Origin of the sequence: Microbacterium immunditiarum, assembly GCF_013409785.1 — a bacterium.
In the GTDB taxonomy this organism is placed as follows: Bacteria; Actinomycetota; Actinomycetes; order Actinomycetales; family Microbacteriaceae; genus Microbacterium; species Microbacterium immunditiarum.
In genome coordinates this window covers 2446637-2502240 of sequence record NZ_JACCBV010000001.1, presented here as the reverse complement: position 1 = coordinate 2502240, position 55604 = coordinate 2446637, and the positions used below count along the sequence as shown (strand labels likewise).

The 55604-nt window shown below is 69.9% G+C and carries 58 protein-coding genes (2 of these 58 running past the window's edge); 26 read left to right on the top strand and 32 right to left on the bottom strand.

The window, feature by feature from the left end; genetic code table 11:
- Positions 1-1047 carry the 5' portion of an alpha-ketoacid dehydrogenase subunit beta gene (locus BJ991_RS11635; protein ID WP_179490171.1) on the bottom strand. Its footprint begins 12 nt before the window's first position, so 1047 of the gene's 1059 nt are visible here — the first part of the coding sequence; its start codon is at positions 1045-1047; its stop codon lies off the left edge, out of view.
- The gene (pdhA, locus tag BJ991_RS11630; RefSeq protein ID WP_425487530.1) at positions 1044-2168 is read right to left on the bottom strand and encodes a pyruvate dehydrogenase (acetyl-transferring) E1 component subunit alpha; all 1125 of its coding nucleotides are present in this window, start codon (positions 2166-2168) and stop codon (positions 1044-1046) included. The genes BJ991_RS11635 and pdhA overlap by 4 nt, the downstream gene beginning before the upstream one ends.
- A 172-nt stretch (positions 2169-2340) precedes the next feature.
- Between pdhA and BJ991_RS11625 the strand changes: the two genes are divergently transcribed.
- A complete protein-coding gene (locus BJ991_RS11625) occupies positions 2341-2829 on the top strand; it encodes an Lrp/AsnC family transcriptional regulator (protein ID WP_179490167.1) in 489 nt (162 codons plus the stop codon).
- Here the strand turns inward: BJ991_RS11625 and BJ991_RS11620 are convergent.
- On the bottom strand, positions 2786-3808 hold the full coding sequence (locus BJ991_RS11620) for an EamA family transporter (RefSeq protein ID WP_179490165.1): 1023 nt from the start codon (positions 3806-3808) through the stop codon (positions 2786-2788). The two genes, BJ991_RS11625 and BJ991_RS11620, sit on opposite strands and share 44 nt — an antisense overlap.
- A gap of 72 nt (positions 3809-3880) precedes the next feature.
- On the opposite strand from BJ991_RS11620, the gene BJ991_RS11615 reads away from it, so the two are divergent.
- Positions 3881-4435 (top strand): ABATE domain-containing protein, encoded by a 555-nt coding sequence (locus BJ991_RS11615; protein WP_179490163.1) that lies wholly within the window; start codon positions 3881-3883, stop codon positions 4433-4435.
- On the opposite strand, the gene BJ991_RS11610 is transcribed toward BJ991_RS11615, so the two are convergent.
- Positions 4410-5294 (bottom strand): alpha/beta fold hydrolase, encoded by an 885-nt coding sequence (locus BJ991_RS11610; protein ID WP_179490146.1) that lies wholly within the window; start codon positions 5292-5294, stop codon positions 4410-4412. The two genes, BJ991_RS11615 and BJ991_RS11610, sit on opposite strands and share 26 nt — an antisense overlap.
- Positions 5295-5369: 75 nt before the next feature.
- On the opposite strand from BJ991_RS11610, the gene BJ991_RS11605 reads away from it, so the two are divergent.
- Positions 5370-6119, top strand: coding sequence for an exonuclease domain-containing protein (locus tag BJ991_RS11605; protein ID WP_246301084.1), 750 nt, complete (start codon positions 5370-5372; stop codon positions 6117-6119).
- A 69-nt stretch (positions 6120-6188) separates the two neighbouring features.
- Here BJ991_RS11605 and BJ991_RS11600 read toward each other — a convergent pair whose 3' ends face one another.
- The 3 genes from BJ991_RS11600 to glgA form a co-directional block, all read right to left on the bottom strand.
- Positions 6189-6449 carry a type B 50S ribosomal protein L31 gene (locus tag BJ991_RS11600; RefSeq protein WP_179490142.1) on the bottom strand — a complete coding sequence of 87 codons (261 nt, stop codon included), beginning with the start codon at positions 6447-6449 and terminating at the stop codon, positions 6189-6191.
- 115 nt (positions 6450-6564) lie between these two features.
- Positions 6565-7356 carry an ABC transporter ATP-binding protein gene (locus tag BJ991_RS11595; RefSeq protein WP_179490140.1) on the bottom strand — a complete coding sequence of 264 codons (792 nt, stop codon included), beginning with the start codon at positions 7354-7356 and terminating at the stop codon, positions 6565-6567.
- A 9-nt stretch (positions 7357-7365) separates the two neighbouring features.
- Positions 7366-8565 carry a glycogen synthase gene (glgA, locus tag BJ991_RS11590; protein ID WP_179490138.1) on the bottom strand — a complete coding sequence of 400 codons (1200 nt, stop codon included), beginning with the start codon at positions 8563-8565 and terminating at the stop codon, positions 7366-7368.
- 46 nt (positions 8566-8611) lie between these two features.
- Between glgA and BJ991_RS11585 the strand changes: the two genes are divergently transcribed.
- The 4 genes from BJ991_RS11585 to BJ991_RS18840 are packed head-to-tail and all read left to right on the top strand — an operon-like array spanning position 8612 to position 11288.
- The gene (locus BJ991_RS11585; protein WP_179490136.1) at positions 8612-9856 is read left to right on the top strand and encodes a glucose-1-phosphate adenylyltransferase; all 1245 of its coding nucleotides are present in this window, start codon (positions 8612-8614) and stop codon (positions 9854-9856) included.
- A 45-nt stretch (positions 9857-9901) separates the two neighbouring features.
- A complete protein-coding gene (gene serB / locus BJ991_RS11580; RefSeq protein WP_179490134.1) occupies positions 9902-10558 on the top strand; it encodes a phosphoserine phosphatase SerB in 657 nt (218 codons plus the stop codon).
- Between the two features lie 38 nt (positions 10559-10596).
- Positions 10597-11106: an alpha/beta fold hydrolase gene (locus BJ991_RS11575; RefSeq protein WP_343048731.1), complete on the top strand. Its 510-nt coding sequence runs from the start codon at positions 10597-10599 to the stop codon at positions 11104-11106.
- Positions 11103-11288: a hypothetical protein gene (locus tag BJ991_RS18840; RefSeq protein WP_343048730.1), complete on the top strand. Its 186-nt coding sequence runs from the start codon at positions 11103-11105 to the stop codon at positions 11286-11288. The genes BJ991_RS11575 and BJ991_RS18840 overlap by 4 nt, the downstream gene beginning before the upstream one ends.
- A 9-nt stretch (positions 11289-11297) precedes the next feature.
- Here the strand turns inward: BJ991_RS18840 and fabG are convergent, their stop codons facing one another.
- Positions 11298-12008, bottom strand: a complete 711-nt coding sequence (fabG, locus tag BJ991_RS11570; RefSeq protein ID WP_179490132.1) for a 3-oxoacyl-ACP reductase FabG — start codon at positions 12006-12008, stop codon at positions 11298-11300.
- 114 nt (positions 12009-12122) lie between these two features.
- On the opposite strand from fabG, the gene BJ991_RS11565 reads away from it, so the two are divergent.
- From BJ991_RS11565 to BJ991_RS11550, 4 genes are read left to right on the top strand one after another with little or no spacing between them, the layout of a single operon-like run.
- Complete coding sequence (locus tag BJ991_RS11565; protein WP_179490130.1) at positions 12123-12647, top strand: DUF4190 domain-containing protein; 525 nt, start codon at positions 12123-12125, stop codon at positions 12645-12647.
- 55 nt (positions 12648-12702) lie between these two features.
- Positions 12703-13152 carry a DUF3099 domain-containing protein gene (locus BJ991_RS11560; RefSeq protein WP_179490128.1) on the top strand — a complete coding sequence of 150 codons (450 nt, stop codon included), beginning with the start codon at positions 12703-12705 and terminating at the stop codon, positions 13150-13152.
- A complete protein-coding gene (locus BJ991_RS11555) occupies positions 13149-13361 on the top strand; it encodes a hypothetical protein (protein ID WP_179490126.1) in 213 nt (70 codons plus the stop codon). The genes BJ991_RS11560 and BJ991_RS11555 overlap by 4 nt, the downstream gene beginning before the upstream one ends.
- Positions 13358-14287, top strand: a complete 930-nt coding sequence (locus BJ991_RS11550) for an SURF1 family cytochrome oxidase biogenesis protein (protein WP_179490125.1) — start codon at positions 13358-13360, stop codon at positions 14285-14287. Before BJ991_RS11555 ends, BJ991_RS11550 begins: the two co-directional genes overlap by 4 nt.
- 9 nt (positions 14288-14296) lie before the next feature.
- Here BJ991_RS11550 and BJ991_RS11545 read toward each other — a convergent pair whose 3' ends face one another.
- Positions 14297-15895 carry an ATP-binding cassette domain-containing protein gene (locus tag BJ991_RS11545; protein WP_179490123.1) on the bottom strand — a complete coding sequence of 533 codons (1599 nt, stop codon included), beginning with the start codon at positions 15893-15895 and terminating at the stop codon, positions 14297-14299.
- A gap of 114 nt (positions 15896-16009) precedes the next feature.
- On the opposite strand from BJ991_RS11545, the gene BJ991_RS11540 reads away from it, so the two are divergent.
- The 6 genes from BJ991_RS11540 to BJ991_RS11520 all read left to right on the top strand — a co-directional run bounded on the left by BJ991_RS11540 (position 16010) and on the right by BJ991_RS11520 (position 21741).
- A complete protein-coding gene (locus tag BJ991_RS11540) occupies positions 16010-16645 on the top strand; it encodes a biotin transporter BioY (RefSeq protein WP_179490121.1) in 636 nt (211 codons plus the stop codon).
- Positions 16646-16779: 134 nt separating this feature from the next.
- Positions 16780-17811 (top strand): ABC transporter substrate-binding protein, encoded by a 1032-nt coding sequence (locus BJ991_RS11535; protein WP_179490119.1) that lies wholly within the window; start codon positions 16780-16782, stop codon positions 17809-17811.
- A gap of 19 nt (positions 17812-17830) precedes the next feature.
- The gene (locus BJ991_RS18215; RefSeq protein WP_218852932.1) at positions 17831-18877 is read left to right on the top strand and encodes a FecCD family ABC transporter permease; all 1047 of its coding nucleotides are present in this window, start codon (positions 17831-17833) and stop codon (positions 18875-18877) included.
- A complete protein-coding gene (locus BJ991_RS11530) occupies positions 18874-19947 on the top strand; it encodes a FecCD family ABC transporter permease (RefSeq protein WP_425487529.1) in 1074 nt (357 codons plus the stop codon). The genes BJ991_RS18215 and BJ991_RS11530 overlap by 4 nt, the downstream gene beginning before the upstream one ends.
- Positions 19944-20849: an ABC transporter ATP-binding protein gene (locus BJ991_RS11525; RefSeq protein WP_179490115.1), complete on the top strand. Its 906-nt coding sequence runs from the start codon at positions 19944-19946 to the stop codon at positions 20847-20849. The genes BJ991_RS11530 and BJ991_RS11525 overlap by 4 nt, the downstream gene beginning before the upstream one ends.
- Entirely contained in the window at positions 20833-21741 is a 909-nt protein-coding gene (locus BJ991_RS11520; protein WP_179490113.1) for a siderophore-interacting protein, read from the top strand. Before BJ991_RS11525 ends, BJ991_RS11520 begins: the two co-directional genes overlap by 17 nt.
- A gap of 87 nt (positions 21742-21828) precedes the next feature.
- Here the strand turns inward: BJ991_RS11520 and BJ991_RS11515 are convergent, their stop codons facing one another.
- The 7 genes from BJ991_RS11515 to sufB all read right to left on the bottom strand — a co-directional run bounded on the left by BJ991_RS11515 (position 21829) and on the right by sufB (position 28529).
- Complete coding sequence (locus tag BJ991_RS11515; RefSeq protein ID WP_343048729.1) at positions 21829-23181, bottom strand: MFS transporter; 1353 nt, start codon at positions 23179-23181, stop codon at positions 21829-21831.
- Positions 23182-23210: 29 nt separating this feature from the next.
- The gene (locus BJ991_RS11510; protein WP_179490111.1) at positions 23211-24371 is read right to left on the bottom strand and encodes an aminotransferase class I/II-fold pyridoxal phosphate-dependent enzyme; all 1161 of its coding nucleotides are present in this window, start codon (positions 24369-24371) and stop codon (positions 23211-23213) included.
- 75 nt (positions 24372-24446) lie between these two features.
- Complete coding sequence (locus BJ991_RS11505; protein ID WP_179490109.1) at positions 24447-24776, bottom strand: metal-sulfur cluster assembly factor; 330 nt, start codon at positions 24774-24776, stop codon at positions 24447-24449.
- 10 nt (positions 24777-24786) lie between these two features.
- Positions 24787-25581, bottom strand: coding sequence for a Fe-S cluster assembly ATPase SufC (gene sufC / locus BJ991_RS11500; RefSeq protein WP_179490107.1), 795 nt, complete (start codon positions 25579-25581; stop codon positions 24787-24789).
- A 16-nt stretch (positions 25582-25597) separates the two neighbouring features.
- Entirely contained in the window at positions 25598-25927 is a 330-nt protein-coding gene (locus BJ991_RS11495; protein WP_179490105.1) for a Rieske 2Fe-2S domain-containing protein, read from the bottom strand.
- On the bottom strand, positions 25924-27111 hold the full coding sequence (gene sufD, locus BJ991_RS11490) for a Fe-S cluster assembly protein SufD (protein ID WP_179490103.1): 1188 nt from the start codon (positions 27109-27111) through the stop codon (positions 25924-25926). The genes BJ991_RS11495 and sufD overlap by 4 nt, the downstream gene beginning before the upstream one ends.
- A complete protein-coding gene (sufB, locus tag BJ991_RS11485) occupies positions 27111-28529 on the bottom strand; it encodes a Fe-S cluster assembly protein SufB (protein ID WP_179490101.1) in 1419 nt (472 codons plus the stop codon). Before sufB ends, sufD begins: the two co-directional genes overlap by 1 nt.
- 253 nt (positions 28530-28782) lie before the next feature.
- Between sufB and BJ991_RS11480 the strand changes: the two genes are divergently transcribed.
- A complete protein-coding gene (locus tag BJ991_RS11480; protein WP_343048728.1) occupies positions 28783-29886 on the top strand; it encodes a COX15/CtaA family protein in 1104 nt (367 codons plus the stop codon).
- Between the two features lie 13 nt (positions 29887-29899).
- Positions 29900-30748, top strand: coding sequence for an oxidoreductase (locus BJ991_RS11475; protein WP_179490097.1), 849 nt, complete (start codon positions 29900-29902; stop codon positions 30746-30748).
- Between the two features lie 34 nt (positions 30749-30782).
- Here the strand turns inward: BJ991_RS11475 and BJ991_RS11470 are convergent, their stop codons facing one another.
- Positions 30783-31724: a heme o synthase gene (locus BJ991_RS11470; protein ID WP_179490095.1), complete on the bottom strand. Its 942-nt coding sequence runs from the start codon at positions 31722-31724 to the stop codon at positions 30783-30785.
- 310 nt (positions 31725-32034) lie between these two features.
- Here BJ991_RS11470 and tkt point away from each other — a divergent pair, with 310 nt between their 5' ends.
- The 6 genes from tkt to pgl all read left to right on the top strand — a co-directional run bounded on the left by tkt (position 32035) and on the right by pgl (position 40335).
- Positions 32035-34164: a transketolase gene (tkt, locus tag BJ991_RS11465; protein WP_179490093.1), complete on the top strand. Its 2130-nt coding sequence runs from the start codon at positions 32035-32037 to the stop codon at positions 34162-34164.
- A complete protein-coding gene (gene tal, locus BJ991_RS11460; RefSeq protein ID WP_179490091.1) occupies positions 34161-35279 on the top strand; it encodes a transaldolase in 1119 nt (372 codons plus the stop codon). Before tkt ends, tal begins: the two co-directional genes overlap by 4 nt.
- A gap of 108 nt (positions 35280-35387) precedes the next feature.
- Positions 35388-37007: a glucose-6-phosphate isomerase gene (locus tag BJ991_RS11455; protein WP_179490089.1), complete on the top strand. Its 1620-nt coding sequence runs from the start codon at positions 35388-35390 to the stop codon at positions 37005-37007.
- Between the two features lie 16 nt (positions 37008-37023).
- Positions 37024-38616 (top strand): glucose-6-phosphate dehydrogenase, encoded by a 1593-nt coding sequence (gene zwf / locus BJ991_RS11450; RefSeq protein ID WP_179490087.1) that lies wholly within the window; start codon positions 37024-37026, stop codon positions 38614-38616.
- The gene (locus tag BJ991_RS11445; protein WP_179490085.1) at positions 38613-39563 is read left to right on the top strand and encodes a glucose-6-phosphate dehydrogenase assembly protein OpcA; all 951 of its coding nucleotides are present in this window, start codon (positions 38613-38615) and stop codon (positions 39561-39563) included. The genes zwf and BJ991_RS11445 overlap by 4 nt, the downstream gene beginning before the upstream one ends.
- Positions 39556-40335: a 6-phosphogluconolactonase gene (gene pgl, locus BJ991_RS11440; RefSeq protein ID WP_179490083.1), complete on the top strand. Its 780-nt coding sequence runs from the start codon at positions 39556-39558 to the stop codon at positions 40333-40335. The genes BJ991_RS11445 and pgl overlap by 8 nt, the downstream gene beginning before the upstream one ends.
- Before the next feature lie 97 nt (positions 40336-40432).
- Here the strand turns inward: pgl and BJ991_RS11435 are convergent, their stop codons facing one another.
- From BJ991_RS11435 to BJ991_RS11385, 11 genes are all read right to left on the bottom strand, one after another.
- Positions 40433-40789: an RNA polymerase-binding protein RbpA gene (locus BJ991_RS11435; protein ID WP_179490081.1), complete on the bottom strand. Its 357-nt coding sequence runs from the start codon at positions 40787-40789 to the stop codon at positions 40433-40435.
- A complete protein-coding gene (gene secG, locus BJ991_RS11430) occupies positions 40789-41037 on the bottom strand; it encodes a preprotein translocase subunit SecG (protein WP_179490079.1) in 249 nt (82 codons plus the stop codon). The genes BJ991_RS11435 and secG overlap by 1 nt, the downstream gene beginning before the upstream one ends.
- Positions 41038-41157: 120 nt before the next feature.
- Complete coding sequence (tpiA, locus tag BJ991_RS11425) at positions 41158-41961, bottom strand: triose-phosphate isomerase (protein ID WP_179490077.1); 804 nt, start codon at positions 41959-41961, stop codon at positions 41158-41160.
- Positions 41958-43178 carry a phosphoglycerate kinase gene (locus BJ991_RS11420; RefSeq protein ID WP_179490075.1) on the bottom strand — a complete coding sequence of 407 codons (1221 nt, stop codon included), beginning with the start codon at positions 43176-43178 and terminating at the stop codon, positions 41958-41960. The genes tpiA and BJ991_RS11420 overlap by 4 nt, the downstream gene beginning before the upstream one ends.
- 5 nt (positions 43179-43183) lie before the next feature.
- On the bottom strand, positions 43184-44188 hold the full coding sequence (gap, locus tag BJ991_RS11415) for a type I glyceraldehyde-3-phosphate dehydrogenase (protein ID WP_179490073.1): 1005 nt from the start codon (positions 44186-44188) through the stop codon (positions 43184-43186).
- A 103-nt stretch (positions 44189-44291) separates the two neighbouring features.
- On the bottom strand, positions 44292-44918 hold the full coding sequence (locus tag BJ991_RS11410; protein WP_179490071.1) for a superoxide dismutase: 627 nt from the start codon (positions 44916-44918) through the stop codon (positions 44292-44294).
- Between the two features lie 131 nt (positions 44919-45049).
- Positions 45050-46027, bottom strand: a complete 978-nt coding sequence (whiA, locus tag BJ991_RS11405) for a DNA-binding protein WhiA (RefSeq protein ID WP_179490069.1) — start codon at positions 46025-46027, stop codon at positions 45050-45052.
- A 40-nt stretch (positions 46028-46067) separates the two neighbouring features.
- Complete coding sequence (gene rapZ / locus BJ991_RS11400; protein ID WP_179492740.1) at positions 46068-46949, bottom strand: RNase adapter RapZ; 882 nt, start codon at positions 46947-46949, stop codon at positions 46068-46070.
- A 24-nt stretch (positions 46950-46973) separates the two neighbouring features.
- On the bottom strand, positions 46974-48899 hold the full coding sequence (gene uvrC / locus BJ991_RS11395) for an excinuclease ABC subunit UvrC (RefSeq protein ID WP_179490066.1): 1926 nt from the start codon (positions 48897-48899) through the stop codon (positions 46974-46976).
- A gap of 11 nt (positions 48900-48910) precedes the next feature.
- Entirely contained in the window at positions 48911-51820 is a 2910-nt protein-coding gene (uvrA, locus tag BJ991_RS11390) for an excinuclease ABC subunit UvrA (RefSeq protein ID WP_179490064.1), read from the bottom strand.
- Between the two features lie 94 nt (positions 51821-51914).
- The gene (locus tag BJ991_RS11385) at positions 51915-52355 is read right to left on the bottom strand and encodes a MarR family winged helix-turn-helix transcriptional regulator (protein ID WP_179490062.1); all 441 of its coding nucleotides are present in this window, start codon (positions 52353-52355) and stop codon (positions 51915-51917) included.
- A gap of 32 nt (positions 52356-52387) precedes the next feature.
- On the opposite strand from BJ991_RS11385, the gene BJ991_RS11380 reads away from it, so the two are divergent.
- Positions 52388-52633: a hypothetical protein gene (locus BJ991_RS11380; protein WP_179490060.1), complete on the top strand. Its 246-nt coding sequence runs from the start codon at positions 52388-52390 to the stop codon at positions 52631-52633.
- Positions 52634-52694: 61 nt separating this feature from the next.
- Here BJ991_RS11380 and BJ991_RS11375 read toward each other — a convergent pair whose 3' ends face one another.
- The 4 genes from BJ991_RS11375 to uvrB all read right to left on the bottom strand — a co-directional run.
- Positions 52695-53258: a hypothetical protein gene (locus BJ991_RS11375; RefSeq protein ID WP_179490058.1), complete on the bottom strand. Its 564-nt coding sequence runs from the start codon at positions 53256-53258 to the stop codon at positions 52695-52697.
- On the bottom strand, positions 53255-53836 hold the full coding sequence (locus tag BJ991_RS11370) for a signal peptidase I (RefSeq protein WP_179490056.1): 582 nt from the start codon (positions 53834-53836) through the stop codon (positions 53255-53257). Before BJ991_RS11370 ends, BJ991_RS11375 begins: the two co-directional genes overlap by 4 nt.
- A gap of 114 nt (positions 53837-53950) precedes the next feature.
- A complete protein-coding gene (locus BJ991_RS11365) occupies positions 53951-54427 on the bottom strand; it encodes a SipW-dependent-type signal peptide-containing protein (RefSeq protein ID WP_179490054.1) in 477 nt (158 codons plus the stop codon).
- A 134-nt stretch (positions 54428-54561) separates the two neighbouring features.
- Positions 54562-55604 carry the 3' portion of an excinuclease ABC subunit UvrB gene (gene uvrB / locus BJ991_RS11360; RefSeq protein WP_179490052.1) on the bottom strand. Its footprint extends 1039 nt past the window's final position, so only the last 1043 of its 2082 coding nucleotides appear in the window; its start codon lies beyond the right edge, outside the window; it ends in the stop codon at positions 54562-54564.

The window sequence follows — 55604 nt, the reverse complement described above, 5'->3', positions numbered from 1 at the left end:
ACCGCCCACGCCGGCGCGGCCCGTCTCGGCGGTGCGCCATTCCTCGAGCCCGGTCAGGCTGTTCGGCTTGTCGAGCACCCGATCGACCGCGTCGAGGATGCGGTCGAGATCGGGGATGTGGTACTTCTCGAGCTTCGCCGGCGGATACGGGATGTCGTGGCCCGTCACGCGCTGCGGCGGAGCCTCGAGGTAGTGGAAGCACCTCTCGGTGACGCTCGCGACGAGCTCGGCTCCGACGCCGGCCTCCTTCGCTGCCTCGTGGGTCACGACGACGCGGCCGGTCTTGCGCACCGACGCCGTCACCGTGCGGTAGTCGACGGGAGACAGCGACCGCAGGTCGATGACCTCGATCGAGACCCCCTCGTCCTCGGCTGCGATCGCCGCGTCGAGCGCGGTCGTGACCTGCGAGCCGTAGGTGAGGAGAGTGACGTCGCTGCCCTCTCGCGCGACGCGCGCGAGGCCCATGGGCGGGGCATCCGCCAGATCGACGTCGAGGTCGACCTCGCCCTTCTGGTGGTACAGCCGCTTCGGCTCGAAGTAGACGACCGGGTCGTCCGATGCGATCGCCTGCCGCAGCATGACGTACGCGTCCTGCGGGTTCGACACCGCGATCACGCGCAGGCCCGACGTGTGCACGAAGTACGCCTCGGGCGACTCGGAGTGGTGCTCGGCGGCGCCCACTCCCCCGGCCCAGGGGATGCGGATCGTGATCGGCATCTTGACGTTGCCGCGCGTGCGGTAGTGCAGCTTCGCGACCTGGCACACGATCTGGTCGAACGCCGGGTAGACGAACCCGTCGAACTGGATCTCGACGACCGGACGGTAGCCGCGCAACGCCAGGCCGACGGCAGTGCCCATGATGCCGGACTCGGCCAGCGGCGTGTCGATCACCCGGGCGGCGCCGAACTCGTCGAGCAGTCCGTCGGTGATGCGGAAGACCCCGCCGAGGCGGCCGACGTCCTCGCCCATAACGACCACCTTGGGGTCGTCGGCCATCGCGCGGCGCAAGCCCGCGTTGATGGCCTTCACCATCGTCATCTCGGTCATCGCGAGGCCTCCTCGGACGCCTCGAAGCCGGCGAGGTAGGCGCCGAACTCGCGGCGCTGCTCCTGGAGCCCGGTGTGCGGCTCCTCGTAGACGTGGTCGAGCACGCCGATCGGCTCGCGCGAGGTCGCCGTGAGAGTCGCCTCGCGGACCTTCGCGCCGAGCTCGTCGGCATCGGATGCGACGGACGCCGCGAACTCGTCGTCGAACGCGCCCTCGGCGCGCAGCAGCGCCTCGACCCGCGCGATCGGGTCGCGCTGCTTCCAGCGCTCGACCTCGTCCTTCGACCGGTAGCGCGTAGGGTCGTCGGAGGTCGTGTGGGGACCGATCCGGTACGTGACCGCCTCGATGTAGGCGGGACCCTTGCCCGAGCGGGCGTGGTCGATCGCCCAGCGCATCGCAGCGAGGCTCGCCAGCACGTCGTTGCCGTCGATGCGGACGCTCGGGATGCCGAAGCCGGGGGCGCGACCGGCGATCGGGTACTTCGCCTGCACGGTCACAGGCTCGGAGATCGCATACTGGTTGTTCGAGCACACGAAGACGACGGGAGCGCGGAACGACGACGCGAAGATCATCGCCTCGTTGACGTCTCCCTGGCTCGTGGCCCCGTCGCCGAAGTAGGTCGCGGCGACCTGGTCGGCGCCGTCGCGCTGGATGCCCATCGCGTAGCCCACCGCGTGGAGGGTCTGCGCGCCGATGATGATCTGCGGCGTCGCGGTGTTGATGTCGTAGGGGTTGAAGGTCGAGTGCTCCTCGCCGCGCCACGCGATGACGAAGTCGGCGGGCTTGGCGCCCCGCACGAAGTTCACGCCGATCTCGCGGTAGCTCGGGAAGGCGAAGTCATCCGCGCGCAGCGCGCGGGCGGTTCCAACCTGGACGGCCTCCTGGCCCTGGCACGGGGCCCACAGGCCCACCTGGCCCTGGCGCTGCAGGGCGATGCCCTCGGTGTCGATCCGGCGGACCAGCACCATGTCGCGGTACAGGCCGCGCAGCAGCTCGTGGTCGACATCGGCCACCCAGCGGCCGAGATCGGGGTCGGCGATGCGTTCGCCGTCGGGGGTCAGCAGCCGTGCGACGTCGTCGACGCCGACAGCCAGGTCGGGTGTGGTCAGGGTGTGCGCCATCGTCATACCTCCTCGGTGCGAGACGCCCTCGTGAGGCGCTCGTCACGTCGTCGCCGGCCTCGTCGCCGACAAGGCCGACATTACGTCGCTCTTGCACCTCGCTCAAGCATCACTCGCGCGCTTGAGCATGTTGCCAAACTCCGAGGGTGTGCGCCGTGATAATGTTCACACTATGAGCGCTCTGGACCACGTCGATCTCGAACTGCTGGCGGCGCTCTCCGACGACCCCCGCGCGACCGTCGTCGCCCTCGCCGACAAGCTCGGCCTCTCCCGCAACACCGTCCAGGCGCGCATGGCGCGTCTCGAGCGCTCGGGCGTGTTCCTGTCGTTCGAGCGCGCGATCTCGTCGACCGCGCTCGGCTTCCCGATCGAGGCGTTCATCCACGTGATGGTCCGTCAGGCCGAGCTGCCGCGCATCACGGGCGCGCTCGAGCTCATCCCCGAGGTCGTGCAGGTGCACGGGCTCAGCGGCCCCGTCGACCTGCTCGTGCGCGTCGCCTGCCGCGACACCCAGCACCTCTTCGACACCGACGCGCGGATCCTCGCGATCGACGGCGTCGAGCGCACCGAGACGTCGCTCGCGATGGGCGAGGTGATCGGCTACCGGGTGAAGCCGCTCATGGAGCTCGCACGGCGCGAGCCTCGCCAGGCTCGCTCGTGAACCCGACCTGCGCAACGGCGGTCGTCGTCCGCATCGCACCGTCGTCGAGCCGCACGAGCACGACTCCGACGAGGATCAGCGCTCCACCCGCGAACTGGATCGGCACGGGCGTCTCGCCGAGCAGGAGCCACGCGAATCCGAGTGCGAACAGCACCTCGGAGAGCCCGACGAACGACGCGACGCGCGATCCGATGCGCGGGACCGCCATGACGCCGAGCGCGTAGCCGAGCGTCGTCGCGACTGCGCTCACCCACACGATGGGCATCCACCCCGGCACCTCGAGCCCCGCGAGCACGACGGTGACCGAGGGCGCCGCGAACGGCAGGACGCCGATCGCGCACAGCAGGCCGATGAGCACGGCTCCCGTGAGCAGTCCGCCCGATGCGAGCGCGAGCGGCGGCAGGCGGTCGCCCGCGCGCTCCGAGATGAGGAAGTACGCGCCCACGCACACGGCAGCCGCGAGGGCGAGGAGCGTGCCGAGCAGGTCGAACGCCGCCCCCGAGATGTCGACGACGAGCACGAGACCGGTTATCGCGATGATCGAGCCGAGGATCACGCGCAGCGACGGCGCCCTGCGGGTGCGGATCCACGCGAGGATCACGAGCAGCACGGGGGCGAGGTACTGGATGAGGAGGGCGACGGCCACCGGCATCCGCTGCATCGCAGAGAAGAAGAACAGCTGGCAGCCCGCGACGGCCGTGAGACCGAACCCGAGGATCAGCAGCCCGTGACGGCGCAGGAAGCCGCGTTCGCGGCGGATCGCCATGACGAGCGCCGGCGCGAGGATGAGTCCCGACACACCCATGCGGATCACCAGCGCAGCCCCCAGTGACCATCCCGCTTCCAGGAGCGGCTTCACGAACGGGCCGCTCGAGGAGAACGCGAGGGCGGATGCCACGGCCATGATGAGCCCGGACGTCCGGCCGTCGCGGCTCCGCGCCGGAAGCACGATGGGAAGGGGCGCGGTGGAGGCGGTCATGCGTGCCAGACTGTCAGGAGTGAAACATGATTACACTGATGACAGTAATGGTCGTCGGTGTCAGGAGTCAATGTGGTCTTCATTCATGACACGAAGCGGTCGCTCATGGCCGTCGTGGACCTCGTCAACACCCTCCCCGGGCACGACGATCCCGACACGCTGACGAGCCTCGAGGACTTCCACGCCTTCCTGCGCGCCAATCCGTACACGGGCACGATCCGCCGCGACGAAACCGAGCTGGAGGCGGTCCGCCGCATCCGTCCCCGCCTCCGCGAACTGTGGAACGTGGGCCCTGTCGGAGCCGTGCCGCTCGTGAACGAGATGCTGCGCGACGGCAAGGCGCTCCCCCAGCTCGTGATCCACGACGGGTACGACTGGCACATCCACGCGACCTCCGACGACGCGCCCCTCGCGACACGCATCCTCGTCGAGGCGGCGATGGCGTTCGTCGACGTCATCCGCGCCGACGAGTACGACCGCGTCCGCGTGTGCTCCGCCGACGACTGCGACTGCGTCTACATCGACTACTCGCGCAACGGGTCGAAGCGGTACTGCGACACCGGCAATTGCGGCAACCGCATGAACGTGAACGCCTACCGGCTCAGGAAGGCGAGAGAAACCGCCTGATCGCGTCGGCGGCCTCGGCGGGCGTCTCGTAGTGGATGAGGTGCCCGACATCCGGGATCTCGACGAGCTCCGCCTGCGGGAAGAGCGTCGCGAGACGCCTCTCGGCCTCGATCGGCGTGATGTCGTCGCGCTGCGCCGCGACCAGGAGCGTCGGCTGCGCGATGCGCGGGGCGAACTCGCGCACGTCGTGCGACACAGACGCGACGAACGCGTCGCGCAGCACGTCCCGGTCGGCGAAGCGCGAGAAGTACGTGTCGTGCTGGTCGTGGATGAATCGACGGATGCCCCGGCTCCGCGTCTTCGCCATCGAGACGCTCATCGCCCGCACGATCGCGCGGTTGCGCAGCAGCGCCTCGCCGAATCTGCGTGGGAGGCGTGCGCCCGCCCAGTAGTAGAACACCGCGAGCCGGGTGAGGACGCCCCGCGGACCCTGGAGGGCGGGGGCGCCGATCGGGTTGACGAGCACGACGCGGGGCGTCGGCAGGCCGCCGGCCACCGCCGCCGATACGACGATCGAACCGAACGAGTGGCCCAGGATGACGGCGCCTGGAGCGACTTCCGCCACGAACCCGGTGAGCCAGTCGGCGTAGAGGGCGAGGTCGTGACGGCGCCGCGGCACCGGCGGGGTCTCGCCGAAGCCCGGGAGATCCGGGGAGACGATCCGGTAGTCGGACAGGTGCGCGACGACGGGCTCGAGCCCATGGTGCTCGCCGCGGAAGCCGTGTACGGCGACGATCGTCGTCGACGCGTCGGCGGGGCCATACACCCAGTACGCCGAGCGGCCGCCGAGCACGTCGACCTCGCGCCGCTCGACGGGCACCGCGTCGAGAAGCGCGGCGTACGGGTTGGCCACGGTCACCCCACGAGTCTAGGAGAGCACGCCCGAGCGAACGCTCGACGGCCGATGTCGGATGGCGCGCATACCGTGAGGCGCATGGACGCCTCGCCCCGCCCCCTCGACGCACCGCCTCCGTCGCGCTCGCGCGAGGGTGCGCCCGAATGGACGCGGGTCGTGGGCGTCTTCGACCTCGAGACGACGGGCGTCGATGTGACCGCCGACCGGATCGTCACCGCCCACATCGGGCTCCTCGACGGCGCGGGCACCGCCATCCTCGCGCGCGATTGGCTCGCCGATCCCGAGGTCGAGATCCCCGAGGCGGCAACCGCCGTGCACGGCATCGCGACCGAGCGGGCGCGCGCGGACGGCCGCTGCGCGGACGAGGTCGTGATGGAGGTCGTCGACGTGTTGCGGGCACTGCTCGACGCCGGCATCCCCGTCGTCGCCTACAACGCGGCGTACGACTTCTCGCTGCTCAAGCACGAGGCGCTGCGTCATGGCATCCGGCCCATCGAGAACCCGCGCCCCGTGATCGACCCGCTCGTCGTCGACAAGGCGTACGACCGCTGGCGCCGCGGAAAGCGCACACTCGAGCAGGTCGCGGCGCACTATGCCGTGCGGCTGGACGGGGCGCACGACGCGTCGGCCGACGCGGTCGCCGCGGGCCGCGTCGCGCAGGCGCTCGCGGGTCGCTTCGCGACACGCATGCCCCCCACCGCGCAGGAGCTCCACACGCGCCAGATCGCGTGGGCGCGGGCGCAGGCCGAGAGCCTCACCGACTACTTCGTGCAGATCGGCCGGCTCGATCCCGACGACCGTGTCGACGGCCGTTGGCCGGTGCGGTGACCGCCGCGGCGAGAGCCGCCGGAATGGCGAAGGCCCCGCCGAAGCGGGGCCTTCACGACGGAGCGTACCTTACTTCGAGCCGCCGCCGCCAAAATTCTTGAAGCGCTGGTTGAACTTCTCGACGCGACCGGCCGAGTCGAGGATGCGCTGCTTGCCCGTGTAGAACGGGTGCGACGCCGACGAGATCTCGACGTCGATGACCGGGTACTCGACGCCGTCGAGCTCGATCGTCTTGTCGCTGGTCACCGTCGAGCGGGTGAGGAAGGTCTCGCCCGAGCCGAGGTCGCGGAACACGACCGCGTGGTAATCGGGATGGATGTCAGTCTTCATTGGAGTCCTTTGAGGATGGTGCCCTGGATTTTGCCAGGACGGTCAAAGTCTTGGGTGCGAGCGCACCAAAGAGCGATTCTATCAGCCCGGGAGCGCGATCGCGGAACGCGCGGCCTCAGGCGTCGCTCACGGCGCGGGCCGCGTAGCGGCCGCCCCCCTCGCTCAGCGTCACCGGGACGCCGAACGTTTCGGTGAGCGACTCGGCCGTGAGGGTCTCGCGGATGGGTCCGGCCGCAACGACACGGCCCTCACGCAGCAGAAGCACGTGCGTGAACCCGACGGGGATCTCCTCCACGTGGTGGGTGACCATGATCATCGCCGGCGTCGTGGGCGCCTGCGCGTACCCGCCGAGCAGCGACAGCAGTTCTTCGCGGGCGCCCAGGTCGAGGCTCGCGGTCGGCTCGTCGAGCAGCAGAAGCTCGGGGTCGGTCATGACTGCCCGAGCGATCTGCACGCGCTTCTGCTCGCCGTCGGACAGCGTCCCGAACGTGCGGTCGGCGAGGTCGTCGAGCTTCCACTCCGCGAGGACGCGCAGCGCGCGCCGCTCGTCGATGTCTTCGTAGGCTTCGTGCCAACGGCCCAGCACCGCGTACGCGGCGGTCAGCACGACGTTGAGGACCGTCTCCTCCGGCGGGACCCGACGAGCCATCGCCGTCGACGCGAAGCCGATGCGGGGGCGCAGCTCGAAGACGTCGGTGCGGCCGAGCTGCTCGTCGAGCAGAGACACCGTGCCGGACGTCGGATGCTCGAGCGTCGCGGCCAGTTTGAGGAGCGTCGTCTTGCCCGCGCCGTTCGGCCCGAGGATGACCCACCGTTGGTCATCGGTCACCTGCCAGTCCACGTGATCGACGATGTCGCGGGCGTTTCGGCGGACGACGACGTCGGAGAACTGGAGGACCTGAGCCATGCCTCCAGCCTATCGGCCGCCCGTGGTGACCTCCGCGTACAGCGCCGCCGTCTGCTCGGCGATGCGCGTCCAGCTGAACTCGTTCGCGGCACGCTCGCGGCCGGCTCGGCCGTACTCGGATGCCCGGGCCGGATCGCTCACGACCTCGGTGAGCACGGCCGCGAGGTCGGCGACGAACCGCTCGGGATCGAGCGGCGTTCCCGTGCCGTCCTGCACCTGCTCGATGGGCACGAGCCTGCCCGTCACGCCGTCGACGACGACCTCGGGGATCCCACCCGTCGCCGTGCCGACGACGGCCGCGCCGCATGCCATCGCCTCGAGGTTCACGATGCCGAGTGGCTCGTACACCGAGGGGCACACGAACGTCGTGGCGGCGCCGAGGATCGTGCAGAGCTCGTGGCGCGACAGCATCCGGTCGATCCACACGACACCCTCGCGCGTCTGCTGGAGGCCGCGTACGAGATCCTCGACCTCCGCCATGATCTGCGGCGTGTCGGGCGCGCCTGCGCACAGGACGACCTGCACGTCGGCGGGCAGGCGCTCCGCAGCCCGGAGGAAGTACGGAAGACCCTTCTGCCGCGTGATGCGTCCCACGAACACGACCGACGGCTTGTCCGCGTCGACCCCCAGCTTCGCGAGCAGCTCGGGATCGTGAACCGGATGCCACGACCCGACGTCGATTCCGTTGTAGATGACCCGCACCTTCGCCGGGTCGAGCTCCGGGTAGCACCGCAGGATGTCGTCGCGCATGCCGTCGCTCACCGCGACGACCGCGGCCGACCCTTCGTAGGCGGTCCTCTCGATCCAGCTCGACACCGCGTAGCCGCCGCCGAGCTGCTCGGCCTTCCACGGGCGCAGCGGCTCGAGGCTGTGCGCCGTCACGATGTGGGGCACGCCGTGCAGGAGCGACGACAGGTGTCCGGCGAAGTTCGCGTACCACGTGTGGCTGTGGACGACGTCGGCTCCGGCGGCATCCGTCGCGATCTCGAGGTCCGTGCCGAGCGTCTGGATCGCAGCGTTCGCGCTCTGAAGCTCGACCGGCACGCCGTACGCGGTGGTGCCCTCTTCGTCGCGCGGCGCGCCGAAAGCACGCACCCGCACGTCGAGTCCGCCGAGCGCCCGCAGGGCCTTCACGAGCTCGGCGGCGTGCACTCCGGCACCCCCGTAGATCTCGGGCGGGTACTCCTTCGTCATGAGGTCGACGCGCATGTTTCGAACGCTAGTACACGGGCCACACCCGTCCTAGGGTGGACGCATGCCGGCTTCGCCAAAGGTCTTCGGAATCATCCTCGCCGGAGGCGAGGGCAAGCGTCTCATGCCTCTGACAGCCGACCGGGCCAAGCCCGCCGTGCCGTTCGGAGGTCAGTACCGGCTGATCGACTTCGCGATCTCGAACCTCATCAACTCGGGCCTGCGGCAGCTCGTCGTGCTGACCCAGTACAAGTCCCACAGCCTCGACCGGCACATCTCGCAGACGTGGAGGATGTCTCCGCTGCTGGACTCGTACGTGGCATCCGTCCCGGCCCAGCAGCGCCTCGGCAAGCGGTGGTTCTCCGGTTCCGCCGACGCGATCCTGCAGAGCCTCAACCTCATCAACGACGAGCAGCCCGACATCGTCGTGGTGGTAGGAGCGGACCACGTCTACCGCATGGACTTCCGGCAGATGCTCGACTCGCACATCGAGTCCGGCGCCCGGGCGACGGTGGCCGGCATCCGCCAGCCCATCGGCCTCGCCCACCAGTTCGGCGTGATCGACGTCGACCCCCAGCACACCGACCGCATCCGCGAGTTCCTCGAGAAGCCGCAGAACCCCGTCGGCCTGCCCGACTCGCCCGCCGACGTGCTCGCGTCGATGGGCAACTACATCTTCGACGCGGACGCGCTCATCGAGGCGGTCGAAGCGGACGGCGAGGTGCCGACGTCGAACCACGACATGGGCGGCGACATCGTGCCGTACTTCGTCGAGCGCGCCGAGGCCGGGGTCTACGACATGACGCACAACGACGTGCCCGGCTCGACCGATCGCGACCGGTACTACTGGCGGGATGTCGGGACGATCGACTCGTTCTTCGACGCCCACCAGGACCTCATCTCGACGCTGCCGATCTTCAACCTGTACAACACCGACTGGCCGATCCACTCGCAGCTGGTCAACTCGCCACCGGCGAAGTTCGTGCGCGATTCGGTGGGTCGAATCGGCAACGCGATCGACTCGATCGTGTCGCTCGGCTCGGTGCTGTCGGGCACGCACCTCGAGCGCAGCGTCGTCGGCCCCTGGACGCTCGCCGGCGGCGGCTCGACGATCACTGACTCGGTGCTGTTCGACCGCGTGCAGGTCGGTCAGGGCGCGCGGGTGCACCGCGCGATCCTCGACAAGAATGTGACGCTCGCGCCGGGCGCGACGGTCGGCGTCGACCGGGAGCGCGACCTCGAGCGCGGTTTCACGGTCACCGATTCCGGCATCACGGTCGTCGGCAAGGGCGTGCGGATCGACAGGTGACGGGCGTGTCCGCGACGCGGATGCCTCGGCATTACCGTTGAGGGCATGCCCGATGCTCCCGCGCGCCTCCTCGTCGTGCTCGACGCCGATTCCACGCTCATCCGCAACGAGGTCATCGAGCTGATCGCCGACGAGGCGGGACGCGGACCCGAGGTCGCGGCCGCGACAGAGGCGGCGATGCGCGGCGAAGTGGACTTCGCGACGTCGCTGCGGTCGCGCGTGCGCGAGCTGGCCGGGGTTCCCGTCGCCTCGTTCGCGCGCGTGCTGTCGCGCATCGAGCCGACGCCGGGCGTGCGAGAGCTCATCGACGCCGTGCACGCGCGGGGCGGCCAGGTGGGCGTCGTATCCGGCGGGTTCCACGAGATCCTCGACACGGTCGCTGCGTCGCTCGGCGTCGATGTGTGGCGCGCGAACCGCCTCGCCGTCGAGGGGGCGGGCGACGGCGCCCAGGTGCTCTCAGGCGTCGTCGACGGCGACATCGTCGACGCGGAGGGAAAGGCCGCCGCGCTCGTCGAGTGGGCGGAGCTGGCCGGGGTGCCGCTGCGCCGCACGATCGCGATCGGCGACGGCGCGAACGACCTGCGCATGATGGAGCGGGCGGGGCTCGGGATCGCGTTCAACGCCAAGCCCACGGTGCGCGCTCAGGCCGACATCGTGGTCGGACGGGTCGATCTGAGCGAAGTCATCCCACTCCTTCCGTGACCCTCCTGGATGTCGGAGGTCGGCGATAGCGTCGCTGCATGGATGTCATCCTCGTTCCCGGTCTCTGGCTCGACGCGTCGTCTTGGGACGACATCGTCCCCGCGCTCGAAGAAGCGGGCCATCGTCCACGCGCTCTGACGATGCCCGGCGTCGGCGCTCCCGCACCCGAGTCGAGCTCGATCGGCATGGCCGACTGGGTCGCGGCGGTGGTGCGCGAGATCGACACGACAGACGGGCCGGTCGTGCTCGTCGGGCACAGCGGCGGCGGCAACGTCGTGTGGGGCGCGGCGGATGCCCGGCCCGACCGCATCGCCCGTGTCGTCTTCGTCGACTCGATCGCGCCCCCGCCCGGCGGGATCATCTCCCAGTTCGACCTCGTCGACGGCGTCGTGCCCTTCCCCGGGTGGGACTCGTTCGACGATGAAGACGTCTTCGATCTGAACGACGAGGTGCGGGCGACGTGGGCGGGCCGTGCCCGATCCGTGCCTGCGCGCATTCCCACCGATCCGATCGAGCTGCGCGATGATAGGCGGCCGGGGTCCCCGTGACGATCTTGTCGGGCGGCTTCGACGAAGAGGCCTTCCGGGCCGCGGTGTCACAATGGGGCCGGTTCGGCGAGGAGTTCTCGGCCATCCGCGATGCCGAGGTCGTCAAGCTGGGCAGCGGGCACTGGCCGCAGTTCTCCCAGCCGGATGCGCTTGCGACGGCGCTCGTCGCGGCGGTTCGCTGAGCCGCGCGCTCAGTGCCCCATGCCGAGCCCGCCGTCGACCGGGATCACGGCGCCCGAGATATAGGCGGCGTCGTCCGACGCGAGCCACGCGACGACTCCGGCGACCTCATCGGGCGTCGCGAAGCGTCCCGCGGGGATGCTGCGCTTGTACTCGGCCTGCGTGTCTTCCGGGAGCGACGCGGTCATGTCGGTCTCGATGAAGCCGGGCGCGACGACGTTCGCGGTGATGCCGCGTGCACCGAGCTCGCGCGTGAGCGAGCGCGCGAAGCCGACGAGACCAGCCTTCGACGACGCGTAGTTGATCTGGCCGGCCGAGCCGAAGAGGCCGACGACCGAGGAGATGAGGATCACGCGACCCCACTTCGCGCGGAGCATGCCCTTCGATGCGCGCTTGACGACGCGGAACGCGCCCCCGAGGTTCGTCGCGACGACGCTGTCGAAGTCGTCCTCGGTCATGCGCAGCAGCAGCGTGTCCTTCGTGATGCCGGCGTTCGCGACGACGACCTCGACCGGGCCGAGAGCCGCCTCGACCTCGCCGAAGGCGGCGTCGACGGCCGCGGCATCCGTCACGTCCGCTCGCACCGTGAGCGTTCCCTCAGGACCCTCGCCGGAACGTGCGGTCACGGCCACCTTGTAGCCTTCGGCGACGAAGCGCTCGGCGATCGCGCGGCCGATGCCGCGGTTACCGCCGGTGACGAGGACGACGCGATCAATGGGCATGTGTGCTCCCGTGGGGGTGGTGCGCGGGCTGGACCCGCACCAGCCTAGCGGTGCGTCGTTGACACGCCGGGTGGCCGCTGGGACGCTGGAAGCGACCCCGAGAAAGGCCGATCGATGAGCGACAACACCCCGTCCGGCGACGCGCCGCAGTCGCAGCAGCCCGCTCCGCCGCCCGCGTACGAACCGCCTCCCGCTCCTCCGGCGGGCTCCCCCGCCGACTACCCGCCCGCGGGGATCTCCCCGCCCGCTCAGCAGCAGTACCCCGCGGCGTCCACCTATGGACAGCAGCCCGGCTACGGCGCACCCCCGGCATACTCGCAGGCGGGGTATCCGGCCGCGCCCGCCTACGGCGGCGGGTATCCGCAGCGCCGCACGAACTCACTCGCGATCGTGTCCCTCATCGCGGGAATCGCAGGACTCACGCTCGTCCCGTTCATCGGGTCGATCGTCGGCGTCATCACGGGCCACATGTCGCTGTCGCAGCTCAAGACGTCTGGTGAGGAGGGTCGCGGCATCGCGCTCGGCGGCCTCATCACAGGGTACGTCGGAATCGGGCTCGCGGTGCTGGGGCTCCTGGTCGCCCTGGCGTTCCTCCCGGCGCTGTTCGCGGTGATCTCGAACCTTCCCACGAACACCTGAGCGGCGATCCTGCTGCGGATCCGCGGGTCCGCACCCGGCGTAGGCTGGAAGGATCGTGAAGAACTCGAGCAGGGCCCCATCGGCCACGTCGCTGCCGCGTGCACCTCGTGACGATGCCGGGGCGCGCTCGATGAAGTACATCATCATGATGAGCATCCGCGTGGTGTGCTTCATCCTGATGGTCGTCGTCACGCCGTACGGGTGGTACACGTGGGTGTTCGGCGCGGGGGCTGTGATCCTCCCCTACATCGCCGTCGTGATCGCGAACGTCAGCAGCCGACCGCCGGTGGCTTCGGCCGAGAACCCCGAGCTCACGCTCACCGCGGCACCGCCGCCGGCTCCTCCCACGGCCGACAGCTCCTCGGCACACGTGATCCGCATCGAGGAGACGCTCCAGGCGCCCGTGCGCAGGGCCGCCGACGCGGTGCCGCCCGAACATCCCGAGACTCCGGCATCCGCAGCTCCCGAGACGCCCGATGACCGTCGAGAGGACGGCGCCGCGTGATCGAGACTGCCGCCGAGTGCTCGAGAGCCGGATGCCGCGCCACCGCCGTGTGGCGCATCGACTGGCGCAACCCGCGCATCCACTCCGAGGATCGCCGCAAGACGTGGGTGGCGTGCGACGAGCACCGCGATCACCTGCGGGACTTCCTGGCCGCGCGCAGCTTCCCCGTCGAGGTGTCGCGCCTCGCGTCTTCGGAGGCGGCGCGATGAGCCTGAAGACCGCGCGCCCCGCGGTGCGGTGGACCGTCTACGTGCTCGTCGCGGTCGTGTTCGCCGTCACGTGCGCGTTCCTGTCGAACTGGCAGTTCAGCCGGAACGCCGAGCGCGCCGGGCAGCTGGCCCTCGTCGAGCGGAACTACGACGCCGAGCCCGTGCCGCTCGACGCGGCGATCCCCTCCGGCGGTGAGCTCGACGCCGGCGATGAGTGGCTTCCGGTCGAGGTGGTCGGCGAGTACCTCCCCGATGAGCAGCTGCTCGTGCGCAATCGCGCGCACGGCGGAACCGCCGCGTTCGAGGTACTCGTGCCGTTGCTCACCGAGTCCGGACGCGTGCTCGTGATCAACCGCGGATGGGTCCCGCCGGGCAGCGAGCAGCGTCTGCCGGACGAAGTCCCGGAGCCGCCCGGGGGCGAGGTCACCGTCGTCGCGCGCCTTCGCGCCAGTGAGCCCCTGCCCGCGTCGGGCCGCTCGGCCGACGAGGGCCAGGTCCCGACCATCCATCTCCCGCTCATCGCGGAACTCGTCGACCCGGCGATCTCGGGCGATGTCGAGCAGTCGGCATACGGCCTCATGGCGACGGAGACCCCCTCACCGACGCTGCGCCCCCAGTCCGTCGAGGCGCCCTCCGAGGACCCGGGACCGCACCTGTCGTACGCGATCCAGTGGATCCTGTTCGCGATCATGGGGTTCGTCTTCATCGGGTACGTCATCCACACCGAGCGCACACGGCGCCGCGAGGACGCCGGCGCGAGCGAAGGGATCGCGACGGATGCGGCATCGCCCACCGCCGGACACGCGGGCGGTTCCGCGGTCGAGCCGGAGGCGGCATCAGCTTCGCCCTCGGAGGGGCGACGACAGCGCAGGCGCGACCGCGACGCGGAGGACGAGGACGCGATCCTCGACGCGGCGCGGCGCTGACGCGGGCCGTCAGGCCAGCGCGACGAGATCGGCGTAGTCGCGGCCCCACAGGTCCTCGACGCCGTCCGGCAGGATCAGCACCCGTTCGGGGTTGAGGGCCTCCACGGCGCCTTCGTCGTGCGAGACGAGCACGACTGCTCCTTCGTAGTGCGCGAGGGCGCCGAGGATCTCTTCACGCGACGCGGGGTCGAGGTTGTTCGTCGGCTCGTCGAGCAGCAGGACGTTGGCGCTGGACACGACGAGCGTCGCGAGCGACAGCCGCGTCTTCTCGCCGCCCGACAGAACGCCCGCGGGCTTGAGCACGTCGTCGCCCGTGAACAGGAACGAACCGAGCACCTTGCGCGCCTCGGTCGCCGAGATGTCGGGCGCGGCCGACATCATGTTGTCGAGCACCGAACGCGAGACGTCGAGGTTCTCGTGCTCCTGCGCGTAGTACCCGATCTTCAGGCCGTGCCCGGCTTCGACCACACCCGTGTCGGCGGCGTCCACCCCGGCGAGGATGCGCAGCAGCGTCGTCTTGCCGGCACCGTTGAGGCCCAGCACGACGACCTTCGAGCCGCGGTCGATCGCGAGGTCGACGTCGGTGAAGATCTCGAGCGATCCGTACGACTTCGAGAGACCGGATGCCGTGAGCGGCGTGCGCCCGCACGCCGCCGGCTTCGGGAACCGCAGCTTCGCGACCCGGTCCTCCTGCCGGACCTCCTCGAGTCCCGCGAGCAGCTTCTCGGCGCGCGCCATCATCTGGTGCGCCGCCGCGGCCTTCGTCGCCTTCGCGCCGAACTTCGCGGCCTGCTGCTGGAGCGCGGTCGCCTTCTTCTCGGCGTTCGCGCGCTCCTTCTTGCGGCGCTCCTCGTCGGCCGCGCGCTGACGCAGATAGTTCTTCCACGTCATGTTGTAGATGTCGATGACCTGGCGGTTCGCGTCGAGGTAGAACACGCGATTCACGGTCTCGCCGACGAGTTCGACATCGTGCGAGATGACGATGAGCCCGCCCTTGTAGCTCTTGAGGAAGTCCCGCAGCCACACGACGCTGTCGGCGTCGAGGTGGTTCGTCGGCTCGTCGAGGATCATCGTGCCGGCGTCCGAGAACAGGATGCGCGCGAGCTCGATGCGGCGTCGCTGCCCGCCCGAGAGGGTCTTCAGCGGCTGATCGAGGATGCGGTCCGGCAGGGCGAGGTTGTGGGCGATCGACGCGGCCTCGGCCTCGGCGGCGTAGCCGCCCAGTGCCTCGAAGCGCTCGGTGAGGGACGCGTACTTGCGCATTGCGCGGGCCGCGGCATCCGCATCGCCGGATCCCATGGCCTCGGATGCCTCACGCATGCCGATGGCGATCGTGCCGAGCCCGCGCGCGTCGAGGATGCGCGTGCGCGCGAGCATCTCGGGGTCGCCAGACCGGGGATCCTGGGGCAGGTAGCCGATCTCACCGGAGCGGTCGACGCGGCCGGCACTGGGCAGCACATCGCCCGCGAGCACCTTCGTGAGCGTCGTCTTTCCGGCACCGTTTCGACCTACGAGCCCGATCTTGTCGCCGTCGGATACGCGGAACGACACGTCCGACATGAGCACGCGGGCGCCCACGCGGATCTCGAGGTCGTGCACGGCGAGCACAGCGATCGTCCGTTTCGTTGGGGATGGGATACAAGCGGCGCGAGATGGCCAGCCCCCTAGTATAAGTCGCGATGCCGGGCTTCCCCCGACCCGGCCCGTCCACTGAGGAGCCCCATGACCGTCGCCGTCGCCCCGTCGCAGCCCCGCCGCGTCCTCGCCGATGTGATCGCCCGCCCGTCCCACCGCGCCCGCGCCTTCGCCGTCGACGCGTCGCTCGTGGTCGCGGGCGCCGCCGTCGTCGCCCTGCTCGCGCAGGTCGAGATCCCGCTATGGCCCGTCCCCATCACGGGCCAGACGCTCGGCGTCATCGTCGTCGGCGCCGCCCTGGGCGCATGGCGCGGCGCTGCGGCGCTCATGACCTACATGATCGCCGGCCTCGCCGGTCTCCCGGTGTTCGCCGGCTTCACGGGCACGATCGCGGCTCTCGCGAAGCCGAGCTTCGGCTACATCATCGGCTTCGTGCTCGCGGCCTTCGTCGCGGGCTGGTTCGCCGAGCGCGCGTGGGACCGCAAGCCGTGGCTCGCCTTCGTCGGCTTCGCCGTCGCGAGCGTGGTGCCGTTCCTGTTCGGCGTCCCTTACCTCGCCTACATCCTCAACGTCGTGGGCGGCGCGCAGCTGACCTTCCTCCAGGTGCTCGAGGCGGGCGTCTTCCCCTTCATCGTGGGCGGAATCATCAAGGCGCTCATCGCCGCGCTGCTGATCCCGACCGCGTGGGCGCTCGTGCGAAAGGCCGACGCGACGAAGCGCTAGTACACGCGCATCCGTCGCTTCGAGAGGGAGCCCCGGCGTCGGCCGGGGCTCCCTCTTCGTGGGAATCCGATTAGCGGCGACTCGGACGCGTAGGTAAAGTAAGGCTGTCCTTACTCGCTTCCGGAGGTTTGTCCGTGCCCATTTCCCGCTCCGCCACCGCGATCGCGCTCTCCGCCTTGACCGTCCTCGCCCTCGCCGGCTGCGCGACCAGCGCCGCCGACGGCGGTGACGCCGCAGCGAACGAGGCGGATGCCGGTGCCTTCCCCGTCACGATCGAGCACGCCTTCGGCGAGACGACGATCGAGTCCAAGCCCGAGCGTGTCGCGACAGTGGCGTGGTCGAACCAGGAGGTGCCGATCGCGCTCGGCGTCGTGCCGGTGGGCATGGCCGAGGTCACGTGGGGCGACGACGACGGCGACGGCGTGCTCCCGTGGGTGGAGGACGCGCTCGAAGAGATCGGCGCCGAGACCCCCGTGCTGTTCGACGAGACCGACGGCATCGACTTCGAGGCCGTCGCCGACACGCAACCCGATGTCATCCTCGCCGCGTACTCGGGCCTCACGCAGGAGGAGTACGACACGCTGTCGAAGATCGCACCGGTCGTCGCCTACCCCGAGGTGCCGTGGGGCACGTCCTACGAAGACATGATCCGGCTCAACTCGACAGCCCTCGGCCTCGCCGATGAGGGTGACGCGCTCATCGAGGAGCTGAACTCCGAGGTCGACGCGGCGCTCGCCGACTTCCCCGAGCTCGCCGAGTCGAAGGTGCTCTTCTCCTACATCGACCCGTCCGACTTCAGCCAGATCGGCTTCTACACGAGCCTCGACACGCGCCCGGGCTTCCTGGTCGACCTCGGCCTCCCGCTCCCCGCCGTCGTCGAGGAGGAGTCGACCGGAACCGACCAGTTCTACACGACCGTGAGCGCCGAGCAGGCCGACCGCTTCGGCGACGTCGACGTCTTCGTGACCTATGGCGACGCGAGCGGCAGCATCATCGAGCAGCTCCAGGCCGACCCGCTCCTGTCGCAGATCCCCGCGATCGCCGCCGGTCACATCGCGATCCTCGAGGAGTCGACGCCTCTCGCGGCATCCGCCAACCCGTCCCCGCTGTCGATCGGCTGGGGCATCCACGACTACTTCGCGGTCCTCGCCGGCGCGCTGGACTGATCCTCGCAACCAGCCGCCCATGACCGTCACGCAGACTCGCCCCCCGCTGCCGGACACCGCATCCCTGCGGCGCCCGGCAGCGGTGCGGCTGGCGTGGCTCGCGGTGGCGGTCGTGGTCCTCTCGGCGCTGTGCGTGGCATCCGTCGCCTTCGGCGTCCGCGAAGTGTCGATCGACGACATCTTCGCCGGGCTCAGCGGCGACACGAGCGGGGTCGCTGAGGCGGCGGTCGTGGCGCGTCTGCCACGTACGGTGCTCGCGATGCTCGTCGGCGCGGCCCTCGCCCTGGCGGGCGCGTCGCTGCAGGCGGTGACGCGGAACCCGCTCGCCGATCCCGCGATCCTCGGCATCTCGGGCGGCGCGGCTCTCGTCGTCGTGGCGGGCATCGCGTTCTTCGGCCTCTCGGATCCGTACGCGATCATCGCCCTCGCGACGGCAGGTGCGGCGGGGGCGTCGGCGTTCGTCTACGCGGTCGGCTCGCTCGGCCGCGGCGGCGCGACCCCCCTCAAGTTGGCGCTCGCCGGCGCGGCGAGCTCGGCGGCGTTCCTGTCGCTCGTGACCGCGATCCTGCTGCCGCGCATCGACATCGTCGAGCGCTTCCGGTTCTGGCAGATCGGAGGCGTGGGCGGCGCGACGTGGGATCGCATCGGCGTCGCACTGCCGTTCCTCGTCGTGGGCGCGCTCGTGTGCTTCGCATGTGCGCGGGGCATGAACTCGCTGGCGCTCGGCGACGACCTCGCCGCCGGGCTCGGACAGAACGTCGCCCGCACGCGCGTGATCTCGTTCGTGGGCGCGGTCATCCTGTGCGGCGCCGCCACGGCGATCGCGGGCCCCATCGGGTTCGTCGGCCTCATCGTGCCTCACATCTGCCGTCTGCTCGTCGGCACCGATCACCGCTGGCTGCTGCCGTTCACCGCGGTCTCGGGAGCGGCGCTCCTCGTCGCGGCCGACGTCGTGGGCCGGCTCATCGCGCGCCCGGACGAGGTCGAGGTCGGCGTCATCACGGCGCTCATCGGGGCGCCGTTCTTCATCTGGATCGTCCGCCGGCAGAAGGTGCGCGAGCTGTGACCGCCCCGACGAGCCTCGACACCCCCGTTGCCGCCCACGGGACATTCGCCGCATCCGCGATCGCGGCGTCCCGCCGTCGTCGGGTGCGCCGTAGCGCCCTCATCACCGCGGGGCTGGGCGCTGCGATCGTCGTCGTGTTCGCCCTGTCGCTCATGATCGGCCGCACGCTCTACACGCCGCTCGAAGTGCTCGATGTGCTGGCGGGCCACATGATTCCGGGCGCGTCGTTCACCGTCGGCGAGCTGAGGCTGCCGCGCGCCGCGCTGGGGCTGCTCGCCGGGTTCTCGTTCGGCATCGCGGGCGTGACCTTCCAGACGATGCTGCGCAACCCGCTCGCCTCCCCCGACATCATCGGCATCTCGTCGGGTGCGACGGCCGCGGCGGTCTTCGGCATCGTCGTCCTGTCGCAGGGCGAGACCGCCGTGTCGCTGCTCGCGCTCGGCGGCGCGCTCGTCTCAGCGTTCGCGATCTACCTGCTGTCGAACAAGGGCGGCTTCGCGGGCACGCGGCTGATCCTCATCGGCATCGGCGTCGCGGCGATGCTCGACGCCGCTGTGACGTACCTGTTGTCGAAGGCCGCGGCGTGGGACCTGCAGGCCGCGCTCCGCTGGATCACGGGAAGTCTCAACGGCGCGAGCTGGCCGACCGTGCTCCCACTCGCGATCGCGTGCATCGTGGTCGTGCCCGCCCTGCTCAGCCAGAGTCGCAACCTCGGCGTTCTCCGGCTCGGCGACGACTCCGCCGCGGGGCTCGGCGTACGCGTCACTCCGTCCCGCGTCGTCGCGATCCTCGCGGCGGTCACGCTGCTCGCGTTCGCGACGGCGGCGACCGGCCCCATCGCATTCGTCGCCTTCATGGCCGGCCCCATCGCCGCGCGCGTCGTGGGCTCGGGCTCCGCACTCCTCCTGCCGTCGGGCTTCATCGGCGCGCTGCTCGTGCTCGTCGCCGACCTCATCGGCCAGTTCGCGTTCGACGCTCGCTACCCCGTCGGCGTGATCACCGGCGTCGTCGGCGCTCCCTACCTCATCTACCTCCTCATCAGGACGAACCGCTCCGGAGGCTCGCTATGACGGTCTCGCATTCGCTCTCGGCCGAGTCGCTCACGCTCGGCTACGGGGACCGAGTCATCATCGAAGGGCTCGACCTGCAGATCCCGCCGGGTCGCATCACAGCGATTGTGGGCGCCAACGGATGCGGCAAGTCCACGCTCCTGCGCGCGCTCGCGCGGCTCATCCCGGCTCGCTCCGGACAGGTCGTCCTCGACGGCAAGGCCCTCCACTCCCGGCCCACGAAGGAGGTCGCGCGCATGCTCGGCCTCCTGCCGCAGAGCCCGATCGCGCCGGAGGGGATCGCCGTCGCCGACCTCGTCGGCCGCGGCCGGCATCCGCACCAGAAGCTGCTCGCGCGCTGGAGCGCGCGCGACTACGAGGTCGTGGCGCAATCGCTCGACGCGACCGGCACGTCGGACCTCGCCGACCGCGCCGTCGACGAGCTCTCCGGTGGGCAGCGCCAGCGCGTGTGGATCGCCATGGCCCTCGCGCAGGAGACCGACATCCTCCTCCTCGACGAGCCGACGACGTTCCTCGATGTCGCCCACCAGGTCGAGGTGCTCGATCTGCTCACCGACCTCAATCGCGAGCGCGGCACGACGATCGTCATGGTCCTGCACGACATAAACATGGCCGCCCGCTACGCGGACCACCTGTACGCCCTCCGCGACGGCCGCGTCGTCGCGAGCGGCGCGCCGAGCGAGGTCGTCACGAGCGAGCTCATCCGCGATGTCTTCGAGCTCGACGCACTCGTCGTGCCCGATCCCGTGTCGGGTGCGCCGATCGTCCTCCCCCGCGGGCGCCACCACATCGTCAGCGCCGAGACTTCGGGCGCCGAGCGGGCGACCGCCGAGCACATCGCGGGCCCCGCGAACGCACCGACCCCCGTCACGACAGGAGCACCGCATGGCCTCCCCGGGTGATGCCCACCGATTCTTCCGCGCCACCGTGAAGGCGGTCGCCGACGTGACGCCGAGCTTCCGGAGGTTCACGTTCGGCGGCGACGACCTCGCACACTACGGCGATCCGGGCTTCGACCAGCGCATCAAGATCGTCTTCCCCACCGCGACGGTCGGCATCGACGCGATGCCGACGGGCGAGGACTGGTACACGCAGTGGCGCGCCCTCCCCGAGGACCTGCGGCCCCCGTTCCGCACCTACACGACGCGCTACGTGCGGAACCACGCGAGCGAGGTCGACGTCGACATGGTCGCGCACGAGGTCATCGGTCCGGCGTCGGAGTGGATCGCGAGCGCGCGCGTCGGCGACGAAGTACTCATCTTCGCGCCGACGACCGCGCACACGGGAGTCAGCTACGGCGTCGACTTCGTGCCTCCGGCGCACGTCGACGACATCCTCCTCGCGGGCGACGAGACCGCCGCGCCCGCGATCGCCGCGATCCTCGAGCAGCTTCCGCGCGATGCCCGCGGGGTCGTCGTGCTCGAGGTGCCCGAAGAGGGCGACACCGGCTACCTGCCGCGGCATCCGGGCTTCGAGTATCGTGTCGGAGCGCGCGGAGGGACCCATCGACACGGCCACCTCGTGGTGTCCGTGACGGATGCGGCGACCGCCCTGACCCCGCCCGGGCACGGCGCCGACGTCGAAGAGGTCGACATCGACGAGGGCCTCCTGTGGGAGGTGCCCCGCACGGCGAAGGGCGGCGCGGCGCTCAAGCGCGCACGTCTCTACGCGTGGCTCGCGGGCGAGGCCGGCGCGATCAAGACCCTCCGCCGGCACCTCGTCACCGACCGCGGCGTCGATCGCCGTGCGGTGGCGTTCATGGGGTACTGGAGGGTCGGCCGGGCCGAGAATTGAGTCGACGCGGATCACGGCGCGCAGCGCCTTGGAGGGCGTCGACTCAAGGCTGAGCGAGCAAAGCGAGACGAAGCCTGAGCCCCCGGCCTACTGCGCCTCCGCGCGAGCTTCGTGCGCGTGCCCCAGCCGAAGCCCCGGCACGAGCGCGAGCAGAGCCAGTCCCGCGGCGAGGATGAAGACCGCCGGGAACGCGGCATCCGTCGCGATGAGCGTCGTGAAGACGATGCCCATGACGGCGATCGCCGTCGCCGCGCCCACCGAGTCCGAGATCGACAGCGCCGACGAGTTGAAGCCCTGATCGCGCGGTGTCGAGTACGCGAGCGTGAGCACCGTCAGCCGTGGGTACATGAGCCCCATCCCCGAGCCGGCGAACGCCCAGCCGACGACCACGAACACGGGATGCAGGTGCAGCGTCGCGGACAGCGCCGCGATCGCGGTCGCCAGCGCGAGCTGGGCAACGCCGAAGATCGTGATGCGCGTGTTGCCGATGCGGTCGCCGAACCGGCCCTGGACGTCGGCGGCCGCCGCCCACGTGAGGGCCGCCGCGGTGAGACCGAGACCGGCCCACGTCGGCGAGAAGTCGTACTCGTCGATGAGCAGGTACGGGATGTAGACCTCGGCACCGAAGAGCGCCCCCGCGATGAGACCGCGCATGAGCACGACGCTCGGCAGGCCGCGTGCGGCGGTGAGCGTGCGGCGCGGTAGCAGCGGTCGCACCGCGAACCCGATGACGAGCACGGATGCCACGACCGTCGGCACGGCGAACGGCCCGAGCTCGCCGGCGAGACTGAGCGCCAGCGCGCCGATCGCGACGGCGACGGCGCATGCGAGCCGCGGGCCGATCCGGGCGGTCGACGGATGCTCCGTGTCGAGCGCAGTTCCCCACAGTCGCGTCGCGACCATGATGTACGCGAGCACCGTGAGCGCTGCCACCCCGAGGAAGACCCACCGCCAGTGGATGTACTCGGTGACCGCTCCCGCGAGGAACGGGCCGATGAGCGAGGGCACGACCCACGCGGCGGAGAACGCCGCGAACACCCGGCCGTGGATCGCGGGCGGGTACACGCGCGCGACGACGACATAGAGGGCGACGGTCTGGCCGCCCGTTCCGAGGCCCTGGATGAGCCGCCCGACGACGAGCACCTCCATGGTCGGCGCGAGCCCCGCGACGATGAGGCCGCCGACGAAGAGGATGACGGATGCCGTGAGCGGCCACACCGGCCCGGACCGGTCGCTCCAGGCACCGACCGCGACCATCCCGATGACACCCGTGGCGAGCGTGCCCGAGAACGCGATCGCGTACAGCGCGGCACCGTCGAGGTCGGCGCTCACGACGGGCATCACCGTCGTCACGGCGAGGGACTGCATCGCCGCGAGGAAGATCATCGCGACCGCGCCCACCGTCACCCACACGAACTGCGGGCTCCAGATCCCGGCCACGCTGGGCGGCGACGCGGGCGTCGGAGAGGTCACGATGCGGCCAGCGCGCCGATCCGCGCGACGGCCTCTCGCAGAAGGTCGGGGTCGCACCCGAAGTTGACGCGCACGTGCCCCTTGCCCTCGTCGCCGAAGTGCGGTCCGAAGTGGAGGGCGACTTTCGCCTCACGCAGGATCTTCGTCGCGGGATTGTCGCCCCATCCGAGCGCGGACAGATCGACCCAAGCGAGGAATCCCGCGTCGGGGATGCGGAAGCGCGCACCAGGAACGTGCTCGGCGAGCAGGTCGGCGAGCAGCCGGCGGTTGGCGTCCAGCGCCGCGAGCTCGGCGTCGAGCCACGCGTCGCTTTCCTGCGAGAACGCCGCCACACCGGCGAGCGCACCGAAGAGGCCTGTGCGCCACTCGACCTCGGCCGGCATGTCGCGCACGACCCGCGTGGTCTCCTCCGATGCCGTGATCATGAGCGCGCACTTGAGGCCGGCGAGGTTGTACGCCTTGCTCGCGCTCGTCACGGCGTAGCCCACCTGGGCGGCCTCGTCGGACGCCGCCAGGAACGGCGTGAACGTCGCATCCCTGTGCGTGAGCGGGGCGTGGATCTCGTCGCTCACGACGACCGCGTCATGAGCCGCGGCGATGTGCGCCAGCTCGGCGAGGCTCTCGCGGCTGTGCGCCGTGCCGGTCGGGTTGTGCGGGTTGCACAGCAGCACGGCGCGCGCACCGTCCGCGAGGGCGGCTTCGATGCCCGCGAGGTCGAGCTCCCACCGGTCGCCCGTGTCGCGCAGCGGCACGCGCTCGACGACCGCATCGGCCTCGGGCACGCAGTCGTAGAAGGGCGGGTACACCGGCGGCGTGACGATGACGCGATCGCCCGGCTTCGTGACCCGGCGCAGGATCTCGACGACCCCCATCATGACGTCGACGGTCGACCGCACGCGGGCCGGGTCGACGGCCCAGCCGAAGCGACGGCGCGCGAAGGTCGCGAAGGCGTCGCGGATGCCGGGGTCGGGCGGGGTATAGCCGGTGTCGCCCAAGGCGACCGCCCGCGCGAGTCGCTGGGTGATCGCGGGCGCGAGCGGGAAGTCGGTCTCGGCGACGAACATGGGGATCACGTCCGGCCCGTAGGTGCGCCACTTGGTGCTCGAGCGTTCGCGGAGCTGGTCGATCGGAAGGGCCTGCAAGGGGGTCACGCTCACTCCTCGAGCCTATCGAGGGCAGACGGATGCCCCGTCCGCCCCGTCACCGGGCGACACCGGTCTGCGGAAGCCGCGTCAGATCGCGAAGCCGAGCGCCCGCATCATGTCGCGGCCGTCGTCGGTGATGCGCTCCGGGCCCCACGGCGGCATCCACACCCAGTTGATGCGGAACCGCTCGACGACCTCATCGAGAGCCTGCGCGGTCTGCTCCTCGAGCACGTCGGTCAGGGGGCATCCGGCGGAGGTCAGCGTCATGTGGATGACCAGCGCGTCGTTCTCGTCGTCCCAAGCCAGGTCGTACACGAGTCCGAGGTCGACGACGTTGATCCCCAGTTCGGGGTCCATGACGTCCTTGAGGGCCTCGGTGACCTCGTCGTACTTCTCCGGGCTGAGCGTCGCGGTCATATCCGTGATCCTACGCTTCGCTGACCACGGGGGCGTCGGCGGGCTCCTCCTCGCCCTCGGGCAGGTAGCGGTCGTAGCCCTCGTCCTCGAGGCGGTCGGCGAGCTCGGGGCCACCTTCCTCGACGATCCGTCCGCCCACCATGACGTGGACGTAGTCCGGGTGGATGTAGCGGAGGATGCGCGTGTAGTGCGTGATCAGCAGCACGCCGAGGTTCGACTCGGCCTTCGCGCGGTTCACTCCCTCGGACACGACCTTGAGCGCGTCGACGTCGAGGCCCGAGTCGGTCTCGTCGAGCACGGCGATCTGCGGCTTCAGAAGCTCGAGCTGGAGGATCTCGTGGCGCTTCTTCTCACCGCCCGAGAAGCCCTCGTTGACGTTGCGCTGCGCGAACTTCGAGTCCATGCGCAGGTTCTTCATGGCCGACTTGACGTCCTTCGTCCACGTGCGGATCGAGGGCGCCTCGCCGTCGATCGCGGTCTTCGCGGTGCGCAGGAAGTTCGTGACCGTGACGCCCGGGATCTCGACCGGGTATTGCATCGCGAGGAAGAGCCCGGCGCGGGCGCGTTCGTCGACCGACATCGCGAGGACGTCCTCGCCGTCGAGCGTGATCGAGCCGCTCGTCACGTTGTACTTGGGGTGACCCGCGATCGTGTACGCGAGCGTGGACTTGCCCGAACCGTTCGGGCCCATGATGGCGTGGGTCTCGCCGGTGCGGATGGTGAGCGTCACGCCGTTGAGGATGGGGGTGATGCCGGCATCCGTCTCGACCGTCACATGCAGGTCGCGGATCTCGAGGACAGACATTCGTTCGATACCTTCTTCAGTTCAGTGCGAGCTTGACGGCCGGGTCGACGAGCACGTCGTCGCCGTCGATCGTGACCTGGAACACCGGGACGGGCTCGTAGGCCGGGAGGTTGAGGGGCTTGCCGGTGCGCAGCGAGAACGCCGAGCCGTGCGCCCAGCACTCCACCGTGTCGCCGTCGACGAAGCCCTCCGACAGCGAGATGTCGCCGTGCGTGCAGGTGTCGCCGATCGCATGGACCTCGCCGTTCGAGTCGAGCACGACCGCCATCGCGACCCCGTCGACCTCGAAGCGACGCGCTTCGTCCTGCACGAGCTCGCCGAGCGAGCAGATGCGCTGCGCCGTCACCGCGCGACCTCCAGCGCGAGCTCGGTCTCGATCGCGGCGAGCAGCTCCTGCTCGAGCTCGGGCACGCCCACCTTCTGGACGATCTCGGAGAGGAACCCGAGGACGACCATGCGTCGTGCCTCGTCTTCGGGGATGCCCCGCGCCTGCAGGTAGAAGAGCTGCTCGTCGTCGAAGCGGCCGGTCGCCGACGCGTGGCCGGCGCCGCGGATGTCGCCCGTCTCGATCTCGAGGTTCGGGGTGGACTCGGCGCGGGCGCCGTCGGTGAGCACGAGGTTGCGGTTCGCCTCGTACGAGTCGGTGCCCACGGCGTCGGGGCCGATCAGCACGTCGCCGACCCACACGCTGCGCGCCCCCTCGCCCTGCAGCGCTCCCTTGTAGAGCACGTCGCCGGTCGTCTCGGCGCCCTTGTGGAAGAGGTATACCTGGCTCTCGAGGTGCTGCCCCGAGTCGGAGTAGCTGAGGCCGTAGAGCTCCGCCCGCGAGCCCGTGCCCGCCAGCTCGACGTTCGGGTTCACGCGCACGATCGCTCCCCCGAAGCTCACCACGATGTGGCGGAGCGTCGCATCGCGCGACACGCGGGCCTGGTGCGATGCGGCGTGGGCGGCGTCGTCGTCCCACTGCTGGACCGTGATGACCTCGAGGTGGGCGCCGTCGCGGACGATGATCTCGACGTTCTGCGCGAACTGGGCGCTGCCCACGTGGCGGAGCACGACGGTGCCGCGGCTGTTGACGCCCGCCTCGATCACGATGTGCGCGTGGGCGAGCAGGGCGGTGGCGGCGCCGACGGCCTCGACGACGACGGGCTCGTCGAGCTCGGCATCCGCCGGGATCGACAGGTACAGGGCCTCGGCCGAGCGCGACCACGCGACCGCGGCAGGAAGGTCCTCGGGGGTGAAGACCTCGCCGCGCGGCGCGGCTCCGGCTTGGAGTCCGGCGGCCGCGAGGGGCCCGGAGACCGAGATCGCCACAGCGCCCTCGTCGCCTGCCTCGTCGACGAAGAGGCGCGCGAGCCGGTCGACCGGAGTGTGCTTCCAGTTGACCTCGCGGCCGGTCGGCTTCTCGAATGCGGCGGGGTCGTACGACCGGAACCGCTCGGAACGGGTCTGCACGGGAACGAATGCGCCCGCGCCATCGGAGTGGCCCTTCGCGCCGGGGACGGTCGGGGCCGAAGTCACGGAGCTCACTAGCCGACGGATCCTTCCATGCCCATCTCGATGAGCTTGTTGAGTTCGAGCGCGTACTCCATCGGCAGCTCACGTGCGATGGGCTCGATGAAGCCGCGCACGATCATCGCCATCGCCTCGTCCTCCGGCATGCCGCGACTCATCAGATAGAACAGCTGCTCCTCGCTGACCTTCGAGACGGTCGCCTCGTGGCCGAGCTGAACGTCGTCGACCCGGATGTCGATCGCGGGGTACGTGTCGGAGCGGGAGATCGTGTCGACGAGCAGCGCGTCGCAGCGGACGGTGTTCGCCGAGTGGTGGGCGTTCGCGTCGACGCGGACCTCGCCGCGGTAGCCGGCGCGACCGCCGCCGCGCGCGATCGACTTCGAGACGATCGACGACTGCGTGTACGGCGCCATGTGGATCATCTTGGCGCCGGCGTCCTGGTGCTGGCCGGGACCCGCGAAGGCGACCGAGAGCGTCTCGCCCTTCGCGTGCTCGCCCATGAGGAAGATCGACGGGTACTTCATCGTGACCTTCGAGCCGATGTTGCCGTCGACCCACTCCATGGTCGCGCCCTCGTGGGCGACGGCGCGCTTCGTCACGAGGTTGTAGACGTTGTTCGACCAGTTCTGGATCGTCGTGTAGCGCACACGCGCGTTCTTCTTGACGATGATCTCGACGACGGCCGAGTGCAGCGAGTCGCTCTTGTAGATCGGGGCGGTGCAGCCCTCGATGTAGTGCACGTACGAGCCCTCGTCGGCGATGATGAGCGTCCGCTCGAACTGGCCCATGTTCTCGGTGTTGATGCGGAAGTACGCCTGGAGCGGGATCTCGACATGCACGCCCTTCGGCACGTACACGAACGAGCCGCCGGACCACACCGCGGTGTTGAGCGCGGCGAACTTGTTGTCGCCCGCCGGGATCACGGTGCCGAAGTACTCCTCGAAGAACTCGGGGTGCTCGCGCAGCGCCGTGTCGGTGTCGAGGAAGATGACGCCCTGCGCCTCGAGGTCCTCGCGGATCTGGTGGTAGACGACCTCGGACTCGTACTGCGCGGCGACGCCGGCGACGAGCCGCTGGCGCTCGGCCTCGGGGATGCCGAGACGCTCATACGTGTTGCGGATGTCCTCGGGCAGGTCCTCCCACGACTGGGCCTGCTTCTCTGTCGACCGCACGAAGTACTTGATGTTGTCGAAGTCGATCTCGCTGAGGTCGGCGCCCCACGTCGGCATGGGCTTGCGTGCGAAGAGCTGAAGACCCTTGAGACGGTTCTTCAGCATCCACTCGGGCTCGGCCTTCAGCGCGGAGATGTCGCGCACGACGGCTTCGTTGAGACCGCGCCTCGCGCTCGCGCCGGCGGCGTCGGCATCGTGCCAGCCGAACTCATACACCCCCAGCCCTTCGAGCTCGGGGCGGTCGATCAGCACATCCGACATCGTCACACTCTCCTCCGGGCCTCAACGGTGTCATCCGCCCCAGCACCCGGTCTCCGCGGTGGAGTTACCGCGGGCGGATGCCGCTGGTGGGCCCTCTCAAGTGGCGCCGTCCTTCGCGCCTAGACTGTCATCGATGCGTTGCGCCTCGCGCACCCGCGTCCGACCCCTCGATTCTACAGGTTCCCCTCCGACCCGGCTCGACGCCACCGGCGCGATCGGATCGGACGCGGAGCCCACTCCCAGGAGGAGCACCGTGTCTTCCCCCACGCGTCCCGGCAGGTGGCTGCTGATCGCGGCGTGGCTGTCGTTCGTCGCCGAGGTCGTCATCATCGGCACGGGTGGAGCGGTCCGGCTCACCGGCTCCGGCCTGGGGTGCTCGGAGTGGCCGCTGTGCACGCCCGAATCGCTCGTCCCGACCGAAGAGCTGGGCATCCACGGGTTCATCGAGTTCGGCAATCGTACCCTGACGGGCGTCGTCGGCGTGCTGGCGCTCGCCGTGCTCGTCCTGACCTTCCTGCACGTGCGCTCACGCCGCGGGCTGCGCCTGACGATCTGGTTCGCGGCGGGGGGAATCGTCGCGGGTGTCGCGGCCGCGGTCATCGCCGGCGCCTTCGCCGCGCCCGCGTTCGTCGTCTTCTCGTCGGTGGTGCTCGTCGCCGTCATCGCCGCGGCGATCGTGACGGTGCGCACCGTCTCTGAGCGCAGAGACCTCGTCGTGCTCGCGTGGATCGTGGTGGCGGGCGTCGTGGCGCAGGCCCTCGTCGGCGGCATCACGGTGCTGACGGGCCTCAACCCGTTCATCGTCGGCTTCCACTACGTGTCGTCGGTCGTGCTCGTCGCGGTGACGGCCGCGTACCTCGTGCGCGCCTACGACGGTCCCGGGCCGCGCGAGCGCGCCGTGCCGGTGTGGTTCGCGGTCCTCACGCACCTGACGACCGCCGCCCTCGCCGTCACGCTCGCGTTCGGCGTGCTGACGACCGCGAACGGCCCGCACTCGGGCGACGCGAACGTCATCCGCACGGGATTCGACGCATCCGTGCTCGCGCACGTGCACTCGGTCCCCGGCTACGTCCTCGGCGGGCTGCTCGTGCTGCTCGTGGGCGCCGGGGCCGTCCTCCGCCTCCCCACCCTTCGCTGGTCGATCGCGCTCCTGGCGGTTGTGGTCGCGCAGATCGTCGTCGGCGTGTACCAGGCGCGCGAAGGCCTTCCGCCGATCGCGGTCGGCATCCACATGGTGCTCGCGGCCCTGGCCGCCGCGGCGATGACGGTGGTCGTGCTGCGCCTCAAGCGCCCGGTCGCGCCCGTGGCCGGCGTCGACGAGGGCGACCGGGTCGAGGCATCCGCCTCTTCGAACTGAGAGAATCGGCGGCATGAGCGCCTCGCGTCCTGTCGCCATCGTGACCGGCGCGTCTTCGGGCATCGGCGCCGCCACGGCCGAGCGTCTGGCCCGCGACGGATTCACGGTGTACGCGGCGGCGCGGCGGATCGAACGGATGCAGGGGCTCGAGGCCTCCGGAATCAACGTCGTCGCGCTCGACGTGACCGACGATCCCGCATCGACGGCGTTCGTCGAGCGCGTCCTCGCCGAGCGGGGCCGCATCGACGCGCTCGTGAACAACGCGGGTTACGGCGCCTATGGGGCGTTCGAGGAGATTCCGCTCGACGAGGCGCGCCGGCAGTTGGACGTCAACCTCTTCGCGCTCGCGCGGCTGACGCAGCTCGTGCTCCCGTCGATGCGCGAGCGGCGCTCCGGCACGATCGTCAACATCTCGTCGATCGGCGGCAGGATCACCACGCCGCTGGGCTCGTGGTACCACGCGAGCAAGTTCGCGGTGGAGGGACTCAGCGACGCCCTGCGGATCGAGGTCGCGCCGTTCGGCATCCGCGTCGTCGTGATCGAGCCGGGCGCGATCGAGACCGAGTGGGGCGGCATCGCCCGCGCATCGGCCCTCGAGACCTCGGGCACGGGACCGTACCGGCCGCTCGTCGAGAGCGCGACGGCGTTCCTCGAGGCCTCGGATCGGCCGGGTCGCGCCTCTCCCCCATCGGTCGTCGCCGACGCGATCGCACGCGCCGTCGCCGCGAAGCATCCGCGCACTCGGTACGCCGTCGGGTCCCAGGCGCGCCTCGCCGTGGGCGCGAGACGGCTGCTGCCCGATCGCGTGTTCGACCGCGTCATCTCGCGGGTGTTCCTCGGCGGAATGCGCCCGCCGCGCTGAGCGCCGCCGGCGACGGCGCGTGGTCGATTCCGCGTCAGAACGGCAGAAGGGGGTCGACCGCGATCGCGACGAACAGCAGCGTCAGGTACGAGATCGAGGCGTGGAAGACGCGCATCGGACGCGGCTCGGTACCCCGCACGGCGCGGTTGTAGAGGCGGTGCGACTCGTAGATGAACCAGCCGCCGAAGACGACAGCCGACACCGAGTACACGAGCCCCATGCCGGCGACGGGGATGAGCAGGAGCGAGCACGCGACGGTCGCCCACGCGTAGAGGATCACCTGGAGCCCGACCTGCGATCCGTCCCGAGTCGCGCCGAGCATCGGCACGTCGGCCTCTTCATAGTCGTGGCGATACTTCATCGACAGCGGCCAGTAGTGCGGCGGCGTCCACAGGAAGACGAGCACGAAGAGGATGACCGGCGGCCACGCGAGTGATCCGGTGACGGCGGTCCATCCGATCAGCACCGGGAAGCATCCGGCGATCCCGCCCCACACGATGTTCTGCTCGGTGCGGCGCTTGAGGACCATCGTGTAGATCACGACGTAGAAGAAGATCGCGGCGGCCGAAAGCGTCGCGGCGAGCCAGTTGGTCGTTGCCAGAAGCCACAACGTCGACCCGACGGCCAGCGCCCACGCGAAGATGAGCGCCCCGCGCGGAGAGACCTCGCCCGTCACGAGCGGCCGGTTCTCGGTGCGCTGCATGTGCGCGTCGATGTCGCGGTCGAGGTACATGTTGAACGCGGCCGCGGACCCGGCGCTCATGGAGCCACCGATCACGGTCGCGAGGACAAGCCACAGGTTCGGGAACCCGCCCTGCGCGAGGATCATCACCGGGACGGTCGTCACGAGCAGCAGCTCGAGCACGCGGGGCTTGGTGAGTGCGACGTATGCCCGGACGGTGCGCCCCAGGCCGTGACGCGGGCGCCGCGCCGAGTCGGTCGATGCACCGGCGCCGGCCGTCGTCTTGATGTCCATCGCCCCCGCAATCGCCCGTGTGCAGACCGTTGTCCAGTCTAGGGCATCCGGCGGCGGCGACCCGGTTGCCCCGCTCCCACAGAACGGGCGGCCCGGGGCATCCGGATCGGCCTGCGCGAGCCCATCGCCGACCCCACCGCGGGCCTTGGTGAAACGGTTCTTCACATGTCGCGGCCCATGGCCGGAGCGGCATGCCCCTTCGCTATGCTGAGACCACACGCGCGCCCAGCGCCGATTCCCCCTTCTCCACACCGGACAAGGCTCCGTGGGACGGCCTCCACGGGCGCAACTCCACGAGAAAGGCGGCCGGGTGTCGGAACTGCGTTGGGATGAGATCGATCGGCGCGCGGTGGACACCGCTCGCGTCCTGGCGGCGGACGCGGTGGAGAAGGTGGGGAACGGACACCCCGGCACGGCGATGAGCCTCGCTCCGGCGGCCTACCTCCTCTATCAGCGCGTCATGCGGCATGACCCCTCCGACGTGCATTGGGTCGGTCGCGACCGGTTCATCCTGTCGGCGGGTCACTCGTCGCTCACTCAGTACGTCCAGCTGTACCTCGGCGGGTTCGGCCTCGAGCTCGGCGACCTCGAGTCGCTGCGCACGTGGGGCTCGCTCACGCCGGGCCACCCCGAGTACGGCCACACCGACGGCGTCGAGATCACGACCGGGCCCCTCGGCCAGGGTCTCGCATCGTCGGTCGGGTTCGCGTACGCCGCTCGCTACGAGCGCGGACTCTTCGATCCGGATGCCGCGGCCGGCGAGTCCCCCTTCGACCACCACATCTACGTGATCGCGTCCGACGGGGACCTGCAGGAGGGCGTCACATCCGAGGCGTCGTCGCTCGCGGGGCACCAGGGCCTCGGCAACCTCGTCGTGATCTACGACTCGAACCAGATCTCGATCGAGGACGACACGAACGTCGCCTTCACCGAAGACGTCGCCAAGCGCTACGAGGCGTACGGCTGGCAGGTCCAGACGGTGGACTGGAAGCGCACCGGCCAGTACGTCGAGGACGTGCCCGAGCTCTACGCCGCGATCGAGGCCGCCAAGGGCGAGACCGACCGCCCGTCGCTCATCATCCTCAAGACGATCATCGGCTGGCCCTCTCCCGGCAAGCAGAACACCGGCAAGATCCACGGTTCGGCGCTCGGCGCCGACGAGCTGGCCGCCACCAAGAAGGTCCTCGGGTGGGACCCCGAGCAGACGTTCGTCGTGCCCGACGGCGTGCTCCAGCACACGCGCGGCTCGCTCGCCGAGCGCGCGGCCGCCGAGCACGAGGCGTGGCAGAAGAAGTGGGACGCGTGGGCGGCCGCGAACCCCGAGCGCAAGGCGCTCTTCGACCGGCTGCAGGCACGTGAGCTCCCGGCGGACATCGCCGACGCCCTGCCCCGGTTCGAGGCCGGCAAGGACGTGTCGACGCGGGCCGCGTCGGGTCAGGTCATCAACGCGCTGGCGGCGGAGCTGCCCGAGTTGTGGGGCGGCTCGGCCGACCTGGCGGAGTCGAACCTCACGACCATCAAGGACGCGAAGTCCTTCATCCCCACCGAGTGGTCCACCCACGAGTGGGCGGGCGACCCCTACGGGCGCGTCCTCCACTTCGGCATCCGCGAGCACGCCATGGGGGCGATCGTCAACGGCATCGTGCTGCACGGCCCGACACGCGCGTTCGGTGGCACGTTCCTCATCTTCAGCGACTACATGCGCCCCGCCGTCCGTCTCGCGGCGCTCATGAGCATCCCGTCGCTGTTCGTGTGGACGCACGACTCGATCGCGCTCGGCGAGGACGGCCCGACGCACCAGCCGATCGAGCAGCTGGCCGCGCTGCGCGCGATCCCGAATTTCACGCTGGTCCGCCCCGCCGACGCGAACGAGACCGCGTACGCGTGGCTCGAGCTGCTGCGTCGCCACGGCGGCCCCGCCGGCATCGCACTCACGCGCCAGAACATCCCCGTGTTCGAGCGCGGCGACGGCGAGGCATCCGGCGATGTGCTCGCATCGGCCGCGGGCGTCGCGAAGGGCGCGTACGTCCTGGCCGAGGCGCCGAACGGCACGCCCGACGTGATCATCATCGCGACCGGTTCCGAGGTGCAGCTCGCCGTCTCGGCGCGCGAGCGTCTCGCCGCCGAGGGCGTGAACGCCCGTGTCGTGTCCGCCCCGTCGCTGGAGTGGTTCGCCGAGCAGGACGAGGAGTACCGCGAGAGCGTGCTGCCGTCGGCGGTCAAGGCTCGCGTGTCCGTCGAGGCCGGCATCGCGCTCCCGTGGCGTGGCATCGTCGGCGACAGCGGCCGCTCCGTGTCGATCGAGCACTTCGGCGCGTCGGCCGACTACAAGACCCTGTTCGAGAAGTTCGGCATCACCGCCGACGCCGTCGTCGAGGCGGCCCGAGAGACCATCGCGGCCACCGCAGGGGCGGCCGTCGTCATCGAGGAGAACGCATGAGCACCCCCACGAAGAAGCTGGTCGACGCCGGCGTCAGCATCTGGCTGGACGACCTCTCGCGTCAGCGGATCGAGACCGGCAACCTCGCCGGCCTGATCACCGACCGCAACGTGTCGGGCGTGACCACGAATCCCACGATCTTCGCCGCGGCGATCGGTCAGGGCCACGGCTACGACGAGCCGCTCCGCGCGCTCGCGGCGGAGGGCGCGACGGCCGCCGACGCGATCTTCTCGCTGACGACGACCGACGTACGCGACGCGGCAGACATCCTCCGTCCCGCTTACGACGCGACGGACGGCGTCGACGGCCGCGTGTCGATCGAGGTCTCCCCCGATCTCGCGCACGACACCCAGGCGACGATCGCGCAGGCGAAGGAGCTGTGGACCGAGGTCGACCGGCCGAACGTCCACATCAAGATCCCCGCGACGAGGGCGGGTCTGCCCGCGATCACCGCGGTGCTCGCGGAGGGCATCTCGGTGAACGTCACGCTCATCTTCAGCCTCGACCGCTACGCCGAGGTCATCGACGCGTTCCTCTCGGGCATCGAGCAGGCCAAGGCGAACGGCCGCGACATCTCGAAGATCCACTCGGTCGCCTCGTTCTTCGTGTCGCGCGTCGACACCGAGGTCGACAAGCGCCTCGCGGCGATCGGCACCGACGAGGCGGCCGAGCTGAAGTCCCGTGCGGGCGTCGCGAACGCACGGCTCGCGTACGAGCTGTTCGAGCGCGAGTTCGCGACGGACCGCGCGAAGGCCCTGACGGATGCCGGAGCCCACGTTCAGCGTCCGCTGTGGGCGTCGACCGGTGTGAAGGACCCGTCGCTGCCCGACACCCTCTACGTCACCGAGCTCGTCGCTCCGGGCACCGTCAACACGATGCCCGAGAAGACGCTCGAGGCGACGTTCGACCACGCCGACATCACCGGCGACACCGTCACCGGCAGCTACGCCGACGCGCACGGCGTGATCGACGGCCTCGCGACGGTGGGCGTCGATTTCGCCGACGTCACCCAGGTGCTCGAGGACGAGGGCGTCGACAAGTTCATCGCCTCATGGCACGAGCTCCAGGGCACGGTCCGGACGGCGCTCGAAGAGGCCCTTCAGGGGGCACGATGACCGCGCGCACACGCACGGGCGTGCGTTCCCCGGAGGGAGCTGTTCGATGAGCACGCGGAACGCGTCCCGCGCGCGCAAGCGCGCCAATCGCTCGAAGGGAGCGATCAAGTGAGCTTTGAGATCCACGTCAGCGGCCATGTGAAATCGGTCGTCGACGAGACGCTCCCCGGCCTCGTGGCCGACCTCGTGGCATCCGGGATCACCGCCGGCGATTCCACCCTCTGGGGTCCCGACGCAGAGGACGAGGCGTCGAAGCGCCTCGGGTGGGTCCAGGCCGTCAGCGTCTCGCGCCCGCTCGTCCCCGAGATCGAGGCCCTGCGACGCGAGCTCGTCGCGAAGGGCGTCACGCGTGTCGTGCTCGCGGGCATGGGCGGATCGTCGCTCGCGCCCGAGGTCATCGCCCAGACGGCCGGCGTGCCGCTCGTGATCCTCGACTCGACGTCGCCCGGTCAGGTGCTCGCGGCGATCGACGGCGACCCCGAGAGCGGCGGTCTCGAGCAGACCGTGCTCGTGGTTTCGTCGAAGTCCGGCTCGACGGTCGAGACCGACTCGGCGAAGCGTGCCTTCGAGGCGGCGTTCCGCGACCTCGGCATCGACCCCGTCGAGCGCATCGTCGTGGTGACCGACCCGGGCTCGCCGCTGGACGAGTCGGCCCGCGCCGATGGGTACCGCGTGTTCAACGCCGACCCCGCGGTCGGCGGGCGCTACTCGGCGCTCACGGCCTTCGGCCTCGTCCCGGCGGGTCTCGCCGGTGTCGACATCGAGGATCTTCTGACCGAGGCGGATGCCACGCTCCTCGAGGTCGCGATCGACAGCCCCGAGAACCCGGCGCTCGTGCTCGCCGCGGCGATCGCCGGCGGGAACCCGCGCCGCGACAAGCTCGGCCTCGTCGCCGACGGCACCCACATCGTCGGGCTCCCCGACTGGATCGAGCAGCTCGTCGCGGAGTCGACCGGCAAGCAGGGCACGGGCATCCTCCCAGTGGTCCTCCTGCCGGTGTCCCCCGAGGTCGAGACGCCGCCGGCCGATCTCCAGATCGTGCGGTTCGTCGACGACGCGGAGCACTTCCGTCTGTTCGAGCGCCACGAGGGCGAAGTGCTCGTCAGCGGCTCGCTCGCCGCGCAGTTCGTGGTGTGGGAGTACGCGACGGCGGTCGCCGGCCGCATCCTCGGCATCAACCCGTTCGACCAGCCCGACGTGGAGTCGGCGAAGGTCGCCGCGCGCGGCCTCCTGGACGCACGGCCCGAGCCGACGCCGCCGGCATTCACGGTGGAGGGCGTCGAGGTCCGCGTGAGCGACCCGGCGCTCGGCGCATCCGGCACCGTCGCGGGAGTCCTCGACGCGCTATGGTCCCGCCTCGCCGAAGACGGCTATGTCTCGATCCAGGCGTACGTCAACCGGCTGCAGCTCCCGCAGCTGCAGGGCCTGCGCGAGCTCGTGGCGGCCGATTCGCGCCGCCCGGCGACGTTCGGCTGGGGTCCGCGGTTCCTGCACTCGACGGGTCAGTACCACAAGGGCGGTCCGGCGACCGGCGTGTTCCTGCAGATCCTCGAGCGCACGGACGTCGACCTCGAGATCCCGGACCGTCCGTTCACGTTCGGTCAGCTCATCGAGGCGCAGGCGGCCGGCGACGCGAGCGTGCTCGCCGAGCACGGCCGACCCGTCGTCACACTGACGCTCACCGACCCGCAGGTCGAGGTGCTGTCGCTGTTCGAAGCGGCTCAGTAGGGCAGGTCACCGGACGATGAGCGATGAGACTCCCGTATCGAGTCATGCCCCGACGGGCCAGGGGATCGAGATCTCGCGCGGCCGCAACCCGCTGCGCGATCCCCAGGACCACCGGCTCAACCGCATCGCGGGCCCGAGCGCGCTCGTGATCTTCGGCGTGACGGGAGACCTGTCGCGCAAGAAGCTCATGCCCGCGGTGTACGACCTCGCCAACCGCGGTCTCCTTCCTCCCGGGTTCGCTCTCGTCGGCTTCGCCCGACGCGACTGGGAGGATCAGGACTTCGCCCAGGTCGTCCATGACGCGGTGCGACAGAACGCTCGCACAGAGTTCCGCGACGAGACGTGGAAGCAGCTGCTCGAGGGCATCCGGTTCGTCTCTGGGGAATTCCACGATGAAGAGGCCTTCCGGCGCCTGCGCGAGACCGTCGAGCGCCTGGACGTCGAGCGCGGCACGATGGGCAACCACGCCTACTACCTATCGATCCCGCCGAAGGACTTCCCCATCGTCGCGGAGCAGCTCAAGGCCTCCGGCCTCGTCGACGACACGGCCGACCAGCCCGACCGCTGGCGCCGCGTCGTGATCGAGAAGCCCTTCGGGCACGACCTCGCGTCAGCGCGCTCGCTCAACGACGCGCTGCGGTCGGCGTTCCCGGCGGACTCGATCTTCCGGATCGACCACTACCTCGGCAAGGAGACGGTCCAGAACATCCTGGCGCTGCGCTTCGCGAACGAGCTGTACGAGCCGATCTGGAACCGCAACTACGTCGACCACGTGCAGATCACGATGGCCGAAGACATCGGCGTGGGCGGACGCGCGGGCTACTACGACGGGATCGGCGCCGCGCGCGACGTCATCCAGAACCACCTGCTCCAGCTCATGGCGCTCACCGCGATGGAGGAGCCCATCAGCTTCGATGCGCGCGACCTGCGCGCTGAGAAGGAGAAGGTGCTCGCCGCCGTCACGCTCCCGAACGACCTCGCACGCACGACGTCGCGCGGTCAGTACGCGGGCGGCTGGCAGGGTGGCGAGAAGGTTCCCGGCTTCCTCGAAGAGGAAGGGATGAGCCCGGATTCCACGACCGAGACCTACGCCGCGATCACGCTCGAAGTGAACACGCGGCGGTGGGCGGGGGTGCCCTTCTACCTCCGCACGGGCAAGCGACTCGGTCGCCGAGTCACCGAGATCGCGGTGATCTTCAAGCGCGCGCCGGAACTCCTCTTCTCGCGCGCGCAGACCTCCGGGCTCGGGCAGAACGCCCTCGTCATCCGCGTCCAGCCCGACGAAGGCGTCACGATCCGCTTCGGGTCGAAGGTTCCCGGAGCCGGTGCGCAGGTGCGCGACGTCACGATGGACTTCGGTTACGGCCACGCGTTCACCGAGGCGAGCCCCGAAGCGTACGAGCGCCTGATCCTCGACGTCCTTCTCGGCGACCCTCCCCTCTTCCCCCGCCACGAAGAGGTCGAGCTCTCGTGGAAGATCCTCGACCCGATCGAGCAATTCTGGGAAGCGCAGGGCGGCCCGCTCGAGCAATACTCCCCCGGCTCGTGGGGCCCGGCATCCGCCGCCGCGATGCTCGCCCGTGACGGACGCACCTGGAGGCGCCCATGATCGTCGACCTGCCCGACACGACCGTCAGCAAGATCACACGCGCGCTCGTCAACGTGCGCGAAGAGGGCGGCGCCGTCGCGCTCGGACGCGTGCTGACCCTCGTGATCGTGACGCGCGAGGGCGACATGGAAGAGGTCATCGAAGCTGCGAACGACGCGTCGCGCGAGCATCCGATGCGCGTCATCGTGCTGCTCGTCGACGGAAACGGCTCCGACGCACGTCTCGACGCCCAGATCCGCGTCGGCGGCGACGCCGGCGCGAGCGAGGTCGTCACGCTGCACGCCTTCGGCGAGGCGGCGTCCAACCTCGAGAGCCTCGTGACGGGCCTCCTCCTCCCCGACGCGCCCGTCGTCGTGTGGTGGCCGAACGACACGCCCGACAACCCCGCCGACACGTCGCTGGGCCGCATCGCACAGCGCCGGATCACGGATGCCGCGACCAAGCCGAACCCGTGGGAGTGGGTCGCTGCGCTGTCCGACTCCTACTCCCCCGGCGACACCGACCTCGCGTGGACACGGCTCACGCGGTGGCGCGAGCAGCTCGCGGCTATCCTCGACCAGCCGCCGTACGAGTCGGTGCGCCGCGTCGAGGTGCGCGGAGCGGGCGACTCCCCGTCGACGAGCCTTCTCGCCGCATGGCTTCGCGTCGCGCTGGATGTGCCGGTGGACTGGCGTTACCTCGACCCGGCGGAGTGGGAGCACGGCATCAAGTCGGTCGTGCTCGTTCGCGACAGCGGCGAGGTCCGCCTCGAGCGTCCTGAGCCGGGGGTCGCCATCCTCACGCAGCCCGGGCAGCCCAGTCACGACCTCGCCTTCCCGCGCCGCACGCTGCGCGAATGCCTGGCCGAAGAGCTCCGTCGCCTCGATCCGGACGTCCTGTATGGTCGAGTGATCAGCGAGGGCCTGGAACTCCTCGGTCCGCCATCGACACAGGAGCCGAATGGCTGAGACGTCCAACGAGAAGCGGGTCGTGATCCTCTCAGATCCGGCCGCGCTTGCCGAAGCTGTCGCGTCGCGGTTCTTGAGTCGCATCGCCAAGCGCAGCGACCACAAGCGACTCGTGCACGTCTCCCTCACCGGCGGCACAATGGGCTCGGCCGTTCTGAAGGCCGTCGCGGCGGACCCGAGAGCGGCGAGCCTCGACTGGTCGAAGGTGCATTTCTGGTGGAGCGACGAGCGCTGGGTCCCGCGCGGCGACGCCGATCGCAACGAGAAGCAGGCTCGCGAGGCCCTGCTCGACCACCTCGACATCCCCGCCGAGAACATCCACTCCGTCGCCGCGAGCGACGAGGGGCTCGATCTCGACGCTGCCGCGCGACTCTACGAGCGCGAGCTCGCGAGGTTCTCGAGCGACCACGGCACGTGGCCGTCGTTCGACGTGTGCTTCCTGGGTGTCGGACCCGACGGGCACATCGCGTCGCTCTTCCCTGACCGGCCCGAGATCCACGTCACCGATCGCGCGGTGCTGCCCGTGCGCGAGTCGCCGAAGCCTCCGCCCGAGCGCGTTTCGATGACGCGGCCCGTGATCAACGCGTCGCGTCGCCTGTGGATGGTCCTCGCCGGGGCCGACAAGGCCTCGGCACTGGGTCTGGCGCTCGCCGGCGCAAGCTACGGCAGCGTTCCCGCGGCCGGCGCCAAGGGCCGCAAGCGCACGGTCTTCTTCGTCGACGAGGCGGCCGCCGCGAATGTGCCGCCCGAGCTCATCGACCGCGAGTACTGAGCGACGCGCACACGGGCCCGCGATCGCGTGAAGCGCGAAAGGCGAAGGGAGGCGGATGCCGCGGTATCCGCCTCCCTTCGCTTGTGTCAGTCCTGGGTCACTCGATCCCGCGCCGCTCGCGCAACTGCTTGAGCGCGTCTTCGAGCAGGGCCTCCGCCTCTTCTTCGGTGCGGCGCTCCTTCACGTAGGCGAGGTGCGTCTTGTACGGCTCCGTCTTCGCGACGGCCGGAGGATTGGCCTTGTCGCGCCCGGCCGGGAGGCCGGAGTGCGGCGAGTCGATCACATCGGGGATCTCGTCTTCGGGGATGCCCGCCGCGAAGTAGCGGACCGTCTCGTTGCCGAGCGCGTCCCAGTACGAGACGGCGATCCGATCGGCGTGGAAGCCGTGGTCTTGTTCCCCCATCGGGCCTGCGCCGACGCGGGTCCCGCGAATTGCATTGCCGCCGGTTGCCATCAGAGCCCCTGGAACTTGGTGATCAGGCCGAGCGCCACGATCGCCGCGAACCACACGAGTGCGAGGACGATCGTGAAGCGGTTGAGATTGCGTTCGGCGAGCCCGGACGAGCCGAGCGCCGAAGTCATGCCGCCGCCGAACATATCGGAAAGGCCGCCACCGCGGCCTTTGTGGAGCAGGATCAGGAGGGTGAGGAGGATGCTGGTGATCCCCAGGATCACCTGCAGGACGAACTCGAGAATGGGCACAGTCGTCGAAACCTTTCGCTGCGGTCGGGCGCCGATCGCGCAGGGGTCAATTATACGTGTTGACGTGCGACGCACCGGGCCGAGCCCCGCGGAGGCGCCGCAGGGCTCGGCCCGAACGCATCACACGCCGACGTGCTTCTGATAGCGGATGATCGCGGCGAACTCGTCGACGACGAGGCTCGCGCCCCCGACGAGGGCGCCGTCGACGTCGGGCTGGCGCATGAAGGCCGCGATGTTCGCGGCCTTCACCGATCCGCCGTAGAGGATGCGGGTGCGTGCCGCGGCGTCGGCACCGAGCTTCTCGGCGACGACGCCGCGCAGCTTCGCGCACACCTCCTGCGCCTGCTCGGGCGTGGCGGCCTGGCCGGAGCCGATCGCCCACACGGGCTCGTACGCGACGACGACGTCAGCGCCTGCGGAGAGACCGTCGAGCGCCGCCTGGAGCTGTCCGACCGGGACGGCGCTCGCGCCGAACCGCTCGAGGTCTTCAGCGGTCTCGCCGACGCAGATCACCGGCACGAGGCCGTGACGCAGCGCCGCCTTCACCTTGTCCGCGACGATCTCGTCGGATTCGGCGTGGTACTGGCGGCGCTCGGAGTGACCGATGATGACGTACGTGCAGTCGAGCTTCTTGAGGAACGCTCCCGACACCTCGCCGGTGTACGCGCCGCCGTCGTGCTGAGACAGGTCCTGAGCACCCAGCGCGAACGGGATCTTGTCCGCATCGATGAGCGTCTGCACCGTCCGCAGGTCGGTGAACGGCGGGAACACGCCGACCTCGACGGAACCCTCTTCGTGCTTCGCGTCCTTGAGCGTCCAGTGCAGCTTCTGGACGAACGCGACTGCCTGAAGGTGGTCGAGGTTCATCTTCCAGTTGCCGGCGATGAACGGCAGGCGGCCGCGGCCTGTGGTCTGATCCGTCACGACTGCTCCCACCCGAGGATTTCGAGACCCGGCAGGCGCTTGCCCTCGAGAAACTCGAGGCTCGCACCGCCACCGGTCGAGATGTGGCCGAAATCGCTGTCGGCGAACCCGAGCTGGCGGACGGCGGCCGCGGAATCGCCTCCGCCGACGACGGAGAGGCCCTCGACCTCGGTGAGGGCCTTGGCGACGGCCTTGGTACCGGCCGCGAACGGCGCCATCTCGAACACGCCCATCGGACCGTTCCAGAAGACCGTCTTGCTGTCGCGGATGACTGCGGCGAACTGCTCCGCAGTCTCCGGTCCGATGTCGAGACCGATTCCGGATGCTCCGGCCGGTGTGTCCTCCAGCCCTGACGCCGGCGCGATGACGTGCTGCGCGTCGGCCGAGAACGAGGCCGCCACGACCGCGTCCACGGGCAGCACCAGTTCGACGCCGCGCTCCCCGGCCGTCGCGATGTAGCCCTTCACCGTGTCGAGCTGGTCCTCTTCGAGAAGGCTCGCGCCGACCTTGTTCCCCTCGGCGGCGAGGAACGTGAACATCATGCCGCCGCCTACGAGGAGGCGGTCGACGCGCGGCAGCAGGTGCTCGATGACGCCAAGCTTGTCGCTGACCTTCGAACCGCCGAGGACGACCGTGTACGGGCGCTCAGGGGTCTCGGTGAGACGGTCGAGGACATCGACCTCCTTCTGCACGAGGAACCCGGCGGCCGACGGAAGCAGCTCCGCGAGGTCGTACACGCTCGCCTGCTTGCGGTGCACGACGCCGAAGCCGTCGGAAACCAGCGCGTCGCCGAGCGCTGCGAGCTCGGCCGCGAAGACGCGGCGGGTCTCGTCGTCCTTCGCGGTCTCGCCTGCGTTGAACCGGAGGTTCTCGACGACGACGACACCGCCGTCCTCGAGAGCCGCGACGGCCTCACGGGCGGACTCCCCCACCGTGTCCCGCGCGAACGCGACCGGCTTGCCGAGCAGCTCCGACAGTCGCTGCGCGACCGGTTCGAGGCTGTACTTCGGGTCGGGGGCGCCGCCGGGGCGGCCCAGGTGCGAGCACACGATGACGCGTGCGCCCTGGTTGATCAGGTGGTCGAGGGTCGGGAGCGCGGCACGCACGCGGCCGTCGTCCGTGATGACTCCGTCCTGAAGCGGAACGTTGAAGTCGACACGGGCGATGACGCGCTTGCCTGCGAGCGAACCCAGCGAATCGAGGGTGCGCAGTGCCATGATCGTCAGAGCTTGGCGGCGACCAGCTCGGTGAGGTCGACCAGGCGGTTCGAGTAGCCCCACTCGTTGTCGTACCAGCCGACGACCTTCACCTGGTTTCCGATGACGCGCGTGAGACCGGCGTCGAAGATGCACGAGTGCGGGTCGGTGACGATGTCGGTCGAGACGATCTCGTCTTCGGTGTACTTGAGGATGCCCTTGAGCGGACCCTCGGCCGCGGCCTTGTACGCCGCCTTGACCTCATCGAGGGTGACGTCGCGCTCGAGCTCGACTGTCAGGTCGGTCGCAGAGCCGGTGGGCACGGGGACGCGGAGAGCGAACCCGTCGAGCTTGCCCTGGAGCTCGGGCAGCACGAGGCCGATCGCCTTCGCGGCACCCGTCGAGGTCGGCACGATGTTGAGCGCGGCGGCGCGAGCACGGCGCAGGTCCTTGTGCGGGCCGTCCTGAAGGTTCTGGTCGGCCGTGTACGCGTGGACCGTCGTCATGAGGCCCTTGACGATGCCGAAGGTGTCGTTGAGCACCTTCGCGAGCGGCGCGAGGCAGTTCGTGGTGCACGACGCGTTCGAGATGATGTTGTGCGTCTCGGGGTCGTACGAGTCCTCGTTCGCGCCGATGACGAACGTGCCGTCCTCACCCGAAGCCGGAGCCGAGATGAGCACCTTCTTGGCGCCGCCCTCGATGTGCTTGCGAGCGTCGGCCGCGTTGGTGAAGCGTCCGGTCGACTCGATGACGATGTCGACGCCCAGTTCGCCCCACGGGAGGTTGGCGGGGTCGCGCTCCTCGAAGACCTTGATCGTCTTGTCGCCGACCGTGATCGAGTCGCCCGTGAACGACACCTCTTCGTCGAGGCGGCCGAGGATCGAGTCGTACTTCAGCAGGTGGGCGAGGGTCTTGTTGTCGGTGAGGTCGTTCACCGCCACGATCTCAAGGTCGGCGCCCTGCGCGAGAGCCGCGCGGAGGTAGTTGCGTCCGATGCGGCCGAAGCCGTTGATTCCGATCTTGACAGCCACGGAAGATCTCCTGATTGTGTCGTGCGCGAGTGCGCGGTTTGGTGCGGTTCAGAGAGGGGCAACGGCGACCCGGCGGGCGATGCCACCGGGCCGCCCGCGCTCGCTATGACAGTACCAGCAGCCCCGAGGTCTTCTCGCGGGCCGTGGAGAAGCGTTCCTGCACGTTCGCCCAGTTGGCGATGTTCCAGAAGGCCTTGACGTAGTCGGCCCGCACGTTCTTGTAGTCGAGGTAGTAGGCGTGCTCCCACACGTCGAGCAGGAGAAGCGGCACCGTGCCCGCCGCGAACTGCGACTGCTGGTCGAAGAACTGCTGGATGATCAGGTTCTCGCCGATCGAGTCCCAGAAGAGCCCGGCCCAGCCGGAGCCCTGCACGCCGAGCGCGGCGGCGGTGAAGTGGGCCTGGAACTTGTCGAACGATCCGAAGTGGTCGTCGATCGCCGCGGCGATGTCGCCGGTGGGGCGGTCGCCGGCGTCCGGCGACAGGTTCGTCCAGAAGATCGAGTGGTTCGTGTGGCCGCCCAGGTTGAACGCGAGGTCCTTCTCGAGTTTGTTCACGTTCGCGAGGTTGCCGCTGTCACGAGCCTCTGCGAGCTGCTCGAGCGCCGTGTTCGCGCCGGTCACATACGCCTGGTGGTGCTTGTCGTGGTGCAACTCCATGATCGTCGCGCTGACGTGCGGCTCCAGCGCGGCGTAGTCGTACGGGAGGTCGGGCAACGTGTACTTCGCCATGTTCTCTTCTTCCTGTCGGCGCCGCGCCAGGTCCTCGGCACGGCGAGGGGACGGCTCTCATCCTAGTGACGGGCCGGATGCCGAGGGGCCGCCCTTGCGCCACGTGACGCTGTGCGACTATAGCCCGCTGCTCAGTCCTCGACGCCGGCGGGCACCGCGGCCTCGGTCGTCGGGACGCCCTCGCTCTCCGCCTTCTTGTCGGCCATCGCGAGCAGGCGACGGATGCGGCCGGCGACGGCGTCCTTCGTGAGGGGCGGGTCGGCGTGGTGGCCGAGCTCGTCGAGGCTCGCGTCGCGGTGTGCGAGTCGCAGCTCGCCCGCCTCACGCAGGTGCGGGGGGACCTCGTCGCCGAGGATCTCGAGGGCGCGCTCCACTCGCGCGCACGCCGCGACGGCGGCCTGTGCGGATCGGCGGAGGTTCGCGTCGTCGAAGTTGACGAGGCGGTTGACGCCCGCGCGCACCTCGCGGCGCTGTCGCAGCTGGTCCCACTCGGCGGCGGCGCGCTCGGCGCCCATCGTGGCCAGCGCCGTGCGGATCGCCTCGCCCTCGCGCACGACGACCCGGGGCACGCCACGCACTTCGCGCGCCTTGGCCGCGATGCCGAGGCGGTGAGCCGCGCCGACGAGCGCCATCGCTGCCTCGGGCGCCGGTGAGGTGATCTCGAGCGACGCGGATCGACCCGGCTCGGTGAGCGAGCCCGACGCGAGGAACGCCCCGCGCCACACCGCCGCCAAGTCGGGACGCGAGCCCGTCGTGAGCCTGTTGGGCAGTCCGCGCACCGCACGGCGGCGCTGATCGAGCAGGCCTGTCTGTCGCGCGAGGGTCTCCCCGCCCTCGATCACGCGCACGGCGTAGTGGCTGCCGGAACGCGCACCGGACCCCTGCACGTGGACGAGCTCGGGCCGCACGCCGTAGAGCTCGACGAGGTCACGTGCGACGCGGCGGGCGAGCTGGTCGGAGTCGAGCTCCGCCTCGACTGCGACGCGGTTCGCGATCGAGTGGAGACCGCCCGAGAACCGGAGCAGCGACGTGAGTTCGGCGACGCGAGCCGACGGCCGAGGATCTCGAACGGCCAGCAACTCGGATTTCACGTCAGCGGTCAGCGACACGTCACTCCTTGCTCAGGGATTCCCGGGACGAGCGTCCAGCCTACTCGTGGCCCAGGTCGCGGTGCCGCACGCGGACCGCGAGACCCGGGATGTCGGACAGCCGGTCGGCGAGCTCCTGCGCGGCCACGACCGAGCGGTGCTGGCCACCGGTGCATCCGACCGCGACGACCGAGTGCCGCTTGTTCTCGCGCTGGTAGCCCTCGACGACAGGTCGGAGAGCGGCGGCGAAAGAGTCGAGGAACTCCACCGCGCCCGGCTGCGCGAGCACGTACTCCTTGACCACGTCGTCCTCGCCGGAGAACGGGCGCAACGCGTCGTTCCAGAAGGGATTCGGCAGGAACCGCATGTCGGCGACGACGTCGGCGTCGGGAGGCAGCCCGTACTTGAACCCGAAGCTCAGGATCGTCATCGAATGCCGCGCCGCACCTTCCTCCGAGAAGAGCTCCGCCACCTGAGTCGCGAGCTGGTGGATGTTGAGCTTCGACGTGTCGATGATGAGGTCGGCGGTTTCGCGAAGCGCGGCCAGACGCTGCCGTTCGCGCCGGATGCCGTCGACGGGCGTCCCGTCGTCCTGGAGCGGATGCGGGCGCCGAACCGCCTCGAAGCGCCGCACGAGCACCTCGTCGGACGCGTCGAGGAAGAGGATGCGCAGCTGACGGCGTTCGCGGATGCTGCGAAGAGCCTCGGGCAGGTCGGCGAACAGGTCCCGGCCGCGCACGTCCACGACGACCGCGACGCGCGGGAGCGATCCTCCTGCCAGCTCGGTGAGGTCGAGCAGCGGCTTGAGCATCTGCGGCGGGAGGTTGTCGACGACGTACCAGTCGAGGTCTTCGAGCGCGTTCGCCGCGGTGGAACGGCCTGCGCCGGACATCCCCGTGACGATCAGCATCTCGGACGCATCGCGATGCTCCTGGTCGTTCATGACCACCCCCATCGCCTCCACAGCCTATCGGCCGGACAGGTGCGCGTGGATGGTCGAGGCGAGCTTCGGCCCGATGCCTGGGAGCTCCTCGATCTGATCGGGGGTCGCCGCGCGCAGCGCGGTCACCGATCCGAAGTGCCGCAGGAGGGCCCGGATGCGCGCGCCGCCGAGCCCGGGGATCTCGGCGAGCACCGTTTGGATGTCGCGCTTGCGGCGCTTGCGCTGGTGCGTGATCGCGAAGCGATGCGCCTCGTCGCGCAGCCGCTGCAGCAGGTAGAGCGCCTCGCTCGTGCGCGGCAGGATGACCGGGAAATCCTCGCCGGGAAGCCACACCTCCTCGAGTCGCTTCGCGATGCCGCACAGCGCGATCTCGCCGTGCCCCGCGTCACCGAGGGCGCGCGCGGCCGCCTCGACCTGCGGCTTCCCTCCGTCGACGACGAGCAGCTGGGGCCGGTAGGCGAATCGCGGGCGCCGTCGGATGGTCACGACTGGTTCGTCGGAGTCGGATGCCGCGGCATCCGTCGCCTCGGAGCCGTTCGGCGACACGCCGTCGGTCTCATCGTGGTGGTCGAGGTACGCGAGCCGCCGCGAGAGCACCTGATAGAGCGAGTCCGTGTCGTCTGTCGTCTCGGACACCTTGAACGACCGGTACTGGTCCTTGCGGGGAAGGCCGTCCTCGAACACGACCATCGATGCGACGACGTTCGTCCCGCCGAGGTGCGACACGTCGAAGCCCTCGATGCGCAGCGGTGCCTCGGCGAGCCCGAGCGCCTCCTGCAGGTCGGTGAGCGCCTGCGTGCGCGCCACGTAGTCGCTCGTGCGCCGCGTCTTGTGCAGCATGAGCGCCTGCTGCGCGTTGAGCGACGCCGTCCTCATGAGGTCGGCCTTCCGGCCGCGCTGCGCGACCTGGATGCTCACGCGCCGCCCGCGGCGCTCGCTGAGCCACTGCTCGAGATCTCTCGCGTCGTCGGGCAGCGACGGCACGAGCACCTGACGCGGGATGTCGACGGCGGATGCCTCGCCGTACGTCCGCTGCAGGATCTGGTCGACCAGCTCGGCGCCGGAGATGTCGAGCTCCTTCTCGATGGTCGTCGCGCGGACGCCTCGCACACGACCGCGGCGCACGACGAAGTGCTGCACCGCCGCGGCGAGCTCGTCTTCGGCGATGCCGAACAGGTCGGCATCCGTGTCGGCGCTGAGCACCAGCGCGCTCTTGTTGAGCACGGCGTCGATCGCCTGCAGCTTGTCGCGGTACACGGCGGCGGCCTCGTAATCCATCGCGGCGGATGCCTCGCGCATGCGCCGCGTGAGGTCACGCGTGAACCGCTGGTCGCCGCCCGACATGAACGCGACGAAGTCGTCGACGATCGCGCGGTGCTCCTCGATCGAGACCTTCATCGAGCACGGACCACCGCAGCGGCCGATCTGTCCCGGGAAGCACGGCCGGCCCGTCGCCATCGCCTTCTTGTAGGACGAGTCGCTGCACGTGCGGATCGGGAAGACCTTGATCATCAGGTCGATCGTGTCGTGCACGGCCCACACCTTCGGGTAGGGCCCGAAGTACTTCGCCCCCTTGATGCGCCGGTTGCGCGTCACGATCACCCGAGGCGCTTCATCGGCGAGAGTGATCGCCATGTAGGGGTACGACTTGTCGTCTTTGTAGCGGACGTTGAACGGAGGCGAGAACTCCTGGATCCACATGTACTCGAGCTGGAGCGCGTCGACGTCGCTCGCGACGACGGTCCATTCGACGGATGCCGCGGTGAGCACCATGCGGCGCGTGCGCTCGTGCAGCGTGTGCAGCGGCGCGAAGTAGTTCGACAGGCGCGCCCGGAGATTCTTCGCCTTGCCGACGTACAGCACGCGCCCGTCGCGGTCGCGGAAACGGTAGACGCCGGGGTTGGTGGGGATCTCGCCCTGCTTGGGCTTGTACGGGAGCTGGTCCGCCATGACGGGCTGCCTCAGCCCGCCTTCCGGCGCTGGGCCTGCGCCCCGAGCACTTCGGCGAGGAACGCTCCGGTGTGGCTTCCCTCGACGCGCGCAACCTGCTCGGGCGTGCCGGTGGCGATCACCTGTCCGCCTCCGTCGCCGCCCTCGGGGCCGAGGTCGACGACCCAGTCGGCGGACTTGATCACGTCGAGGTTGTGCTCGATCACGATCACCGTGTTGCCCTTGTCGACGAGACCGCCCAGCACCTCGAGCAGGCGGCGTACGTCTTCGAAGTGAAGACCCGTCGTCGGCTCGTCGAGCACGTAGATCGACCGCCCGTTCGAGCGGCGCTGCAGCTCTGTCGCGAGCTTGACGCGCTGCGCTTCGCCGCCCGAGAGGGTCGTCGCCGACTGGCCCAGTCGCACGTAGCCCAGGCCGACGTCGACGAGCGTCTTGAGGTATCGGTGGATCGCCTGGATCGGCTCGAAGAACTCCGCCGCCTCTTCGATCGGCATCTCGAGCACCTCGGCGATGTTCTTGCCCTTGTAGTGCACCGCGAGCGTGTCGCGGTTGTACCGCTTGCCGTGGCACACCTCGCAGTCGACATACACGTCGGGCAGGAAGTTCATCTCGATCTTGATCGTGCCGTCACCCGAGCACGCCTCGCAGCGGCCGCCCTTGACGTTGAAGCTGAACCGGCCCGGCAAGTAGCCGCGGGCCTTCGCCTCGGGCGTCTCGCTGAACAGCGTGCGGATGCGGTCGAAGACGCCCGTGTAGGTCGCCGGATTCGATCGCGGCGTGCGCCCGATCGGCGCCTGGTCGACGTGCACGACCTTGTCGAGGTTGTCGAGTCCGATTACTCGCGTGTGCTTGCCCGGAACCGTGCGCGCGCCGTTGAGCCGTGCCGCAAGCACCTCGTACAGGATGTCGTTCACGAGGGACGACTTGCCCGAGCCGCTCACGCCCGTGACGGCCGTGAACACGCCGAGCGGGAAGTCGACCGTCACGTCCTTGAGATTGTTCTCGCGTGCGCCGACCACCGTGACCTGACGGCTGCGGTCGATGCGGCGGCGCTTCTTGGGCGTCGGGATCTCGCTGCGGCCGGCGAGGTAGTCGCCCGTGATCGAGTCGCGGTCGGCGAGGAGGGACTCGAGCGGCCCGGAGTGCACGACCTGCCCGCCGTCGACGCCCGCGCGCGGGCCGATGTCGACGATCCAGTCGGCGGCGTGGATCGTCTCTTCGTCATGCTCGACGACGATGAGGGTATTGCCGAGGTCGCGCAGCGTCAGGAGCGTCTCGATCAGTCTCCGGTTGTCGCGCTGGTGCAGACCGATCGACGGCTCGTCGAGCACGTAGAGGACGCCCGTGAGGCCCGACCCGATCTGCGTGGCGAGACGGATGCGCTGCGCCTCCCCGCCCGAGAGCGAACCAGCGGAGCGACTGAGGTTCAGGTAGTTGAGCCCCACCTGGATGAGGAAGTCCAGGCGCAGGCGGATCTCACGGAGCACCTGCGCGCCGATCGTGGCCTCGCGGTCAGTGAGCTCGAGGTGCTCGAAGAACTCGCGCGCATCGGCGAGGCTCAGGCGCGAGGCATCCGCGATCGAATGTCCGTGCACGAGCACGGACAGCACTTCGGGCTTCAGACGCGCCCCGTCGCACACCGGGCACGGGATCTCTCGCAGGTAGTCGGCCCAGCGCTGGCGCTGCGTGTCGGTCTCCGCCTGTACGTACTGGCGCTCGATATACGGCACGACACCCTCGAAACCCGACGAGTACCGCATCTCACGGCCGTACCGGTTCTTCCAGCGCACCGTCACCTTGTAGTTCTCGCCGCGGAGCACCGCGTCCTTCACGGCGGCGGGGAGCATGCGCCACGGAGTGTCGAGCGAGAAGCCGAGGTCGGCCGCGAGGCCCTCGAGCAGACGCTCGTAGTACTGGAAGAGCCCCTTGCCCTGCGTGGTCCACGGAAGGATGACGCCCTCGCGGATCGAGAGGTCTTGGTCGCCGAGCATGAGGTCGACGTCGACCGACATGCGCGTACCGAGGCCCGAGCACGCGGGGCACGCGCCGAAGGGCGCGTTGAACGAGAACGTGCGCGGCTCGATCTCGGTGAGCTGCAGCGGGTGGCCGTTGGGGCACGCGAGCTTCTCGGAGAACGACTGCCACGCGTCGTCGCCCTCCTCGTCGACGAAGTTGACCTGCATGATGCCGCCGGCGAGCGACAGTGCCGTCTCGACCGAGTCGGTCACGCGCTCGAGGATGCCGGGAGCCGCGACGAGACGGTCGACGACGACGGCGATGTCGTGCTTGTAGCTCTTCTTGAGCACGGGCGGCTCGGCGAGCTGGATGAGCTCGCCGTCGACGATCGCTCGCGCGTAGCCTTTTGCGCCGAGCTCGCGGAACAGCTCGACGAACTCGCCCTTCTTTTGCGTGACGACCGGCGCGACGATCTGGTAGCGCGTGCGCTCGGGGAGCTCCAGGAGCTGATCGGCGATCTGCTGCACCGTCTGGCGTTGGATGACCTCGCCGCACTCGGGACAGTGCGGGATGCCGATCCGCGCCCACAGCAGGCGCATGTAGTCGTGGATCTCGGTGATCGTGCCGACCGTCGAGCGGGGGTTGCGGTTCGTGGACTTCTGATCGATCGACACCGCGGGGCTGAGGCCCTCGATGAAGTCGACGTCGGGGCGGTCGACCTGACCCAGGAACTGGCGCGCGTAGGCGCTCAGCGACTCGACGTAGCGGCGCTGACCCTCGGCGAAGATCGTGTCGAAGGCGAGGCTCGACTTGCCCGAGCCCGAGAGGCCCGTGAAGACGACGAGCGAATCGCGCGGGATGTCGAGATCGACGTTCTTCAGATTGTGGACACGAGCACCCCGGACGCTGAGCGTTCCGGGGTTGGTGGTCCCGTTTCCGGGCAGGGCAACAGGGACGATTGGCACGCATTCAAGTGTAGGTGGGGCCTCCGACACGCGGCTCGGGGTTCGCCGGGAGCGCACCCCCGGCGATACCGCGGGAGCTCGTCGTTCCGCCCGGTCAGAGCGGGATTCGGCGTCCGGCGAAAGGAGCGAGCCCGTCGCGGAGCCGCGTGAGCTGCTCGGTGTCCATGCCGGTCCGCGCCATGATCTGCTCGGGCACGGCGAGGGCCTGTTCGCGGAGCGCGCGCCCCGCAGCGGTGAGTGAGATCTCGAGGACGCGCTCGTCGTCGACACGCCGAACACGAGAGACGCGCCCCTGCGCCTCCAGGCGCTTCACGAGCGGCGAGAGCGTCGCCGGCTCCATCGCCAGCTCTTCCGCCAAGTCGCCGAGCGACCGCGGCGAGCTCTCCCACAGCGCGAGCATCACGAGATACTGCGGATGCGTCAGCCCGAGCGGCTCCAGGACCGGGCGGTACAGCGACACGACGTTGCGCGCGGCCGTCACGAGGGCGAAGCACAGCTGGTTCTCCAGCTTGAGCAGCTCGTCTCGGGCATCCATGGCGCAAGTCTACCTAATCGCTTAGTACACTAATGATCATGGCACGAACGGATCCCGAGCCCCACCGTCCCCTGCGCGAGCGGGTCCGCGAGGCGGGCGGCTGGTACGCCTGGATCAACTCGCGACTCATCCGTGTGGCCGGGCCGGCGTCCGTCGGGCCGTACGACACGACTCCCGAGCCTTCGCACACGCACTCCCCTTGTCCGCTGTGTGGTGCGCTCATGGCGCAGCACACGTTCGACAGGTCGGGACCCAAGCCGCGGATGCACTGCCCGTAGCGCACGGAAAAGTCCGGCCCTCCCGCGTGGGAAGGGCCGGACTCTCCGGGGAGTGACGGACTCAGTCGGACACGACGATGTCGTGCTCCTCCTCTTCCGCCTCGAGCGCGTCGGACTCGTTCTCGGCGGAGCCTTGCTCCTCGATCACGTCGTCCTCCGGCTCGGTCTCGGCGGGAGCGTCGGAGTCTCCCGCGTGGTCTGGTTCGGGCACTGCCGGCTCCTCGGGGATCCCAGCCTCCGGCTCAGTCTCCTCGACCGGGGGCGCCGGCGCCGGGTCTGCCGGCGGCGCAGGCTCCGGCTCGACTGGCGGGGCCGGCTGTGGCTCCGGGTCGGCCGGCTCGAACGGCTGCTCGGGCAGGACCGGCGCCGGGTGGTCCGGCTCCAGCTCAGGGCCCGTCGTCGGGGGCGGCGCGACCGGCACCGGCGGCGCGGGCTCCGCCGGCGGCGCAGCCTCGTCAGGCGCGGCATCCGGCCCTTCGATCTCGCCCTCGGCGGTCTGCACCGAACCGGTGATCACCACCGAGTCCGTCCACGCCGCGCTGGTGAAGGTCGTGGCGGCACCACCGAATGCGAGGCCCGCGGCGGCGATGAATCCCACCAGCGCCTTGATGATCACGCTGTTCATGCGCTCACCAACTCCTTCTCCTTGTCCGGCTCGGGAGCGATCTCCTCGGGCCGGGCTTCGTCTTCTCTGCCTTGCCGTCGCGACGGGATCATCGCGAGGGCGGCGAGGGCCAGCAGCCCCGCGAGCAGCGGGACTCCGACTTCCGGTCTCATGAGCGTCTCGGCGACGTACCCGGCGCCGGGGATGGTGAGGACGGGTGTCCACACCGGGTCATCCGCACCGAGGAGGTGCTGCTGCGCGTCCGGATGCGCGTTCGCGTCGCCCTGCAGGCGCAGCGTCACCGTGTCGCGGGAGCGCTCGAGCTCGACGATGCGATGGGTCACGAAGACGCCACCCTCGTTCGGGAGCGACGCGACGTCGCCCACCCGCAGATCGCGCGCGGGCGTCGGAGTCGCCACGAGCAGGTCTCCCGTGTCGATCTCGGGCGCCATCGAGCCCGAGACCACGATGAGCGGCTGCACGAGCCCCGCGGCGTTCCCCACCCAGAGAGCGCCGCTGACCAGGCCGATTACGGCCAGCACCCACAGCATGGCCGAGCCCGCGGCGCGGGCGGCTGCGGTCGATCTGCTTCTCTTCATTGGTCCATTCCTCTGCGGCCGATCGGCCGCGGTCGTCGGTCGAGCGTCTCCGCGCCGGTCTCACGGGAGGGAGGGACCCTCCCTCCCGTGACCGGCGCCCAGTCGTCGGCGGCGTCAGCGGGCGCTGCTCGCCGGGAACGTGAGCTGGAGCTTGCCCGCCGTGCTCATCGGCAGGTCATCCGCGACGTGGAACGTGACCTTGATGTTCACATACCCGTTCGGAGCCAGCGACGCGGGCAGGTTCTCGACGCTGTGCGTGATCGCCCCGTTCAGCGCAGGGTCCACCTCGAGGACGCTCTCGCCGAGATAGGCGTTCACCGTCGAGTTGTTCTTCAGGGCGATGGTCTTGGTCACATCACCGGGCTGGAGGTTCTTGAACGCGTCGCCGAGGTCGATCGGGCCGTCGTACCAGGCCCCGCCCTGGACTGCGCCCCGCAGATCGAACTTCGCCGACTGAACGTCTCCGGCGAAGGTCACCTGGTCGGTCCAGGCGGCGGTCGTGATGGCGCCGCCGATACCGAGTACGGCCACGGCAGCGATGCTCGCCCGGAGCATGGCTCCGCGGCGATCCTTCTGCGTTGTCGTGGTCATGGGTCTTCCCCTTACGTCATGGCCTTGTGGGCCTCATGGCGGCCGGACGCGCTGGCGCCGGCCGTGCATCTCCTTGGATGCACAACCATTGTAGACGTGTGGTCAGACCACAGCCTGGGAGACCGGTGACAACGCTATGCGTGCCCTGCCTTCTCCATCGCACGGAGCTCGCGCTTGAGATCCTGCACCTCGTCGCGCAGTCGCGCCGCGAGCTCGAACTTGAGCTCTCCCGCCGCCGCGAGCATCTGCTCGCTGAGGTCGGCGATCGTCGCCTCGAGCTGCGCGGCCCCCTCTGCGGCGATGCCCTCGCGCCGAAGCTGCGGAGTGGGCGACTTGCCCTTGCCCGATTTCGTCTTCGCGGCGGCCTTGCCGCGCAGCATCCGATCGGTGTCGGATGCCTCGCGCGCGAGGACCTCGGTGATGTCGGCGATGCGCTTGCGCAGGGGCTGCGGGTCGATTCCGCGCTCGAGGTTGTACGCGATCTGCTTGTCGCGGCGGCGGTTCGTCTCGTCGATCGCGTTCCGCATCGAGTCCGTGATGGTGTCGGCGTACATGTGCACCTCGCCCGACACATTTCGCGCGGCGCGGCCGATCGTCTGAATGAGGGACGTGCCCGATCTCAGGAAGCCCTCCTTGTCGGCGTCGAGGATCGCGACGAGCGAGACCTCGGGGAGGTCGAGACCCTCGCGGAGGAGGTTGATCCCGACCAGCACGTCGTACACGCCGGCGCGCAGCTCAGTGAGCAGCTCGACGCGGCGGAGCGTATCGACATCGGAGTGCAGGTAGCGCACGCGCACCCCGTGCTCGCCGAGGAAGTCGGTCAGCTCTTCGGCCATCTTCTTCGTCAGGGTCGTCACGAGCACACGCTCGTCGCGATCGGCGCGGACCCGGATCTCTTCGAGCAGGTCGTCGATCTGACCCTTCGACGGCTTGACGACGATCTGCGGGTCGACCAGGCCGGTGGGTCGGATGATCTGCTCGACGACGCCGTCCGCGACGCCCATCTCGTAGCGCCCCGGGGTCGCGGAGAGGTACACGGTCTGCCCGATGCGCTGCTTGAACTCGTCCCACCGCAGCGGACGGTTGTCGAGTGCGCTCGGCAGACGGAAGCCGTGCTCGACGAGCGTGCGCTTGCGCGAGGCATCGCCCTCGTACATGGCGCCGATCTGCGGCACCG

What these genes read in the sequence shown, in the direction of transcription:
- BJ991_RS11470 (WP_179490095.1), bottom strand. Translation starts at nt 31,724, where the DNA reads ATGGACATCAAGACGACGGCCGGCGCCGGTGCATCGACCGACTCGGCG.
- BJ991_RS11605 (WP_246301084.1), top strand. Translation starts at nt 5,370, where the DNA reads ATGGACGCCTCGCCCCGCCCCCTCGACGCACCGCCTCCGTCGCGCTCG.
- BJ991_RS11445 (WP_179490085.1), top strand. Translation starts at nt 38,613, where the DNA reads ATGATCGTCGACCTGCCCGACACGACCGTCAGCAAGATCACACGCGCG.
- BJ991_RS11435 (WP_179490081.1), bottom strand. Translation starts at nt 40,789, where the DNA reads ATGGCAACCGGCGGCAATGCAATTCGCGGGACCCGCGTCGGCGCAGGC.
- BJ991_RS11600 (WP_179490142.1), bottom strand. Translation starts at nt 6,449, where the DNA reads ATGAAGACTGACATCCATCCCGATTACCACGCGGTCGTGTTCCGCGAC.
- BJ991_RS11575 (WP_343048731.1), top strand. Translation starts at nt 10,597, where the DNA reads ATGGATGTCATCCTCGTTCCCGGTCTCTGGCTCGACGCGTCGTCTTGG.
- BJ991_RS11565 (WP_179490130.1), top strand. Translation starts at nt 12,123, where the DNA reads ATGAGCGACAACACCCCGTCCGGCGACGCGCCGCAGTCGCAGCAGCCC.
- BJ991_RS11520 (WP_179490113.1), top strand. Translation starts at nt 20,833, where the DNA reads ATGGCCTCCCCGGGTGATGCCCACCGATTCTTCCGCGCCACCGTGAAG.
- BJ991_RS18215 (WP_218852932.1), top strand. Translation starts at nt 17,831, where the DNA reads ATGACCGTCACGCAGACTCGCCCCCCGCTGCCGGACACCGCATCCCTG.
- tal (WP_179490091.1), top strand. Translation starts at nt 34,161, where the DNA reads ATGAGCACCCCCACGAAGAAGCTGGTCGACGCCGGCGTCAGCATCTGG.
- BJ991_RS11365 (WP_179490054.1), bottom strand. Translation starts at nt 54,427, where the DNA reads ATGACCACGACAACGCAGAAGGATCGCCGCGGAGCCATGCTCCGGGCG.
- BJ991_RS11620 (WP_179490165.1), bottom strand. Translation starts at nt 3,808, where the DNA reads ATGACCGCCTCCACCGCGCCCCTTCCCATCGTGCTTCCGGCGCGGAGC.
- BJ991_RS11420 (WP_179490075.1), bottom strand. Translation starts at nt 43,178, where the DNA reads ATGGCACTGCGCACCCTCGATTCGCTGGGTTCGCTCGCAGGCAAGCGC.
- BJ991_RS11380 (WP_179490060.1), top strand. Translation starts at nt 52,388, where the DNA reads ATGATCATGGCACGAACGGATCCCGAGCCCCACCGTCCCCTGCGCGAG.
- glgA (WP_179490138.1), bottom strand. Translation starts at nt 8,565, where the DNA reads ATGCGCGTCGACCTCATGACGAAGGAGTACCCGCCCGAGATCTACGGG.
- zwf (WP_179490087.1), top strand. Translation starts at nt 37,024, where the DNA reads ATGAGCGATGAGACTCCCGTATCGAGTCATGCCCCGACGGGCCAGGGG.
- BJ991_RS11385 (WP_179490062.1), bottom strand. Translation starts at nt 52,355, where the DNA reads ATGGATGCCCGAGACGAGCTGCTCAAGCTGGAGAACCAGCTGTGCTTC.
- sufC (WP_179490107.1), bottom strand. Translation starts at nt 25,581, where the DNA reads ATGTCTGTCCTCGAGATCCGCGACCTGCATGTGACGGTCGAGACGGAT.
- pgl (WP_179490083.1), top strand. Translation starts at nt 39,556, where the DNA reads ATGGCTGAGACGTCCAACGAGAAGCGGGTCGTGATCCTCTCAGATCCG.
- pdhA (WP_425487530.1), bottom strand. Translation starts at nt 2,168, where the DNA reads ATGGCGCACACCCTGACCACACCCGACCTGGCTGTCGGCGTCGACGAC.
- BJ991_RS11525 (WP_179490115.1), top strand. Translation starts at nt 19,944, where the DNA reads ATGACGGTCTCGCATTCGCTCTCGGCCGAGTCGCTCACGCTCGGCTAC.
- BJ991_RS11505 (WP_179490109.1), bottom strand. Translation starts at nt 24,776, where the DNA reads ATGACCGCGACGCTCAGCCCGGAGAAGTACGACGAGGTCACCGAGGCC.
- uvrC (WP_179490066.1), bottom strand. Translation starts at nt 48,899, where the DNA reads ATGGCGGACCAGCTCCCGTACAAGCCCAAGCAGGGCGAGATCCCCACC.
- BJ991_RS11475 (WP_179490097.1), top strand. Translation starts at nt 29,900, where the DNA reads ATGAGCGCCTCGCGTCCTGTCGCCATCGTGACCGGCGCGTCTTCGGGC.
- BJ991_RS11550 (WP_179490125.1), top strand. Translation starts at nt 13,358, where the DNA reads ATGAGCCTGAAGACCGCGCGCCCCGCGGTGCGGTGGACCGTCTACGTG.
- BJ991_RS11540 (WP_179490121.1), top strand. Translation starts at nt 16,010, where the DNA reads ATGACCGTCGCCGTCGCCCCGTCGCAGCCCCGCCGCGTCCTCGCCGAT.
- fabG (WP_179490132.1), bottom strand. Translation starts at nt 12,008, where the DNA reads ATGCCCATTGATCGCGTCGTCCTCGTCACCGGCGGTAACCGCGGCATC.
- BJ991_RS11375 (WP_179490058.1), bottom strand. Translation starts at nt 53,258, where the DNA reads ATGAACAGCGTGATCATCAAGGCGCTGGTGGGATTCATCGCCGCCGCG.
- BJ991_RS11410 (WP_179490071.1), bottom strand. Translation starts at nt 44,918, where the DNA reads ATGGCGAAGTACACGTTGCCCGACCTCCCGTACGACTACGCCGCGCTG.
- BJ991_RS11625 (WP_179490167.1), top strand. Translation starts at nt 2,341, where the DNA reads ATGAGCGCTCTGGACCACGTCGATCTCGAACTGCTGGCGGCGCTCTCC.
- BJ991_RS11595 (WP_179490140.1), bottom strand. Translation starts at nt 7,356, where the DNA reads ATGGCTCAGGTCCTCCAGTTCTCCGACGTCGTCGTCCGCCGAAACGCC.
- BJ991_RS11370 (WP_179490056.1), bottom strand. Translation starts at nt 53,836, where the DNA reads ATGAAGAGAAGCAGATCGACCGCAGCCGCCCGCGCCGCGGGCTCGGCC.
- sufB (WP_179490101.1), bottom strand. Translation starts at nt 28,529, where the DNA reads ATGTCGGATGTGCTGATCGACCGCCCCGAGCTCGAAGGGCTGGGGGTG.
- serB (WP_179490134.1), top strand. Translation starts at nt 9,902, where the DNA reads ATGCCCGATGCTCCCGCGCGCCTCCTCGTCGTGCTCGACGCCGATTCC.
- rapZ (WP_179492740.1), bottom strand. Translation starts at nt 46,949, where the DNA reads ATGAACGACCAGGAGCATCGCGATGCGTCCGAGATGCTGATCGTCACG.
- BJ991_RS11585 (WP_179490136.1), top strand. Translation starts at nt 8,612, where the DNA reads ATGCCGGCTTCGCCAAAGGTCTTCGGAATCATCCTCGCCGGAGGCGAG.